We start from the raw sequence: 56778 nt of genomic DNA, 5'->3' as shown, positions 1-56778 counted from the left end.
TTCGGCCACCACACCCATCGCCAGCTTCTTCACCGCGATATGCGCGCCCACCATCTGGTTGATGCCCAGCGCCATGCTGCGGAAGTCGCCGTCGAAACGTGCGCTGTCGATGACCACGTCGATATCGCCGGCCTCGTGTTCGGCCGACATGTGGTTGATCTCGCCGATCAACCCGGTGAGGTTGCCGCGCACCTGTTCGATGGTGTCGTTGATGAAGCGCTTCTTGCCCGGCAGCAGCGGCAGCTGCGCGGTGAAGTTGCCGCGACCGAATTCGCCGACGCAGGCGATGGCCTGTTTCTTGACCGCGATGTGGCCGGCGACCATGGCGTTGATGCCCTCGGCCATGCGGCGGAAATCGCCGGTGAAGCGCTGCGTGTCGATGACCACGTCGATGTCGCCGGCATCGTGCTCGGCGGACATGTGGTTGACCTCGGCGACCATGCCGATGAGGTTGCCGCGGATCTGGTCCACGATGTCGTTGATGAAGGCCTTCTGGCCCGGCAGGCGCTCCAGCTCGGCGGCGAAGTTGCCGCGGCCGAACTCGGCCACGCACGCCATGGCCTGCTTGTTCACGGCGATATGGCTGGCCACCATGCGGTTGATGCCATCGCCCAGGGTGCGGAAATCGCCGTCGAAGCGCGCCACGTCGATGCGCGCCTCGATCTGCCCGGCATCGTGTTCGCGCCAGACGCGGTTGATCTCTTCGTTGACGTGACGGATGCCGCTCTGCACCTTGCGCAGGCCGCGCAGCACGTCGCCGGCCTGCTCGTCGGGTGTCTGCGGCAGGGCGACATCGAAGTTGCCGCGCGAGAACGCGTCCAGCGTGGTGGTGGCCAGCTCCAGCGAGTCGCTGGCCAGGCGGATTGCCCACACCAGCAAGGCGCCGCTGATCAGTGCGGCCACGATGCTGGCGCCGAGCAGGGCCGCATGCGAGAGCGTCAGCGCGAAGCCGGCGACGATCACGAGGACGGGCAAGGCCACCGCAAGCGCGGCGGTGAACCAGAGTTGGGTGGCGATCGGAAGACGGTGTGACATGGCGAGTGTCCTGGGGTCAGGTAACGACGAACGATGTGGATGGCGGGAGCGGGACTGCGAACGCTCAGGCCGCCAACGCATCCTGGTTGGGGTGCAACTGCTGGAGCAGGCTGGGCACATCCAGGATCAGCGCGACATCGCCGCTGCCCAGGATGCTGGAACCACTGATGCCCTTGACCTGGGCGAAGACCTTGGACAGCGGCTTGATCACCGTCTGCCATTCGCCCAGCAAGGTGTCCACGACCAGGCCGAAGCGCTGTGCGCCCTGGCGGATCACCACGATGCTTTCGCGTGCGGGGTTCTTGCCGCCAAGCGCGAACAGTTCACGCAGGCGCACATACGGCAGCACGCTGCCGCGCAGGTCGATGTAGTCGCTGGCGTAGTCGGGCGTGAATTCCACGCATTCCTCCACCACATCCAGCGGCACCACGAACACGGATTTGCCCACGCCCACCTGGAAGCCGTTGATGATGGCCAGGGTCAGCGGCAGGCGCACCGAAATGGTGGTGCCCACGCCGGCCGCGCTGTCGATATCGACCGTGCCACGCAATGCGGTGATGTTGCGCTTGACCACGTCCATGCCGACACCGCGGCCGGACAGGTTGGTGACCTTTTCGGCAGTGGAAAAGCCCGGCTCGAAGATCATCGCAAATACCTCGCGGTCACTGAGCTGGCGGCCGGGTTCGACCAGCCCGCGTTCGAGCGCCTTGGCCAGGATGCGGTCGCGGTTCAAGCCGCCGCCGTCGTCGGTGATCTGGATGACGATGCTGCCGGAGTCGTGGTACGCATTGAGCCCGACGGTGCCGCGTGCGGGCTTGCCGCGCGTCACGCGCACGTCCGCCGGCTCGATGCCGTGGTCCATCGCGTTGCGCACCAGATGGGTGAGCGGGTCGCCGATCTTTTCCACCACCGACTTGTCCAGTTCGGTGTCTTCGCCGGCAACGACCAGTGCGATGTCCTTGCCCAGTTCGCGCGCCACGTCATGCACCACGCGCTGGAATCGGCTGAAGGTGCCGCCGATCTTGACCATGCGCAGCTGCAGCGCGCTTTCGCGCACATCTTCCACCAGGCCGGCCAGGATCGAGGCCGATTCCAGTAGTTGCGCATCGCCGCTGCGTTGCGCATTGGCATTGGTGCTGGCCACGGCGATGATGAGTTCGCCCACCAGGTCGATCATGCGATCGAGCTTGTCGGCATCCACGCGGATGGAGCGTGCGTCGGCGTTGCGCGCACCGGCATCGGGCGCAGCCCGCGCAGGCGCTGCGGCAGCGGACGGCACGGCGGCCAGCGCGTTGCTCGGCGCGGCAACGGCCAGCGGCTCGGCCGCGAGCAGGGCTGCCGCATCGGCGGGCGCCGGCACCGCGACGATGTCCAGATCGCAATCGTCGCGAACGAATTCGAACACCTCTTCGATTGCGGCGCGGTCGGCATCGCTGCGCAGCAGGATCTGGAAGCCCAGGTAGTTGGCTTCCGGATCGAGCTCTTCAAAGCTTGGCAGCTTGCTGTGATCGGTGCTGATCGCTTCCACCGAACCCAGGCTGCGCAGATTGCGGATCAGCTTGAGCGGCGAGTTGCCGAAGCGCAGCGCGTCGGCAAACAGGGTGAGCGTGATGCGCCAGTACCCGCTCTGCTTTTCCGGCGTGCTGTGCTGGATGGCAGCGGTGGTGATGCCACAGGCGCTGGCATGCAGATAGGTCTGCAATTGCGCCAGCAGGGGTTCGGCTTCGGCGGCGAGGGCGGCCGGATCGGCATGGCCGGGGTCGGCCGCGGTTTCCACCAGCGCGTGGATGTGGTCACAGCACACCAGCAGCAGGCCGATCAGCTCCGAGCTCAAGGTCAGCATCTCGTCGCGCACCAGGTCCAGCACGCTTTCCACCACATGGGTGAAGCCCACCAGCTGCGGCAGGTCGAACAGGCCGCCGGAACCCTTGATGGTGTGCGCGGCGCGGAAGATCGCATTGACCGCATCCGGCGACGATTCGCCACGCTCGGCTTCGAGCAGGTGGCGTTCCATGTCTTCGAGCAGGTCCCGGCTTTCGGCCAGGAAGGTCTGCATCAGCTGGTTCATGTCCATGTGCGTCACCAGTCCGTTAGTGAATGCGTTCGCCGAGGCCTGCAACCGCGTGCGGGTACAGCGCTTCGAGCAGGCCGAGCAGTTCGATCACATCCACCACCGCGCGGCTGGAATCGGTCAGCGAAAACGGCCGCCCGTCGGCCTGGATGGCCTGCTTGGTGGCCAGCAGCAACTGCAGCCCGGTGGTGTCGATCTCGCTGACCGCGCCCAGGTCCAGATGCAAGCCACCCGGATGCGCCAGTGCCGGCTGCAGCAGCGGCTTGAGTTCGGCGGCGCGACGGATGGTCATCTCGCCTTCCAGGGCAAGCGTCAACGGCGCGGGGAGATCGGAAAGCGGGCTGTTCATGAGTGCCTCGGGCGATGCCGCACGGGGAGTGCGCTGACGCGGGATGGATCGCAATGGCATGGGGTGGCGTGGCGCTGTTTTGCACACGGGGTCATGCCGGTCCATGCTGGTATCGGCGCCTGACAGGAATATTTAGGCCAAATTCAGCGCAATGACGGTTTTGCGAAATACGTCACTGCACGGGCATTAACAGCTCAGCTTCGTCGCAAGCAGGCTCAGGAAGGCACTGTCCCGGGCTGTCCTGGGACAGGCGAGACGCTGGATCAAATGCTGGCTGACGGTGCAGGTGTTGCCCTGCATGCGCGGGGCATGTGCGATGTGCTGTTCGGCGACGCCGGGCTGCGGCCGTGGCGCTGCCGACTCCGGCCGGATCGAACGGGCAGGGCGTGGCGTACAGACGCAACGAGCAGGTGATCGCTCACCTGCTCGCAGGGACTATCGCGGTGGTGGCCCTGTCCAGGGCCGCATGATCGCCAGGCTGTGCCGCGCTTCAGCCCGGTGCCAACGCCGCCAGCAGGCCGCGTGCCGCATTGAAGCGGTCGGCGCCTTCGGGCATCGGCAGTTTGATGCGCAGCTTGTCCGGGCCATCCATGGTGTAGATCTTGGGTTGCTTCTGGATCATCTGGATGATGGTCATCGGGTCGATCGACGGCTTGGCCTCGAACACCAGGCGTCCGCCGTTCTCGCCCAGATCCAGCTTGCGTACGCCCAAGGCATTGGCCTGCAGCTTGAGCTCGGCAATGGCGAACAGGTGCTTGACCGGGTCCGGCAGCAGGCCGAAACGGTCGATCATTTCCACCTGCAGCTCGCGCAGCGCGTCGGGATCGCGTGCACTGGAAATGCGCTTGTACAGGGTCAGCCGCGTGTGCACGTCCGGCAGATAATCCTCCGGAATCAACGCCGCCACATGCAGCTCGACCTCCGCGCCACGCACTTCCTCGCCGGCATCCAGATCGGGCAACTTGCCCTGGCGGATGCTGCGCACGGCGCGTTCCAGCAGCTCGGTGTACAGGCTGAAGCCGACCTCGGCCATCTGCCCGCTCTGGTCTTCGCCCAGCAACTCGCCGGCACCGCGGATTTCCAGATCGTGCGTGGCCAGGGTGAAGCCGGCGCCAAGCTCGTCCATGGATGCAATCGCCTCCAGGCGCTTTTCTGCATCGGAGGTCATCGAGCGCCGATCGGGCACCACCAGGTACGCATAGGCGCGGTGGTGCGAGCGGCCGACGCGGCCACGCAGCTGATGCAACTGGGCCAGGCCAAACCGATCGGCGCGGTTGATGATGATGGTATTGGCATTGGGGATGTCGATCCCCGACTCGATGATCGTGGTCGACAGCAGCACGTTGAAGCGTTGCTTCTGGAAATCCAGCATCACCCGCTCCAGCTCGCGCTCGGGCATCTGCCCGTGTGCGATGCCGATGCGCGCTTCGGGCACCAGTTCGGACAGGTCGCGCTGCATGCGCACGATGCTTTCCACATCGTTGTGCAGGAAGTACAGCTGCCCACCACGGCTGAGTTCGCGCTGGAAGGCTTCGCGCAGCAGCGCGTTGTCCCAGGCCGTGATGAAGGTCTGCACCGCCAGCCGGTTCGGCGGCGGGGTGGCGATGATGGACAGATCGCGCAGCCCGGCCATGGCCATGTTGAGCGTGCGCGGGATGGGTGTTGCGGTCAGTGTGAGCAGATGCACGTTGGCGCGCATCGCCTTGAGCGCTTCTTTTTGCCGCACGCCGAAGCGCTGTTCCTCGTCGACCACGACCAGGCCGAGATCCTTGAACTTCACGTCGGGCTGCAATAGCCGATGCGTGCCGATGATGACGTCGATCTCGCCGCTGGCCACCTTCTCCAGTTCGGCCTTGATTTCCTTGGTGCTCTTGAAGCGCGAGAGCACTTCCACCTTCATCGGGTAATCGGCAAAACGGTCGCGGAAATTGCGGTAATGCTGTTCGGCCAGCAGCGTGGTGGGCACCAGCACGGCCACCTGTTTGCCTGCGCTGGCGGCCGCAAACGCGGCACGCACCGCGACCTCGGTCTTGCCGAAGCCGACATCGCCGCAGACCACGCGGTCCATCGGCTGGCTGCTGGCCAGGTCGCGTAGCGTGGCATCGATGGCGGCCAACTGGTCGCCGGTTTCTTCGAACGGAAAGCCGGCCGCGAACGGCTCGTACATCGCCCGGTCTACCTGCAAGGCCAGACCCGCACGCGCGCGGCGGCGCGCCTGGATTTCCAGCAATTCGGCGGCCACGTCGCGCACCTTCTCGGCCGCCTTGCGCTTGGCCTTGGTCCATTGCTCGCCACCCAGCGAATGCAGCGGCGCGGTCTCGGCCGAGGCGCCGGAATAGCGGCTGATCAGGTGCAGCTGCGCCACCGGCACATACAGCCGGTCGCCCTTGGCGTATTCGATTTCCAGGAACTCGCCGGGCATGCCGCCGGCATCGAGCACGATCAGGCCGCGGTAACGGCCCACACCGTGATCCTCGTGCACGATCGGCGCGCCTTCGGACAGTTCGCCCAGGTCGCGGATGATCGCTTCCGGCTCGCGTCCCACCCGCCGCGAGCGACGCGGCTGGTTGGCCCGCTCGGGAAACAGCTGGCGCTCGGTGAGCACCGCAATCTGCGGGGCATCCAACGCAAATCCGTCGTCCAGTGCGGCCACGGTGATGCCGAAGCGCAGCGTGGTCGCAGCCAGGAATGCGGGCACATCGGCCACCACCTCGGGCTTCAACTGCGCGGCGGCCAGCACTTCCATCAAGGCTTCGCGGCGGCCGGCCGAGTCGGCGGCCACCAGCACCCGGCCGGGGTAATGACTCAGGAACGTCGCCAGCGCCTGGCCCGCGGGCGCGTCCTTCGCGGCCACCGGCAAGGGCGGCAGCGGCTGGTCGCCGAGCGCGGCGGCCTCATCGATGCGCGGGTGGTCGCTGGCCCACACTTCGATGCGCGCCAGCTTGTTGAGCCGCTCGCGCAGCGCATCCGGTGATTGGTACAACTCGTCCGGCGGCAGCAGCGGGCGTTCCACATCGTGGCGACGTTGTTCGTAGCGGTTTTGTGCCTGGGTCCAGAACGCATCGGCCGCATTGGAAACACCGCTGGCGATCAACGGCAGGGCGCGCTTGTCCAGGTACTCGAACAAGGTGGCGGTCTTGGCGAAGAACATCGGCAGGTAGTACTCGATGCCCGAGGGCGCGATGCCGGACTTGAGGTCCTGGTACAACGCACTGCGCCGGGTATCCACATCGAAGCGTTCGCGCAGGCAGGCCAGCACGCGCTCGATGCTGGCATCATCCATCGGCACTTCGCGGCCGGGAAGCATCTTGACCGCGTCCACCTTGTCCAGCGAGCGCTGCGATTCCGGGTCGAAGGCGCGGATGGAATCGATATCCTCATCCAGCAATTCAACGCGCAACGGTGTGTCTGCGCCCATCGGGAACACGTCGAGCAAGCCGCCGCGCACCGCAAAATCGCCCGGGTCCATCACCTGCGGCACGTTGCGGTAGCCGGCGCTTTCCAGGCGGCGTTTTTCCGCATCCAGGTCCAGGCGCTGGCCCACGGTGAGGTCGAAGCTGCCGCCAACGATGTAGCTCAGCGGCGCCAGCTGCTGCATCAGGGTCTGCACCGGGACGATCACCACGCCCTTGGTCAGGCCGGGCAGGCGATGCAAGGCTGCCAGGCGCTGGCTGATGATTTCCGGGTGCGGGCTGAACTGGTCGTACGGCAGGGTTTCCCAATCGGGAAAAGGCACCACCGGCAGCGCGGAGTCTTCGCCCAGCAGGGCGAGCAGATCGGCTTCGATCTGGTGCGCGCTCTGGTTGTCGCGGGCGATCACCAGCAACGGGCCGGCATGTGCTTCGGCGGCACGCGCGATCGACCAGGCCAGCGCCGTCGCAGACGAGGGTGCGCGCCAGTAGGCGCGGAGCTGGCCGGACTTGGGCAGCGGCGGGGAGGGGTAGGTAGGCTGCGGCATCAGCCGGCAATTTTACCAGAGCCCCCGCCGCGGCCGGTCCATCTGGCGTGAAAGGCGGCCTCAGGCCGCCTGCGCAGAGGCACGCTGCAGCGTGCCGCCTCATCATCAGTTGCAACGCACCAGATGGCTTGCCGGTCGTCTATCGAAAGCCATGCCCGCTGGCTATCGCGACTGGCCCATGCAGCCAACTCGCAGACCATCCGCTCTGCGCCTGATCTGTCCGTAGCGAGCAATCAGGTCGAGACACCTCCACTGTGCGTCCCGCCATCACTTCGCTGTCTCTACGTCTGGTCGAGGGCGCGGTGCCCTCACCGCGCCAGACAGGCTGCCGATTGTTTTATTGAGACCATGCCCGCCGGCCATCGCGACTGGCCCTGCCGCAAGGTTGCAGCGTCAAAGGCCCTGCAGCAAACGGACGCAAGCCGCTCTTACGAATCCCAAATCCCAAATCCCGAATCCCAGCCCCTCAAGCATCCAGCTCCAGGACCATCCGCACCAGCTCCGGCGAATCGGGATGCGCCTGCGGCCTGAAGCCCAGCGATTCGGCCAGCTGCAGCATCGGCACGTTGCTTTGCAGCACATCGCCGAACAGGCAATCCAGGTACTTGCGGCGCGCCCACTTCACCAGCTTGCGCATCAATTGCCGGCCCAGGCCCTGGCCGGCGACGAAACTGCTGACCAGGATGGTGTATTCGGCCTGGCGGGTGCCCGGCACCAACGCGGCGCGGGCGACCGCACCCACCAGCGCCTCGCCGGGCGGCAGCTGTTCGGCGGCGACCAGCACGATCTCGCTCTTGGGGTTGGGATGGGTCAGGCGTTGCACCATCTCCGGGGTGATTTCGGCGGAGGAGCGCACGAAACGCGCGCGGATTTCCTCCGGGCCCAACAGGCTGAAAGCCCCTTGCAGCGGCGGACCGTCCTCGGGACGGATCGGGCGGAGCAGAAGGGTGCGGCCATTGGGCAGGCTGAAGTTTTCATGCCAGGGAGGCATGCGATTGCGAATGGCCATGACCGGTGTTCCTTGAAGATCGGAAGATTCTGGCACCAGCCCGGCGCGCTACCGTGAATGAATCCGGTGCGTCGTCGGGGGCCAACAGAGGGGTGGCAGTGCTTCCCACTGGACTGTAACGAGCCGAGCCGTGAGCCGGTCGTGAGCTTGGCGCCCGGCTGCGGCGGCTGCCGGATGTGCCGAGCCAGTGCATGCGCAGGCGATTGCGCTCGTGACGCCACACGCGCAGCCACCACGCGGCGCGGAGGGCGTGGCCTGCCAGTGGCACACATCTGCAGCGCCCAGGAGCACGCGCGGATGCGCCACTGCAGTGCGACCGTCCCGCTGCAGTGCCTTATTCGGCTGCAGCTCCCGACAGCCGTGCAGGTGGAGCGCACCGCATCACGCGTCCTGGCGCAGCCATTCCAGCCGGGTGGAGGCACCCAGCTCGCCCAGGTGCTTCTTCAGCACCGGCAGCGCCGGCGCCAGCACCTTGTCGAATTGCCAGGGTGCGTTGACGATCAACAGCCCGCTGCCGGTCAGGCGCAGCGGCGAGTCGTCCGGGCGCACCTGCAGCTCGGCCACCAGCACCGACTTGGCCGGCAGCGTGGCGGCCTTGCGCATGAACGGCTGCAGGCTGCGGCGCAGCTTGATCGGGTACCACACCATGCAGATCGCCTGCGGCCAGCGTGCCAGCGCCTCGCGCACGCTGTGGATGATCTGCTGGTATTCGGCGTCCTGCGATTCGTACGGCGGGTCGATCAGCACCAGCCCGCGACCGATCTTGGTCTCGCCGGCGCGTGGCGGCAGAAATGCACGGATGGCTGCATAGCCGTCGCCGGTATGCACGCGCACGCGGTTGTCCTTGGCGAACAGGCCCTTGAGCGCCTCGGCTTCGTCCGGTTGCAGTTCGCAGAACGCCATGCGGTCCTGCGCGCGCAGCGCCTGCGCGGCCAGCAGCGGCGAGCCGGGGTAGTAATTGAGCTGGATGCCTGCGGTGGGGCGGGTGGGCTTGTGGCCGGGCGTGGCCGGGCGGGCGACGGCCTGGTTGTCGGCCTGCACCGCGCGCAGGTAGCGCTCGACCACCTCGGGCAAGGTGGCCTCGGCCATCAGCCGCATGACCCCGGCGTCGGCTTCGTTGGTCTTGCGGCTTTCTTCGCCACCGAGTTGATAGCGCCCGCGCCCGGCGTGGGTGTCGAGCACGAAGAACGGGGTGTCCTTGCGCTTGAGGGTGTCGATCAGGGCAAGCAGGGCGATGTGCTTGAGCACGTCGGCATGGTTGCCGGCATGGAAGGCGTGGCGATAGTTCATCGCGGCAGTGTAAGCGGGCGCGCTGGTTTGCGCTGGCCTGCGGGTCTGGATGCTGCGCATGGGCGCCCCGTGCGCCGGGTGCATAGCCGTCGCGTCGGCGCTCGGTGTTGTCGAGGGGCGCCGCATTGCGCGCCGTGCCTGCAACCATCGCCTGTGCGGAGCGCCTGCGGTGCCGCGATGGCGCTACAGGCCGCGTCGGCATGCGGCTATGCTGCGCGGCATGTCCGAATCTCCCGCCCGCGTGCTCGTCGTCGAAGACGAAGCCGCCATTGCCGATACCGTGCTGTACGCGCTGCGCAGCGAAGGCTATGCGCCCGAGCATTGCCTGCTGGGCCGCGAGGCGCTGGCGCGGCTGCGCGCCGAGCCGGCCGATGTGGTGGTGCTGGACGTGGGGCTGCCGGATATCAACGGCTTCGAGGTGTGCCGCAGCCTGCGCAGCTTCAGCGAGGTGCCGGTGATCTTCCTGACCGCGCGCAACGACGAGATCGACCGCGTGCTCGGCCTGGAGCTGGGGGCCGACGACTACATGGCCAAGCCGTTCTCCCCGCGCGAGCTGGTGGCGCGCGTGCGGGCGCGCCTGCGTCGCCGCACGGTGGCTGCAGTGGCAGAGCCGGGCTGGCAGCCGCACGGCGCATTTGCGATCGACCGCGAAGGCAGCCGCATCCGGTATGGCGATGCCTTGCTGCCGCTGACCCGTTACGAATACGCCGTGCTGGCGGCGCTGCTGCAGCGCCCCGGTGCGATCCTGAGCCGTGCGCAGTTGATGGACCGTGGCTGGGACGCCAGCGCCGACAGCGCCGACCGCACCGTCGACACCCACATCAAGACCTTGCGCGGCAAGCTGCGCCTGGCCGGCGTGCCGGCCGACCCGATCCGCACGCACCGTGGTCTGGGCTATGCGCTGGAGCTGTAAGGCGATGGGTGGGCCCGCGCAGGCGTTGACCGGCGTGGCGCACTGAAATGCGGCTCGGCCTCAAGCTGTTTCTGGGCTTCTTTCTGATCGTCGGGCTGGCCGCGTTCTTCGTGATGCGGGTCTTCGTCAACGAGGTCAAGCCAGGCGTGCGCCAGGCGATGGAAGCGACCCTGGTGGATGCGGCCAATGTGCTGGCGGAGATGGCCAGCGGCGACCTGGCGGCCGGCCACATCGCCGACGGCCGCTTTGCGCGCAACCTGGCGCAGGCGCAGCAGCGTGACCCAAAGGCCTGGGTGTGGCGTTTCCGCAAGAACAACGTGGATTACCGCGTCACCGTGACCGACGCGCGCGGGGTGGTGGTGTTCGATTCGCAAGGCCGCGACGTAGGCCGCGACAATTCGCGCTGGAACGATGTCTACCGCACTTTGCGCGGCGAATACGGCGCGCGTTCCAGTCCGGAAAGCGACGGCGACCCCGGTGCGACGGTCATGCATGTGGCCGCGCCGATTTACGCGCCCGACCAGCCCGGCACGTTGATCGGCGTGCTCACCCTGGCCCAGCCCAATCGCAGCATCGACCCCTTCATCGAAGCCAGCCAGCGCAACATCCTGCAGCGGGGTGCCTGGTTGATCGGCATTTCTGCGTTGATCGGCATCGCGATGACCTGGTGGCTGATGCGCGGCATCGGCCGGCTCAACCGCTATGCGCAGGCGGTGAGCGCCGGCATTCCGGTGCCGCCGCCCAAGCCGCGCGGCGATGAGATCGGCGATCTGGGCCAGGCGCTGGAAACCATGCGCCGCAAGCTGGAGGGCAAGGCTTACGTCGAGCAGTACGTGCAGTCGCTGACGCATGAGATGAAGAGCCCGCTGGCGGCGATCCGCGGGGCATCGGAGTTGTTGACCGAGCCGTTGCCCGAGCCCGATCGCCAGCACTTCGTGGCCAGCATCCGCGCGCAGGAGCAGCGGCTGACCGAAACCATCGACAAGCTGCTGGCGTTGGCCGAAGTGGAGCAGCACGGCTGGCTGCAGACGCGCGAGCCAATTGCCGTGCCAACCCTGCTGCAGGCGGCGCTGGACGCCGTGCGGCAGCGTGCCGCCAGCGTCGGTGTGCGGGTGGAGTGCGATGCGGCGTGCGTGACGGCCAGTACGCAGGCCGTGCAGGGCGACGCCTACCTGTTGCGTCAGGCGTTGGTCAATCTGCTGGAAAACGCCATCGCCTTCTCGCCGGAGGGTGGCACCGTGCGGCTGCATACCCAGGCGCAGGACGGCCAGTTGCACCTGCTGGTCGAAGACCGCGGCAGTGGCGTGCCGGACTACGCGATCGAACGCGTCTTCGAGCGGTTCTATTCGCTGGCGCGCCCGCAGACCGGACAACGCAGCTCCGGGCTGGGCCTGCCGTTCGTGCGCGAGGTGGCCCGCCTGCACGGCGGCGGGGTGAGCTTGCGCAATCGCGACGGTGGTGGTGCGGTGGCAATCCTGCGTCTGCCGATCTCCTGAGCCATTGCGGCAGGACGACCTGTTGCCGGTCGACCACCACTTCACATTCGCTTCAACTTCGCCTCAAACCCCCACCATCGACGCGGCGCAGCCTGACCACCTCCCAGACTGAGGACGGTCGATGAAATCCCTGAAACTGTTGTTGCGGTTCGCCACCATCGGCGGACTGATCCTGCTGCTGTTGATTCCGTTGTTGCTGATCCGTGGCGCGGTGCAGGACCGCGCGCGCTACCGCGACCAGGCGGTGGAGCGGGTGGCGCAGAGCAAGGCGGGCGAGCAGCAATTCATTGCGCCGGTACGCGTGCTGCCCTACACCGAAGACGTGCAGGTGACCGAGCCGGACGAGCAGGGCAGCCAGCGCCAGGTGTGGCGCAAGCGCGAGGGCGCGCTGTTGCAGACGCCGCGCAGCCTGAAGCTCAGCGGCGAGATGGTGCCTTCGGTGCGCGAGGTGGGCCTGTATCGCGTGCAGGTGTATTCGTGGAAGGCGACCCTGCACGCGGAATACGCCCCCTTCGACTATGCCGCCGCACCGACCCGCGTGTATGGCCAACCGCATCTGGCGGTGGGCATTTCCGATGTGCGCGGGCTGGTGGGCACGCCGCGTCTGCAGGTGGACGGCCGTGCGGCGACGCTGGAAAGCGGTGCCGGCGCGCTGGCGGATCGATCGACCGGTGTGCATGCCGAGCTGAGCCCCCTGGCCGACCCGCTCGCCGGGCGGCTGCAGGAAGGCAACGTGGTAGACATGCAGTTCGTGCTGGACGGTACCCGCCGGCTGGCCATCGCACCGATCGCCGACAACAACGACATCGCCCTGCGTTCGGCCTGGCAGCACCCGTCCTTCGGCGGGCGCTTCCTGCCGAATGCGCCCACCATCAGCGATCGCGGCTTCGATGCCAGCTGGTCGTTGTCGTCCCTGGCTACCGGCGCGCAGACGCAGCTGCAATCCAGCCAGTCGTCGCTGGATACGCTGGAAGTGCGCCTGGTCGACCCGGTGGACGTGTATACCCAGGCCGATCGCGCCAGCAAGTACGGCATTCTGTTTGTGGTGCTGACCTTCGTGGCGTTCGTGCTGTTCGAACTGATCAAGCGCTTGCCGATCCACCCGCTGCAATACCTGCTGGTCGGCCTGGCGCTGGCGATCTTTTTCCTGCTGCTGCTGAGCCTTTCCGAGCACATCGCGTTCTGGCAGGCATATCTGGTGTCGGCGACGGCGTGCATCGGGCTGCAGTGTTTCTATCTGTCCGGCGTCTTGCGCAGCTGGACGCGCGCGGCGGGATTTTCGCTGATGCTCACTGCCTTGTATGGCGTGCTGTACAGCCTGTTGATCTCCGAAGACAACGCGCTGCTGATGGGCTCGTTGCTGCTGTTCGGCATCCTGGCCAGCATCATGTGGGTGACCCGCAAGCTCGATTGGTACGAGCTTGGCAACAGCCTGCGCTGAGGTCGGCATGCGCGCACATGCTCAGGTGATGCGGCGGGCGCAGCGTCTGCTGCCCGCCGGGATCGACACGGTGGCGCTGCTTCCCGCAGCGCCACCTTGGTGGGACTGTTCGCCGCTGTCGGCACTGCCGCTGGCGTGCGAGGGCCGCCGTGGGGTGATCGGGTTGCGCCTGCATGCGCGTACCGTGCAGGCGTTGCGCACGCACGGCTCTGCGTTCCTGCAGCGGCAGGCGAAGCCAACCGGCACGCCGGTTCGTGGCTATGGGCCCTGGCAACGCCTGAGCAACGGCAGTTACTGGGTGCGCAGCAGCGACGCCTTGCTCGGCGTGCTGGTGGCCCAGGACGAAGCGGCGGTGTGGTTGCTGTGGCAGCAGCCCGCCAGCACGGCCCGCGCGCATGGCGGCTGGCTGCGCTGATGCGCGGCGGCACGGCATCGCCTCGGCCAGGCTCGCTTACCATGGCGCCATGACCAGGACCTCCCTCACCGTTGAAACCGTGCGTGGCGCTGCGGTGTTGCCGTATCTGGACGCGCTGGCGCAGTTGCGTATCGCAGTGTTCGCCGCATGGCCATACCTGTACGAGGGCGACGCCGGCTACGAGCGCGAGTACCTGGCGGCCTATGCCGCCTCGCCGCAGAGCGTGTTCGTGCTGGCGCGCGACGGCGATGCGGTGGTCGGTGCATCCACCGGCCTGCCGCTGCTCGACGACAGCGATGCGTTCCATGCGCCGTTCCGCGCCGCCGGCATCGAGCCGGCCGGCGTGTTCTATTTCGGCGAATCGGTGCTGCTGCCGGCATATCGCGGGCAGGGGCTCGGCCACGCCTTCTTCGACCAGCGCGAGGCGCATGCCCGCGCGCTGGGCCGGTTTGCGCTCACGGCCTTCTGCTCGGTAGAGCGGGCATCGGACGATCCGCGCAAACCTGCGGACTATCGCCCCAACGATGCGTTCTGGCGCAAGCGCGGTTACGCACCGCGGGCGGGGATGCAGGTGCGGCTGGAATGGGCGGAGTTGCAACGCGGCCCGGTCGACCACAGCTTGCGTGTCTGGACGCGCGCGCTGGACCCTTGAGCGCGCGCACGCGATCGCGCCGTTGCGTGCTCGTTGCTTTCCACTGTCGTGACAGGACTCTTGCCCATGAATGCGCCACTCACCATTGCCGTTGCCAAGTATCCGATCGGCCGGCCGAAGGACGTCGACGCCTTCGCTGCGCGCATGGCGGCGCTGGTCGGCGAGGCCGCCGCGGCCGGTGCACACGTGGCCGTGCTGCCGGAATATCTGTCGCTGGAGCTGGCCGCCACGTTCGGGACGCAGGTGTCTGCCGGCCTGCCCGAATCGCTGGCTGCGCTCCAGGCGCTGCGGGGGCGCTGGCTGGAGCTGTTTGCCGGCCTGGCGCGGCAACATCGGCTGCACCTGATCGCGGGAAGTTTTCTGCTGGATCTGGGCCAGGGCCGTTACCGTAACCGCAGCGACTGGTTCACGCCCGCCGGTGCTCACGGTTGGCAGGACAAGCTGCAGCTCACCGGGTTCGAAAAGGCCACCGGGCTGATCGAGCCGGGCGATGCGCTCAAGGTGTTCGACCTGGACGGCGTGCGCGCGGCGATTGCGATCTGCTACGACAGCGAATTCCCGTTGCCGGTGCGGGCGCAGTACGAGGCCGGCGCGCGCCTGCTGATCGTGCCCAGTTGCACCGACACCGCCGCCGGCGCCACCCGGGTGCGGGTCGGCTGCCTGGCGCGGGCGCTGGAAAACCGCATGTTCGTCGCGCAATCGGTGACTGCGGGCGAGGCGCCATGGAGCCCGGCGCTGGACGTCAACACCGGCGAAGCGGCAGTGTTTGCGCCGATGGATGTTGGCTTTCCGGAAGACGGCGTAGTGGCGCAGACCCGGGGCGAGGCGGTCTGGGCGTACGCGGCGCTGGATGTCGCTGCCTTGGAGGCCAGCCGCGCGCAGGCGCAGGTGGCCAACGACCGCGATTGGCCCGGCCAGTGGGCGGCCGGCCTGGCGCGTGCCCGGCTGGCGCCGTGGGAGTGAGCGTGCGGTGATCGCGGCCGCGGCTTGGGCGCGGCGCCGCGTTAGCACCGCCTCGCCACGGTCCGTTCTGTGACGACGGCGCCCACCGGTGCGGCGGCCGTGGTGTACTGGCGGTCTTCTTCCGCACCGTTGCCCACCTGCTCAATGGCCAAGAAAACCCTGATTCCGCATAGCGTCCGGCTGGAGTTCACGCCTGGCGCACTGGTGCACAGCAATCTTTCCGGCGCGGCGTTCACCGACGACTGGCTGTGGGTCGCCGGCGACGAAGCCTGTGCAGTGGACCGGCTGCGCAAGCTGCCGCCCGGCCAGCGCGAGAGCTTGCGCTTCGGCGAGGGGCAGAGTTTTCCGCTGGCCGAGCTGCTGGACCTGCCCGGCGGCGATGCCGAGGAAGCTGACCTGGAAGGCATGGGCCTGTCGGACGGGTATCTGTGGGTGGTCGGCTCGCACGGGTTGAAGCGCAAGAACGCCAAGCCCGGTCGCGACGATGCCGACAACGCCAAGCGCCTGAGCAAACTCAAACTCGATGCCAACCGCCGCCTGCTGGCCTGCCTGCCGATCGAGCGCGATGCTGACGGCACGCCGCAACTGGTGCGCGAAGCCGCCGACGGTCGCCGCGCGTTGCGGCTCAAGGGCGACGCCAGGCATAACCAGCTCACCGAGCTGCTGGCCGACGACCCGCATTTCGGCCCGTTTTTGAAGATCCCGGGCAAGGACAACGGCTTCGATATCGAAGGCATCGTGGTGGATGGCCAGCGCCTGCTGCTGGGCCTGCGCGGGCCGGTGCTGCGCGGCTGGTCGGCGCTGCTGGAGATTGCGGTGGAGGCGCATGGCGACCACCTGCGCCTGGCACCGCTGGACGAGGACGGCACGCTGCTGCGCAAGCACTTTCTGCAGTTGGGTGGGCTGGGCATCCGCGACCTGCATTACTCCGGCGACGATCTGTACCTGCTGGCCGGGCCGACGATGGTGTTGAACGGCGAAATCCGCCTGTTCAAGTGGCCGGATGCGCGCAGCGCGCTGGCCGCCAATCGCGCGCCGGTGCGCTTTCAGCACGCGCTGCTGGCGTCGGCGGTGCTGCCGCATGGCACCGACAGCGACCGCGCCGAAGCCATCTGCAACCTGCCGCCGCAACTGGCCGGCGCCACGCCCAGCTGGCTGGTGCTGTACGACGCGCCCGGCCCGGCGCGCAGCGGCGGCGATTGCGTGGTGTACGGCGACCTGCTGCGCAACCGCTGAACCGGCGGGCCGGGCAGGGGCCCGCTGCGCAAGGTAAAATCGGCGCACTCCCGTTTCGCCGAGCGCTCCATGACCTGCCGCACCCGCTTCGCTCCCAGCCCCACCGGTTACCTGCACATCGGCGGCGCCCGCACCGCCCTGTACTGCTGGCTGGAGGCACGCCACCGTGGCGGGCAGTTCGTGCTGCGCATCGAGGACACCGACCGCGAACGCAGCACCCAGGAAGCGATCGACGCCATCCTGGAAGCGATGGACTGGCTGGGCCTGCACTACGACGAAGGCCCGATCTACCAGACCCAGCGCGTGGCCCGCTATCAGGAGGTCGCCGAGCAGTTGCTCTCGCAGGGCAAGGCGTATTACGCCTACGAGACCCGCGAAGAGCTCGACGCGATGCGCGAAGCGGCGATGGCCCGGCAGGAAAAGCCACGCTACAACGGCGCCGCCCGCGAGCAGAACCTGCCGTACCGCGACGACCCCAATCGCGTCATCCGCTTCAAGAATCCCATCGGCGGCAGCGTGGTGTTCGAGGACCTGATCAAGGGCCGCATCGAGATCGCCAACAGCGAGCTCGACGACATGGTGATCTTCCGCCCGGACGGCTTCCCCACCTACAACTTCGCGGTGGTGGTGGACGACTGGGACATGGGCATCACCGAGGTGATCCGCGGCGACGACCACATCAACAACACCCCGCGCCAGATCAACATCTATGAAGCGCTGGGCGCACCGGTGCCCAGGTTCGCGCACATGCCGATGATCCTTGACGAACAGGGCGCCAAGCTGTCCAAGCGCACCGGCGCGGCCGACGTCATGCAGTACAAGGACGCCGGCTATCTGCCGCATGCGTTGATCAATTACCTGGCGCGCCTGGGCTGGTCGCATGGCGACCAGGAGCTGTTCACCCCGCAGGAACTGCTGGACCTGTTCGACGTCAAGGACGTCAATTCCAAGGCCGCGCGCCTGGACATGGCCAAGCTGGGCTGGGTCAACCAGCACTACCTCAAGACCGACGACCCGGCCAGCATCGCTCCGCAGCTGGAATACCAGCTCGCCAGGCTGGGCATCGATGTCGCCGCCGGCCCGGCCGCCGCCGATGTGGTGGTGGCGCTGCGCGAACGCGTGCAGACCTTGAAGGAAATGGCCGAAAAAGCCGTGGTCTGGTACCAGCCGCTGGAAACCTACGACGAAGCGGCGGTGATGAAGCACCTCAAGCTGGGCGCAGAAGTGCCGCTGGGCAAGGCGCGCGAACTGCTGGCGGCACAGAGCGAATGGAGCGTGGAGACCGTCTCGGCCGCGTTGCACGACGCGGCCGCCGCGCTGGAGCTGGGCATGGGCAAGGTGGCCCAGCCGCTGCGCGTGGCCATCACCGGCACCCAGGTCAGCCCGGACATTTCGCAGACGGTGTACCTGGCCGGACGCGAGGGCGCCTTGAAACGCATCGATGCGGCACTCATCAAGATAGGGGCGGGCTGACCGCCGGAGCCTGTGATGAAAACCAACGAACACGCCTGCACTGCACCGCATCACCATGTCGACGACGCCAACGGCTTCGTGCGCGCGGTGGAGCGCGCCTGCAGCGAGCGCGGCCTGCGGCTGACGCCGATCCGCGCCAATGTGCTGCGGCTGATCGCCGACGCCGGCAAGCCGGTCAAGGCCTACGAACTGCTGGACTGGGTGCGCGAGGGCAAGGGCGTTGGCGCCGACGCTCCGCCCACGGTGTACCGCGCGCTGGATTTCCTGATGGCCAACGGCTTCGTGCACAAGCTCGAGTCGGTCAACGCCTTCGTCGCCTGCCACCACCCCAATAGCGCCCAGCACTCGGTGCCGTTCCTGATCTGCGACCGCTGCCATAGCGCGGTGGAACTGGAAGACCGCGAGGTGGTGGCGCAACTGGAAGCGCGCGCCAAGGCGCTGGGCTTCCAGCCGCAGGCGCAGACGCTGGAAGTGCACGGCCTGTGCGCCAAGTGCGCGGTGGCGGAGTGACGATCGCCTGGGAAACAGGCGATTTTATCTAGTCGGCGGCAATAGACACACGCGGTACTCCGCTGCCCGTGAATACGTTCTGCTGCGCGTACAGCATTTCGGATTACGCGTCCGGGAAGTCCTCATCGCCCGGGGCGCTCCTACAGGGACGGATTGCTTGCGCTGGATCGGTGCGCAGACGTTGCCTCCACCGGTCGCTCGCGCTGTTCTGCGCGGCAGCCTCATGCCGCTTCGGTCGCATCCGGGGCGCTGGTGCGCAGCCGCTGTGCATCGCGCGCCGGGGGGGCGCCCAGGATGCGCGCGTAGTCGCGGCTGAACTGCGAGGCGCTTTCGTAGCCGACCCGGAAGCCGGCGTCGGCGGCGGTGAGTGCCTCGGCCACCATCAGCCGGCGCGCCTCGTGCACGCGCAGGTGCGAGCGGTATTCCAGTGGCGTCATCGAGGTCACCGTCTTGAAATGCGCATGGAAGGTGGAGCGGCTCATGGCCGACAGGTCCGCGATCTGCTCGATGCTGAAACGCTGCGCATAGTGCTCGCGCAACCAGACGATGGCCTTGGAGATCTGGTTGAGCCGGCTGTCGGCGATGGCCATCTGGCGCACCACCGCGTTGGCGGGATCGGCCATCAGGCGGTACAGCAGCTCGCGGGTCACCAGCGGTGCCAGCGCGGCGATTTCCTGGGGTCGGTCGAGCAGGCGTGCCAGCCGCACGGCGGTGTCGTGCAGCGGCGGCGTGCTGTGGTTGAGCAGCAGGCCGGTTGCCGCAGCGTCGCGTTGCGGCTCGGCCAGTTCGGGGTGATGGATGGCCAGCTCGCTGAGTACCGCGGTGTCCAGATCCAGGCAGAAGCACAGGTACGGTTGCGCGGCGCTGGCCTGGGTGACCGAGCCGACGATGGGCAGATCCACCGAGGCCACCAGATACATGTCCGGGTGATAGTCGTAGGCCTGCGCGCCCAGCATCGCGCGCTTGCGGCCCTGCGCCACCAGGCACAGCATCGGCGTGTAGATGGTCGGGATGGACAGCGTTTGCGTGGAGCTGCGCATGATCTGCAGCCCGGCAATCGCGGTGGCATGCAGGCCGTCGGCGGGCGCATGCCGTAGTAACAGGGTGCTCAACTCGATCGGCGAAGACATGCGTAACTCGTCGATGGTGCAGGGCGGCCCGGCCGCGACGGGCCGATCGTACAAGACCGCAGGTCATGCGGCCGGCAACGGGGTTGGCGAACGCAGCCGCGTGCACGCGCTCGCGCGCGTGGTTACCGTCGCGACGGCCTGCCGGCGGCGCGGCAGGCGCTGATAGCGCGCTCACGTGCGCGCCGTATCATGGCGGCCCGCTCCCGTGCCTGCGCCACCCATGCCTGCCAAGCCCTTGTCCCTGCCGACGCCAACCACCCCTGCCGAGTGGAAACGCCTCGAAGCTGCAGCCAGCGCAGAGCTCGCACGGCGAACCGCACAGGCGCATCAGCAGATCCTGGGGCTGTTGAGCACGCATGGGCACCTGTTGAGCGATGCGCAGCGCCGCAGTCTGCACAAGCGCCTGCGACGCGGCGGGCGTTGAGCGTGTGCCGCCGGGCGCCTGAGGCCAGGCGCCGCGCCGTGGACTGCGGCAGCGTGAGCCGGGATGCAGACGACCGGCGCGATCAGGTCGCTGTAATAGCGCTTGCCGGTGTAGTGCGCCGACAGTTGCGCCCACGCGGCGCCATCGTCGTAGCCGAGCTGGAGATTGGCCAGCGTTCGAGCCGGGCCCACCACCTGCTTGTCGCGAATGGCCACCACGGCGCTGCCGGCCACGTCATCGTCGTCGTGGGCGTCGTTCGAGGAGCTGCTGCCGCAAAGCGACCAGTGCGGCAGGAGATTCCAGCTGGCCGCCAGCTCCACTCCCTGCAAGGTGACGCCGCCGACGTTCTGCAGCACGGTCTGGTTGCCCACCACCGCCGCGCTGATCGATGAGGCCAGCAGGCGATTGCGGGACTGCACGTGGTAGGCGGTGATGGCGCTCTGCACGGAGGCACCGGTGTGGCGGAAGCCCGGTTCGGTGGTGGCGGTCTTTTCCGGTTTCAGCGGCAAGGCCGCAGGCAAGGCGGCAGGGGAGTGGCATGGGCATGGAGTGACTCGCTGAGGGATGAGCTGTCGAGCAGCAGCCATGTCCTGCGGCAAGCGGCCTGATCGGTTTCTGCGGTGCGTCAGTGCTGCGCGTGCATACGGCTGCTCAACCCATTGCAGCGCCGTTGCATTCAACAGCGCTGGTGTCACGCGCCTGGTCACGCGGCGCAAACCAGGCGCAGGCGCTCACTCCCGCGCAAGGTGCGTCACTCCCACGGCGGCCGCGTGCCCAACCGCTCCAGCAGGAAGTCCACGAACGCGCGTACCCGTGGTGGTTGCAGCCGGCGCGCCGGCATCACTGCGCTGATCTGCGAGGCGGGCGGCGGGTAGTCGGGCATGACCGCGACCAGGCGACCGCTGCGCAGTTCGTCGGCGATATGCCAGTACGAATGCACGGCGATGCCCTGGCCGGCCACCACCGCATCGCGCACCAGTTCGCCCAGGTTGCTCTCGAAGCGGCTCTGCATGCGCACGCGCACCAGCCCGCCGTCGGGCGTCTGCAGGGTCCACACATCCTGGCGGCCGTCGCGGCCCATCAACAGCACGCCGGCGTGCTGCGCAAGTTCGTCCGGGGTGCGCGGCGTGCCGTGGCGATGGAGATAGTCGGGCGAGGCGGCGAGGGTGCGGCGGTTGTCGGCGATGCGCCGGGCCACCAGCCCGGAGTCGTCCAGCGGGCCGATGCGGATTGCCAGGTCGAAGCCCTGCCTGACCAGGTCCACCACGTCGTCGCTCAGATGCGCGCTGATGCGCAGGCGCGGGTGGCGCGCCTGGAATTCGGTGAGCAGCGGCGACACGAACTGCCGTCCGAAGGTGGCCGACAAGGTCATGCGCAGGACGCCGCCGACATCGTGTGCGCTCTCACGCAGATCGTCGGCCAGCGCCTCCAGATCGTCCACCAGCACCCGCCCGCGGTCGGCCAGCTGCTGGCCTTCGGCCGTCGGATGCAGGCGCCGCGTGGTCCGGTGCAGCAGGCGCACGCCGAGCTCGCGTTCCAGCCGCTTCAGGCGTTGGCTGGCCACTGCCACCGACAGGTCCAGGCTGTGCGCGGCGGCCGTGATCGACCCCAGGTCCAGCACGCGCAGGAACAAGGCGATGTCGCCGAGCCGGTCCATGCAATTCTCAACCATTTGTTGAAAGTGAATCAGGATAACAGGGCTGTTTGCACAGGACAGCGCGGCGCAGGCTGTCGGCAATCCTTGCTGGCCAACGCCCATGTCCGCTGTAGCGTCTTCCCGTTTCCCGCCAGCACTGCTGGCATTGACCATCGGTGCCTTCGGCATCGGCACCACCGAATTCGTGATCATGGGCCTGCTGCAGCAGGTGGCCGGCGATCTGGGCGTGTCGCTCAGCGCCGCCGGCCTGCTGATCAGCGGCTATGCGCTGGGTGTGTTCGTTGGCGCGCCGGTGCTGACGCTGGCCAGCGCCCGCCTGCCGCGCAAGGCGGTGCTGGTCGGGTTGATGCTGATCTTCACCGTCGGCAACGTGGCCTGCGCGCTGGCGCCGGACTACACCACCCTGATGGTGGCGCGCATGCTGACCTCGCTCGCGCACGGCACCTTCTTCGGCGTGGGCGCGGTGGTGGCGACCTCGCTGGTGCCGCCGGAGCGGCGCGCGTCGGCCATTTCGCTGATGTTCGCCGGGCTCACCGTGGCCACCCTGCTCGGGGTGCCGGCGGGTGCCTGGCTGGGCCTGCAACTGGGCTGGCGGGCCACGTTCTGGGCGGTGGCGGTCATCGGCGTGCTCGCCACTGCGGCGGTGGCGCTGTGGGTGCCGGCGGCCGCAGGCGCGGCGGCGCCGGTGCCGTGGCGGCAGGAAGTGGCGGTGCTGGCACGCGGCCAGGTGCTGCTGGCGCTGGCAATGACGGTGGTGGGCTATGCCGGGGTCTTTGCGGTGTTCACCTACATCCAGCCGATGCTGGTGCAGGTCACCGGGTTCGCGCAGGCGGCGGTGTCGCCGGTCCTGCTGGTGTTCGGGGTGGGCATGATCGTGGGCAACCTGCTCGGTGGCCGGCTGGCCGACCGTCGCCCCACCGCCGCGTTGCTGGGCAGCCTGGGTGCCCTGGTGCTGGTGCTCGCGGCAATGGGATTGGTCCTGCACAGCAAGACCGCGATGGTGGTCTTTGTCGGTCTGCTGGGCGTGGCCGCGTTCGCCACGGTGGCGCCGTTGCAGCTGCGCGTGCTCGAACACGCGCGCGGCGCCGGCCAGAACCTGGCCTCCAGCCTGAACATCGCCGCGTTCAATCTCGGCAATGCGTTGGGTGCGTGGCTGGGCGGGGTGGTGATCGCCACACGGGCCGGGCTGGTGGCCACCCCGTGGGTCGCCGCGCTGCTGACGGCCATTGGCCTGGCCATCGCGCTGTGGAGCGTGCACCTGCAACGTCGGCGCGCTCTCGGGTCGGCCGGTTGTCTGCAGGCACGCTGACGCTGCGCGGCGATCACGCTCCGCGTGCCGCAGGCCTGGTGCTGCGCGCAGGTGGTGGCGGGGTGCGCTGTCTTGCCAGTGACTTGGCGATGCGCCGGCGCTGACCGGCATCGCGTCTTCTTCCAACCCAAGGAGTTCTGCAATGGAGACACGTTTTCTCGGTCGCTCCGGCTTCAAGGTTCCGGTGCTCGGCCTGGGTGCGGGAACATTCGGCGGCAAGGGGCCGCTGTTTTCGGCGTGGGGCGACACCGATGTGGCGCAGGCGCGGCGCATGATCGACGTGTGCCTGGACGCGGGGCTCAACCTGTTCGATTCCGCCGATGTGTATTCCGACGGCGCTTCGGAAGACATTCTCGGCCAGGCGCTGCAGGGCCGCCGCGATCAGGTGATCGTTTCCACCAAGACCGGCCTGCGTCTGGGCGAAGGCCCCAACGATGCCGGTGCTTCACGCTTCCGGTTGTTGCGTGCGGTGGAGGCGTCATTGCGGCGTTTGCGCACCGACTACATCGATCTGCTGCAGCTGCATGCCTTCGACGCGTTGACGCCGATGGAAGAAACCCTGTCCACGCTCGACGGTTTGGTGCGCGCGGGCAAGGTGCGTTATCTGGGTGCGTCCAATTACGCCGGTTGGCAGCTGATGAAATCGCAGGCCGTGGCCGACGCGCACGGCTGGAGCCGCTTCGTTGCCAATCAGACCTATTACTCGCTGGCCGGGCGCGATTACGAGTGGGAACTGATGCCGCTGGGCATCGACCAGGGCATCGGCGCGGTGGTGTGGAGCCCGCTCGGCTGGGGGCGGCTCACTGGCAAGCTGCGGCGTGGCCAGCCGCTGCCGCAACACAGCCGCCTGCATGCCACCGCTGCGGCCGGGCCCGCCATCGACGATGCGCGCTTGTTCGACATCGTCGACGCGCTGGACGCCATTGCCGCCGAGACCGGCCGCAGCGTGCCGCAGATCGCCATCAACTGGCTGCTGCAGCGGCCCACCGTGAGCACGGTACTGATCGGCGCCCGCGACGAAGCGCAACTGCGCGAAAACCTCGGCGCAGTGGGCTGGTCGCTGACCGACGCGCAATGCGCCCGTCTGGATGCGGCCAGCGCAGTAGAGCCGCCGTATCCGTATTACCCCTACTGGCGCGGACACTTCGCCGAACGCAGCCCGTTGCCGGTGTGACGCGGGCTGCACCATTGCGCCACGCTGCATGGGGGCGGCGACAGCGTGGCGCGCTGCATCGCAGTCGTCTCACAACGGCCGGGCCGCGCGTGGAATCACCTCGGGCCTGATCGCTCCACACCCTCAGTGCCCTGCAACTGCCTGCAGTTGCCCATTGCAGTTGCTACCAAGTCGTAGCCGGCCCGCGAGCAGGCCGCGCCAGCGCTGAAGCAGTCGTGCAAGCGCCGGGCGTACCGACCTTGCAGATGGTCTCGTTGCCCAGGCACGGCCCGCGTGATGGCCGGGCGCCAGCACGCGGGACGGCTGCCGCCGTGGATCACCTGCGGCCGGTCACCAGCGGTAGGCCACCGACATCTGGTATTGCCGCCCGGCGATCGGCCGGCCCATGAACACCCCGCCGGTGGCAGCGCCGGGCACGCGCACATTGCCTTCGGTGAGCCCCAGCGTGTCGGTGACGTTGCTGCCGCTGGCGGTCACTTCCCAGTGATCGCCCACATGCAGATTGGCGCCGATATCGACCATGTCGTAAGACGGCAGGCGCTGGCTGTTGGCCAGGTCCGCAAAGCGCTCGCCGATGTACGAATAGGTGGCAAACAGCTTGAGGTCGCCGAACGGCAGCATCCAGTAATAGCTCGGCGTGAGCCGGAATTGCCGCTTGGGTTGGCGCATCACCTGGTTGCCGGTGAACTCGCGATAGTTGCGATAGTTCGCATCCAGCCACACCCCGGTACCGGCCAGCTCGAAGCCGCCGAACGGGCGGATGGCGCCTTCCACTTCCAGGCCGCGCGCGCGCGAATCGCCGACAGCGGTGAAGTTCTGGCCATTGGACAGGAATGCCTGAAACGGCGAATTCTTGAACGTGTTGTAGAACGCGGTGAGATACAGGTCGTAGCTGCTGGCGCCCGACTTCAACCCCAACTCGTATTGATCCACTTCCTGCACGCGGTTCTGTCCATCGCGCAGATTGTCGAAGCCGGGGAACTTCACCCCCGAGTTGACCCGCGCAAACAGGCTGTTGTTCTGGTCGAGCGTGAAGTTCAGGCCGGCTGTCCACGAAAACGCTTCATCGTCTTGATCGATGCGCCGTGTGGTGGCCAGTGCCAACGAGGTGGCGTTGTCGTAAAGCGTGGCGGGGTTGCCGTCCAGGTCGACGGTTGCGGTGTCGTGCACATCGCCGGTGACACTCTGGCGCTCATAGCGCGCCCCCAGGTCCAGGCGTAGGCGCTCGTTGAGTTCCCACTCGTCGGCAACGAAGGCGGCGATATTTTCACCATCGTACTTCGCGCGCAAATTGAAGAAGGCCGTGCTGGTAAATCCCTGGCGGGTGGCTTGGCGCCCGTCGTCCAGCGCCACGTCGATGCGGCGCGCATTGTTCTGGGCCGTGAGCAGCATGGTATTGCCCAGGTACCATGTGTCGGCCGACGAATACTTGGCGTAATACGCGCCCACGGTGAGCGTATTGCCGGCAAACAACTCGCGGCTCAGGCGCAGGTCGTTGGTGAAGGAGTTCAGACGCTTGTCCACCGACCACCAGCCGGCTTCGAGCACCTGTTGATCTGCATCCACTGCACCGCCGCCATTGGTGTAGCTGGCGCTACCGCCGCTGCCGTAGCTTGCAATGAAATCGCTCAAGCGCTGCGGTGCGTCGCCGGTGAACAGCGCATAGGTCGGTGCGCTGCCACTCATCACATTGAAGCGGTCGGCAACGGTCCAGCCGCCGCTTTCCCAGTTCCATTCGCCGCCGAATACATCGATATTGACGCCGCGCCCGTCGGCCAGGTCGCGCCGCAGCGTCTGGCCATTGGGCCCGACCAGCAGATCGACGTTGCGGAAGTCGCGGCCGAGCAGGGTGCCGGTCTGCGCATTCAGGCCGGGAAAGCTGGACAGATCGTTGCCGTTGTTGCGCGAGAGCAATGGAATGGCGGTGTAGAACGCGTTGTTGTCGTCGGTATGCCGCGCATAGAACGACAGCTCGCCGCTGTCCCAGCGTTTGCCCAGGGTGGCGCTGAACTGGCCGCCCTTGTCGGCAGCGAACTGCGGGTCGCGCACGCCGTCGGTTTCGCGGAAAAAGCCGCCTACGCTGTAGTACCAGCCGTTGCCCATCGGCCCGCTGTTGAAGACGTCGATGCGACGCAGTGCGTTGTTGCCGCCGGTCAGGCGCACGCTCCCTTCGGGTTCGTCCTGGCCTTTTTTCTGGATGAAATTGACGGTGAGGCCAGGCTGGCCATTGGAGAAGATCGGGCTGGAGCCGCCACGCAACACTTCCATGCGCTCGACCGTATCGTCGACGCGGAACAGCGTGGAATTTTCCAGGAACGACAGGGTCGGCGGCGGGAACAACGGCGAGCCATCCAGTTGCATGGTCACGAACGGCGCATCGCCCTCGGACGGCATGCCGCGCACGAAGATGTTGGCGCCGGTGCCGCCGCCGCTCGGCTCGGCCCACACGCCGGGCACGATCTTGAGCAGGTCGGCGGTGCTTTGCGGCACCGCCTGCTGGATCTGCTCCGGGCTGGCGGTGGTGATCGAAAAACTGGCATCGCGTTTGGCCAGGCCCTTGAAGCGCGCGGTACCGCTGACGATCACTGCATCCAGCGTGGTGGCGTCCTGGGATCCCGCGGCGGGCGCGGCGGTCTGCGTGTGGCCATCCGGTGCCAGCAGCACGGCGGCGATGGCAAGCGAGAGGGTGTAGCGGGGTGAGGAAAAACGCATGCGCATGGTTCCTTGGTCTCGGTGCAAGAACGCTGCCGTGCCCACGCAGTGGCGCGCATGCAACGGCAGGCAGTGCATGCGCGCGCCCGCGCTGTCGCGTCGCTGGGCGCCCCCTGTCAGCGCAGTGCAATGAAGTTTTAACCCCAGATGCGCCGCAGCCTGTTGTGCGACGCAGCAGCTACGGCCTCGGTGTGTCGCTGCCCGCATGGCAGGGTGTGCCTGCGCTGTGGCGACCATCACATCCTGCGTCCCACGCGTCGCATGCAGTGACGGACGCAACTGCCTGCGTCAGTGCAGTGCCAATGCGCCGCGCGCCGGTACGTCGATACCGCGCATAAAAGAGGCCGCCCGAAGGCGGCCTCGCTTCCAGTCAGCGGGGGAGAGAGACCGCTGTCAGAAGAACATCCGCACGCCGAACGAGGCGCTGCGGCCGGGAAGCATCACGTCGTCCTTGAGGAAGGAGGTATGCACGCGCGCGTCCTGGTTGGTCAGGTTGTTGCCGTCCAGGAAAACTTCCCACGCGTTGCTGCCGTGGTCCACGTGATACGCCAGATGCGCGTCGACGAAGGTGTAGCCGTCGGTCGGGGTCTCGTTCACCGCCACCTTGTCCTGCTTCAGCGTGCGCGTGGCGCCGAGCGAGGCGCGCCACTGGTCGGCGTTCCAGCGCATCTGCGCACCGAAACGGCCAGGCGCGATACGCGGCAGGTTGCCGCCGTCCTTCAGGCGCGCACGCACGGTGTCGCCGAATACGCGCAGGTCCCACGCACCGGTGTCGTTGTTGGCCAGGTGGAAGGTGGCTTCGCCTTCGAAACCGTGGAAGATCGCGTCGGCCTGGGTCCACTGGCGGATCGGCAGGAAGTCGTTGTCTTCTTCGTTGAACCACTGGCCGCCGGTATCGACGATGTAGACGAAGTCGTTGTAGCGGTTGTAGTACGCCGCCACCTTGGCATCCACCCACTCGTTCTGGAAGTTCAGGCCCAGCTCGGCCTGGTTGGCCTTTTCGGTCTTCAGATCGGCATCGCCGATCTCGAAGGCGAGCGTGGCGATGTGCGGGCCGTTGGCGAACAGCTCTTCCTCGGCCGGTGCGCGCTCGGCGTGGTCGAGGTTGGCGGTCAGTCGCCACTGTTCGTTGAAGCGGAAGCCACCGCTGGCCGAGAAGCTGGTCGGGGTGAAATCGCGGTCCACACCGATGTCGGTCTTGTACTTGACCTTGTCCACGCGCGCACCGACCTCGGCGGTCACCCGTTCCCAGCTGTTGCGCGCCACGGCGAAGGCGCCAAGCGAGCGGGTATCGGTCTTGGGCACGAAGGATTCTTCGCCGATCGCCTGGAAGGTGGTGTCGCTGCCCTGCAGGCCGAACGCAGTCTGCCAGCCGCCGCCGAAGGTGAAGGATGCTTCCACGCGGCCTTCGTTGGCGCGCTTGGTGAACACGGTGCCCACTTCGTCGCCTTCGAACTCGGTATGCGCGTAATCGGTATGGCCGAAGCTGTAGCGCAGCGCGCTGCCTTCGCCCCACGGATCGGTCAGCCCGCCCTTGAGGTCGTAGCGGTCCTGCTGCAGCTTCAACGAGACGCCGCGCTCGCCGATGGACGGGTCGCCTGGCTCGCCGGGGTTGCCGTAGTTGTCGCGGAACCGCGATGCCGACAGGCCCACGAAGCCCCAGTCTCCGGACAGCGATGCGCCGATCGAGCCCACCTTGGAATCGATCCAGCTGTTGAGCTGGCGGCCCTGCGGGGTGTCGTAATCGTTCTGGTTGCGGTACACGCCATCGGCATGAACCGACAGACCGCTGCCATTGCCGGCGTCGACGCGGAACATGTCGGTGTTGCCGTCCTTGTCGCCGCCGTCGAAGCGCACTTCGGCGCGCCCGCTGAAGCCGTCCACCGGCGTTTCGGCAATGCGGCCATCGACCACGTTGACCACGCCGCCAATCGCGCCGGAGCCATACAGCAGAGTGGAGGGCCCCTTGAGCACCTCGATCTGGTTGGCCAGGAACGGCTCGATCGCCGGCGAGTGGTCCTGGCTGACCGTGGAAACGTCCTGGGTGGACAGGCCATCGCGCAGCACCGCCACGCGCGGGCCGTCCAGGCCGCGGATGATCGGCCGGCCCACGCCGGGGCCGAAGTTGGAACTCTGCACGCCCGGCAGGCTGGCCACCGTCTCGCCCAGGCTGGAGCTGCGCACTTCGTCCAGGCGTTCGCCGGCCAGCACCTCGACCGGGCGGCTCAGCTCACCGGCGGCATCGCGCAGTGGGCTGGCGGTGACGACGACCTTGTCCAGATCCTTGATATGGCGGCCGCTGGAGGGCGTGGCGTCGTGCCGGGTGTCCGAGGACGGTGGCGTCTGCGGATCGCCAGCGGCCGACGCGTCGTCTGCCATGGCCAGGGCGGGGGACAGCAGGCCGGCCAATGCCAGCGAGAGGGCGGAGCGGCGCAGCGAGGGAACGAGGGAGGGGGACATATCGACCGGACTCTCAGAATTGTTACTGTATATCAATAGGATGGCGCAGCTTGCCTGCTGCGCCGACGGGCAAGACCCGCCCTGCGCGATGCAGTGATGCGGGGCTGGAACACGGAAGATGTTATATTATTCCACGTCGCCGCGAGTACCTGCTGGAAGTCATGCCCCTACCCACGCTTCGCCATCTGCTCGACCGCTTCGGTGCGACCGGGTCGCTGCTGTGCGCCGTGCACTGCGCGGTGCTGCCGCTGGTCCTGGCCCTGGCGCCTTCGCTGGGCCTTTCTTTCTGGCTGGGGGACGGCGTGGAACTGGCCATCGTGGTGTTTGTGACCTTGCTGGGATTGTTCAGCCTGGTCCTGGGCTATCGCCGGCACAAGGCGCTGCATGCGCTGGCATTGCTGCTGCCGGGCCTGGCGTTGTTGTGGCTGGGCCTGCTGTACGACCCGCTGCATCACTCGGTGGTGCCGCATGCGGTGGTGATGACCTTGGGCGGCACCCTGGTAGGCATCGCCCATCTGGTCAATCTGCGTCTCAACCACGGGCACGGGCATGTCCACGATGCCAGCTGCGCGCACTGAGATCGGCTGAGTCGTTCGGCGGTCGGCAGGGTGCGCCCGGCGACGCCTTGAGCTGTCGCAGGCACCTGATCGCCATGATGGGTATCCGCTACCGACCAGGCACCGGCGCGCTGCACGGGCGGGCCGCCTGCCCGGCGCCAGCGTTGGGCGGCTCTACCGTCGGGCTGCGCGCCTTGCGGCCGACGTGATAGGCTTGCCGGCCTTGCGCGAGGGCGCCGCCGGTGCAAACCTCGCCAGACCCGTGCCAGCACGGGAATTTGTATTCACATTCAGGAGTCGACGAAATGGGTAAGGGTGACCGTAAGACCGCCAAGGGCAAGCGCTACAACGCCAGCTACGGCAATTCGCGTTCGCACGCGGTGAGCAAGGTTGTCGTGGGTGCAGCTGCCCCGGTTGCCAAGAAGGGTGTGGTCAAGGCGCCGGCCAAGAAGGCCGTTGCCAAGAAGACCGTTGCCAAGGCCGGTTGATTCCAGCCACTTCGCGACATCGAAACGCGGCGCTTGCGCCGCGTTTTTTTTATGCCCGACATCAGCGCACCATGCTGTTCGTCTGCCTGTTGGCGTGCATGGACCGACGCTGGACCACGTGGACCATGCGGCGCATCACCGCCGTCGGTAGCCGCTGCAAATCAAGGCAAGACACTCAAGAGTGGCTTGCGCAATGGCATTCACCGGGGCTGTCCGTGATGGATCGGAGACAGCCTGCGCGCCTCGATGGTGCAACGTCTCTAGTGCGCTGTGTCCGCCGCCGGTGCGGTGTTCTTCGCCGCTGGGGTCAGCAACTGCTCGGCCAGCCCACGATAAATCGGCGTTTTGCACACCAGCCCCGACACCGCGCGTGCAATCAACACGGTGGCCAGGATCGGCAGCAGCATCTGGCTGGTGTCGGTGAGCTCCAGCGAGATCACCGCCGAGGTCAGCGGTGCCTGGGTCACGCCGGTGAGATAGGCGCACATGCCCAGCAGCACGAAGGTGCGCGGGTCCACGCCCGGCATCAGCACCGACAGGTTGTGGCCGATGCCGGCACCGACCGCCAGCGCCGGTGAAAACAGGCCACCTGGAATGCCCGCCAGATACGACACCAGATTGGCGATGAGCTTCATCAGCCCGAATTCGTGCCCCACCACCGCCTGCCCCTGCACCAGGCTGCGTGCCTGCTCGTAGCCGGTCCCGAAGGCGCCTTGCCCGAACACCAGCGCCAACCCGACCAGGGCTACGCCGCACAACGCCGCCAACAGCACCGGGTGGCGCCGGCGCAGGCTGCCCAGCCAGCGCGGCTTGCCACTGACGCTGGCCAGCACCAGACGCGCAAAGATCCCGCCCAGCAGCCCGGCCACGCTGCCGCACAGCGCAATCGCCAGCCAGGCCTGGCCCAGTGGCAAGGCCACCGCCACCTTGCCGAAATACGTGTAGTTGCCCAGCACGCCCAGCGACACCACGCCGCCCACGATCACCGCGGTGAGCAGGGTGCCGGAAAAGCGGTGCTCGAAGCGCCCGCTCAATTCCTCGATCGCAAACACCACCCCCGCCAGCGGCGTGTTGAACGCCGCGGCAATGCCGGCGGCGCCGCCGGCCAGCACAAAGTGCGAGAGCTCGCGTGGATCATGAAAGCCGAACCAGCGCCCGAACACATGCATCAGGCTGGCGCCGACATGCACGGTGGGGCCTTCGCGCCCGACCGAGGCGCCACCCAGCAACGACAACGTGGTCAAGGCAAGCTTGCCGATCGACACGCGCAGCGACAGGTTGGTCTCGCGAAACGCCGGGTCCGGATGCTCCAGCGCGGCGATGACCTGCGGAATGCCGCTGCCACGGGTAGGACGCAGGGCGCCGGCGGTGAGCCAGGCAAGCAGGGCGAAGATGCCCGGCGTCAGCAGCAGTGCCCACCAGATCGAGTGCGCGGTGATGCGCTGGAACAGGTGGAAGGCCGCATCGCTGGCCTTGGCGAACACGATCGCCACCAGGGCCACCGCGATCGCACCACCCCACAGTGCTGCGCGGCGACGCCAGCCTGCGCTGGACAACAACGGCCGCAGACGATGCGGCGACGGATCGGGAACGGACATCGCAGTATTGTCGCACCCACCGGCCGTCGCCGGTGAACAGTGTGCTCAGTGCATCAGTGTGTGACGTCCGGCGGCACGCGCAGTGCCGGCAGCAAGGTGGCCGGGTTGCCATCGTTCGGCGCAGCCGCAATGCCCAGCAGGCGCGTCATCAAGGCATACACATCGACGTTGTCGAAGCCGGGCAAGGTCTTGCCCTGTGCCAGGTCCGGGCCTTGCGCCACGAACACTGCACGCATCGATGGCAGCGCCGGGTCGAAGCCGTGCGAGCCGCGCACGCCCTGCTGCGGGCGCCTGGCCAGTTTGTCCGGGAACAATGCGTCCCAGCCCTCATGCATCTGGCACACGATCGGTGGAATGCGCGGGTTGCTGCCGTAATGCCAGTGCGTCGGCAATTCTTCCTTGCGCCAGCAGTCGTACTGCGCATGCATGCCGAGCAGGGCGGCTTCGGCGGCGGCCTGTTGCCCGGGCATTGGCGCAAACCCGATCACCTGCCCGTCGGTGAGCGCGGTGGCCACCGTGGCCGGCGCGATGTCTTCCACGCTGATCGCATGGCCCGGCGCCACCTCGGCCATACCGTGGTCGGACACCACGATGATGTTGGTGCGCGCGCGGGTGCCGTCGCGCTGCATGCCGGCCAGCAGCCGGCCGATAGCGGCATCCACCGCGCGCACGCTGTCGGCGTATTCGCGCGACTCCGGGCCGTGGTCATGGCCGGCTTCGTCCACGTGTTCGAAGTACAGCGTGACCAATCGCTTGCGCGCGGCGCCGGAGTCGTTCAGCCAGCCGAGCACGGTGTCCACGCGTGCGTCCAGGCTGACGCCTTCTTCGTAATGGCGCCACTGGGTGGGCCGCACGCCCTGGATCGCCGCTTCGCTGCCCGGCCACGACCATGTCGCCGCATGCAGGCCGGCGTTTTCTGCGCCTACCCACAACGGCTGGCCACCCCACCAGCGCGCATCGCCTACGGCCTCGGGCTTGCTCAGCCAGAAACTGCCCAGCGCTGGGTCGCGCATGCTGTTGTGCACGATGCCGTGGTGGTCCGGGCGCAGCCCGGTGACCAGCGTGTAATGGTTGGGAAAGGTCAGCGACGGATACGACGGCGTCATCCAGCGCGCACGCACGCCCTCGCGCGCCAGCTGCGACAGGTGCGGGGTAATGCCGCGGTCGAGCATGTCCGCACGCAGCCCGTCGATGGAGATCAGCAGCAAGGTGTGCGCGCTGGCATCGGCTGCCGCGTCCTGTGCGGGCGACGCGGCAGCGGGCGAGGGTGGCGCAGCGCCACGGACGGAAGCTTGGGGAGTACAGGCCGCGAGCAGCACGCTGACCATTGCGGCGAACACAAGACGTCGGTCGATCATGCACGCGAGTGTAAGGCGCGTCGATGACGCCGCGAAGTCAGGGCGTGTGGGGCGGGTGTGCGTGGGCGAACAGATCGTCGGCGCGTGCACGCTGGCGTGACGACCAGCCCTCCAACTGCAACAACGCCTGCTTGGTCGGCAGGCCGCCGCCGAAGCCGGTCAACGCCCCGTTGGCGCCGATCACGCGGTGGCACGGCAACACGATCGGCAGCGGGTTGCGGCCGTTGGCAGCGCCCACCGCACGGCTGGCGGCAGGCCGCCCCACCGCCTGCGCCAGTTGCACGTAACTCCAGGTCTGGCCGAACGGAATCTGCGCCAGCGTGTGCCAGACCTCCAGTTGAAACGGCGTACCGGCCGGCGCCAACGGCAGGTCGAAACGGCGTCGCCCGCCGTGCAGATAGTCCAGCAGTTGCTCGCGCGCCTCGCGCACCAGTGCGGCCTCCGGATCGTGCACCCAGCGCGCCCGCCCGGCCGCGTCGTAACGGTTCTGCGCGAACAGGATGTGGCGCACGCCAGCGTGGTCGGCGGCCACGGTCAGCGCGCCGATCGGCGACGGGAAAGTGTCGTAACGCACTGCGCTCATGGGCGGGGTTCCTTGTGATCGACGGCCAGATGCCACAGGTGCAGCACCGCATACGCGCGCCATGGCCGCCAGGCCTGCGAGCGCGCCTCGGTGGCGCGCTCGCTCAGCCGCTCCGGCGCGCCAAGCACCTGCTGCAGGATCAGATCGCCGGCCGGAAACGCGTCCGGATGCGACAGCGCGCGCATGGCGATGTAGTGCGCGGTCCACGGCCCGATGCCGGGCAGGGCAGTACAGGCCGCGACGAAATCGACCAGCCGCTGGCCGGCACCGAACTGCAGCCGGCCCTGCGCACAGGTGCCGCCCAGCGCCCGCAAGGTGGCGGCGCGGGCGCGTGGCAGGCCCAGCTGTTCCAGCGGTGCGTCGGCCAGTTGCGCGGGGGTTGGAAAACTGCGGTCCAGGCCTGGCGGCATGTCGGCATGCTGGCCGCCGTGGCGGTCGACCAGGCGCGCCGCCAGCGTCGTGGCACCGGCCACGCTGATCTGCTGGCCCAACACCGCACGCACGGCCACTTCGAACCCGTCCCATCCCCCCGGCACGCGCAGGCCGGGCCGGCGGGCAATCGCCTCGGCCAGCAGCGGCTCCCGGGCAAGCGTGGCGTGCACGGCCTGCAGGTCCGCGTCCAGGTCGAACAGCCGGCGCACGCGGCGCACGATCTGCGGGATCCGGCGTGGGTCGGTGGCGCCGATGCGCAGCAGCAGCTCGGCGCGCTGCGGCGCCGGTGCGACCTCGATCACGCTGGCGTTGCCGGGCGTGCCGATCACGCGCCGGTAGCTGCCGGCATCGATCTGCTCGATCCCCGGGATCGCGCGCCGCCGCAAAAATGCCAGCATCGCCGGCCAGTCCAGCGGCGGCCGATAGCCCAGGCGCAGCGTGAGTTCGCCGCCGGAGACTTCGGCGCGCTGCTTGCGCAAGGCCGACGGCGGCATCCCGCAGCCCTGCACGAAGGCCGCATTGAAACGGCGCAGGCTGTTGAAACCCGCGGCCAGCGCGACCTCGGTCACCGGCAGTGCGGTTTCGGTGAGCAGTTGCTTGGCCAGCAGCAGCCGACGCGTGCCATGCACCTGGATCGGCGTGGCGCCGAGCTGCTGCACGAACTGCCGCTGCAACTGCCGCGCACTCACGCCGACCGCATTGGCCAGGGTCTGCACCGGCTGCTCCTGCAACACCCCGTCGGCGATCATCGCCAGGGCACGCTGCACGCTCTCGTCGCCCAGATGCTGCTGCGCCTGCGGCGACAGCTCCGGCCGGCAGCGCAGGCATGGCCGGTAGCCGGCTGCACTGGCCGCCGCCGCGCTCGGGTAGTAGCTGACGTTGCCTGGCTTGGGCGCCGGCGCCGGGCACACCGGGCGGCAATAAATGCCGGTGCTGCGCACGGCGGTAAAGAACAGCCCGTCGAAGCGCGCATCGCGCGCCAGGCGGGCGCGGTCGCATTGGGTCCGGTCGGGCGTGAGCGATTGCATGGCGCCAGTCTATGCGCTGCCCATCGCCCCGGCTGGCCGTTTTCGGACAGCACTGTGCTCAGCGTGACGCCGCCTTGTCCGACGCGACGATGTGCAACCGCCGCGACTTCAGCGTCGCTGTGCCGGAGTGCGATGCCACCGGATGCTACGCACGCGTGCCGGCAGCTGGCCTGACAGGTGCCAGGTTAAGGTCGGGTTCGGGGCATGCGGCGCGTCCGCCCTAGACTGGGAGCCCGCTCACGCCCTCGATGGCCCGCACCCGATGTTGAAACCGCTTTGCCTGTCCCTTGCGTGTCTGCTTCTGCTGGCGGCGTGCGATCGCACCGGCACCTCCGCCGATGCCGCGATGGCGCAGCAGAACGGCGGCGCGCAGGCCGGCGACGGCGACCATATGGTGTCGGTGGATACGCCCGAGCCGGTGCCGCCCCCGCGCCCGCGTACCCAGGCCGGCGAGGCGGGTTGGCCGCAGGCCGAGCTTGACGCCGGCCAGGCCTGGATCAGCTGCGCCACCGATTACGGAAAGGAGGCCGGCGACGGCACGCTGCTGCCGGCGCTGGATCGGGCCAGCGTGGAAGCGGCGCTGGCGCCGTGCCGCGACACCGGGCTGCTGCGGGTGCGCTACGCCGGCAAGATCAACGCCGGCTTTGCCGCGCTGGTGTGGCGGCTGGCGGCAGTGGCCGAGCAGTGGCGTCTGCCGCATCGCATCCTGGATCTGGACTCCAGCGGCGGGCAGGTGGAGGCCGCGATCCGCGCCGGCGACATCATCGGCGAATCCAACTGGACCATCTGGGTGCGCGAAGGCTCGATCTGCCACAGTGCCTGCGTGTTCGTGCTTGCCGCCGGCGACAACCGTCTGGTCGCCGGCAAGGTCGGCATTCACCGGATGATGCGGATCAGCTCCAAGGCCACTTCGCGGGCCGAGCTCAATCGCGAGTTGCGCGAGGTCTACGGCAACGTCAAGGATTACCTGGAGCGCAACGGCGTGGCAGTGGCGGTGGCCGACCTGATGATGACGGTGCCCAACCGCAGCCTGCGCCTGCTCACCATGGAAGAGCTGCGCGAATACGGGCTGGACGGCACCAATGCCGTGCAGGACGACCTGGAGCGAATCCGCCAGATGCGCAAGTGCGGCGATGCGTTCGTGCGCCGCAAGGATGCGTTTCTGGTCGCCTTCGACCAGAAGTGCAAGGGCGAGGGCGCGGACCTGGATGCGGTCAACGCCTGCGGCCTGGCCTTGAAGCAACGCTTCGGCTTTCCGGATGCGGCCTGCCCGGAAGAAAGCCCGCTGGCGGAAACCGACGCGGCGGCCCTGCCGACCACCCCGGCGGCCGACGCGCAGCGCGATGCCGCCCCCGCCGAGCAGGCACCGGCCGCACCGGACGCCCAGCCGGCCGCCGAGTCCGCGCTGCCGTCAGCCGCCCAGGCCGACGGTTGAGGCCGGCCGCAGGTTTCACGCGTATCGCACTGGGCGCTGCCTATCGTCGCCGGAACACAACCGAGCCGGGGGGGCAGTATGCGAGGAAAGACCAAAGGCGTTTTGCTGGCATATCTGCCGTCCGCCCTGCTGGTGCTGGTGGGCTTTGGCGTGGCCGAACTGCTGCGTGTGGCCGCTGCCGCACTGCGCGAGCAGTGGCCAGCCACCCTGGCGATGTGGCTGAGCCTGGCGGCCTTGATTGCGGCCATCGCGCGCGCGTTCTGGGTCAGCTGGCGCCTGTGGCGACCACGTAGCGTGGCGACGGTGCCGCCCGCACCAGGCGGTGAGGTGTAGGCGCTGCGCTCGACAGGCACTGTTCTCGCCTTCGGATGCGGCGCGCGCGATGGGCTGCCCACCTCATCCCCATCAGGCAGACCTGCGCAGTGCGCCCGCGCGGCACCGACCAGACATTTTCCGGCGATTCCATTGCGACATCCGCAGCTGCACTTGTGTTGCGCAGGTCGCGCCATAGACTGCGCAGCGCACCGCATGCTGCGGCCGTTTCTTCCATCCGATCCGTACAAGGTCCCTGTCCCATGCTCCGTCCTCGTTTGCTTGTCGCGTTTGTGCTGGCTCCCGCGCTGGCGTTTGCCCAACAGCCACAGCCGTCCAGCCGCCCGGCCACCGCCACGCAGGCAGCGCCGTCCACGCAGCGGCCGTCTGCGGCGCAGCCGGCTCCCGCCCCGAGCGCCGCCCAGCAGGCCCAGGTGGCCAAGCAGGACATCGAAATGACCCAGGCCGCCCTGCGCGTGGCGCAGATGGTCGATGCCAATAAAGCCGCTTCGTTGTGGGACGGTGCGTCCGCTGTCGCCAAGACTGCGGTCAAGCGCGACGCCTTCGTCGCCCAGCTGGCTGGCGAGCGCGCGCGCCTGGGTGCGGTGGTCGGGCGCGGCCAGAGCTCGGTAACGCGGGTGAAGTACGGCCCCGGTGCGCAGGTGCCCGAGGGACTGTACGTCAACGTCAGTTTCCCGACCCGGTTTGCCAATGCGCCGCAGCCGGTGCGTGAACTGGTTTCGTTCCGTCTGGACGAAGACAAGACCTGGCGCGTTGCCGGCTACAGCCTGCGCACGGCGGCCAAGTGATGGTGCCGCTTCCCGGGAGCCTTGCATGCAACTGACCATCGAACTGCAGATGCTCGGCTGGGCCATGGTGCTTGGCCTGGTACAGCTGTTGGCCGCCTCCGGCAGCATGACGGCCCAGCGTGGCACCAAGTGGAACGCCAGCGCCCGCGACGGCGAGGCCAAGCCGCTGACCGGCGTTGCGGCGCGTCTGGACCGCGCGTTCCGCAACTATCTGGAGACCTTTCCGATCTTCGCCGCCGCCGTGCTGGCGGTGAGCGTGGCCGGGCGCACCAGCGCAGACACCGCGCTGGGTGTGCAGCTGTATCTGTGGGCGCGCGTGGCCTATGTGCCGGCCTATGCGGCCGGCATTCCCTACGTGCGCAGCGCGATCTGGGTGGTGTCGTTCTGGGGCATCGTCAAGCTGCTGCGCGCGCTGCTGGGCTGGTGACGCGTGGATGCGCGCCTGATCCTGATCAAGGGGCAGGCCAGGGATAGCGTCTAGACTGGGCGCATCGGCAGTGGCGGGTGCGCAGCATGCAATCGGTGGATATCGCGATCATTGGCGCCGGGCCGGTCGGGCTCGGTTTTGCACGTGCCCTGGCCGGCAGCGGCCTGTCGGTCGCGCTGATCGACCAACAGCCGCGTGAGTCGCTTGCCGAACCGGCCTTCGATGGACGCGAGATTGCGCTCACGCACGCCTCGCGTAGCGTGCTGGAGCAATTGGGCATCTGGCAGCAGTTCCCCGTAACGGCAATCTCGCCACTGCGCGATGCGCGCGTCATGGATGGGCATTCGTCCTTTGCGCTGACCTTTGCCGCGGCTGCGCCAGCTGCCGGGGCGCTGGGCTGGCTGGTACCCAATCATCTGATCCGTCGCGCCGCCTGGCAGGCGGTGCAGACGCAGGATGGACTGCAGATCCACTGCGGTTGCAGCGTGCACGCGCTGCACCACGGTGCCGGGCGGGTGGAGCTGCAACTCTCCGACGGGCAGCGGCTGTCGTCGCGCCTGCTGGTTGCGGCCGACAGCCGGTTTTCCACAACCCGGCGGCTGCTCGGCATCGGGGCGCAGTTGCGCGATTTCGGCAAGACCATGCTGGTGTGCCGGATGCGCCACGCGCTGCCGCATCAGCATGCGGCGTGGGAGTGGTTTGGCTACGGCAAGACGCTGGCGCTGTTGCCGTTGCACGGTCACCGCGCCGGCGCCGTGCTCACCCTGCCGCCGCGACAGGTCAACGCACTGCTTGCGCTGGATGAAGACCAGTTCGGCGCCGCCGTCAGTGACGCATTCGAGCATCGCCTCGGCCGCATGCACCAGGACGGCAGCCGGCATGCCTATCCGCTGGTTGCCGCCTACGCGCACCGGTTCGTGGCCGAGCGCGCGGCCTTGATCGGCGATGCGGCGGTGGGCATGCATCCGGTCACCGCGCACGGGTTCAATTTTGGATTGCAGAGCCAGGCGCGCCTGGCCGAGCGCGTGCGTGCCGCCGCCGCTGCCGGGCGCGACATCGGCAGCGGCGGCCTGTTGCATGACTACCAACGCGTGCACCGCCTTGCCACGCGGCCCTTGTTCGAGGCGACCAATGCCCTGGCTGCGCTCTACACCGATGACCGCCTGCCGGCGCGCCTGTTACGAGGCGGCGCGCTGCGTGCGGCGCATGCGATCGCTCCTTTCCGGCGGACGATTGCGGCACATTTGACCCAGCGCAGCTGACGCGTCGAGAAGACCGTCCCAAGTTGATCGTCACCACATCGCGGTCGGATGGCGTGGTCACAAGCGTCAGGCTGTGCTGCACGATGGCCGCCCGATGCAGGCGGTCCGCCCGTGTTGCAGCCATGCGCCTGATCATCCGGGAACGGCGCGATGTTGCGCTGGCCGCTCAACGCGCGTCATGCAGGGTGGTCGGCATCCGGGTCCATCGCCAGCACACGAATCTCCACCTCTTCCAGCTGCACCAGCTGGCCCGGACGAATCTTCGCGGTCTTGCGCAGTTCCTGCACGCCATCGACGCTGACGGCACCGCTGGCGACGATCGCCTTGCCCTGGCCGCCGCTGTCGGCGATGCCGGCCAGCTTGAGCAGTTGATTGAGTTCGATGTACTCGCCGTCCAGGTCGAATTCCAGGAATTGCATGCTGCGCTCGATGACAGGAAGACGGCGATTATCCGCCCGATGTTGCCGGCAGCACCACTGCAGTAGCGCGCCGCACGGCGCTGCGCTGCAGTGGCACATGCATGGGCGGTGCGCCGTCGCCGATGGTGTTTCCCGGCAAGCGCCCCGCGTTCACTGGCGACGCAAGCGCGCGATGTCCTGCAGCAGTGTCTCGGCACGGCTCAGGCTACGTCCGGCGTGTGCGGTGTCGATGCGGTCCAGCCACGGGTGCTGCGGGCGCTCCAGCCGCCGATAGCCGCACTAGGTGCCGACGCCGCCGAGCACGCCGACCAGCGCATTGAGCAGTAGCCAGGCCCGCGCGGGCTGGCGCTGGTGAGGCTGCGCCACGCGGCGTCGGCCACCGCCACCCATAGCGCCCAGAAGGACAGGCTTAGCCACGGCGCCACGCGTGTCCGCCAGCGGCGCAGATGCGGCCACCTTCACCACGATGCCGCGGTGCTGCAGCAGTAAGGCGCTGAAGCGGGTTTGCAGGTCTGTGCCCAGGGGAATGACTCCGGGGGCGTTGGGTGGGGGAAGGGGCTCGCAGGGATGATTCGCCGACGCGGGCAATACGTCACAACCTGAACGGAACGTCACGGCCCTTCGACAGGAGGGGGTCTAAGGGCGCACACTATGCTGCTTTGCGCCTGCCGGCTCCGTGCGGCGCCTCCGGAGTTACCCATGACCCAAGAATCTTCCGCGCCGCTGCTGTTTGCAGACCTCGGCCTCTCGGACGCTGTGATGAAAGCCGTCGCCAACGTTGGCTACGAGTCGCCGTCGCCGATCCAGGCCGCCACCATTCCCGCGCTGCTGGCAGGCCGCGACGTGCTCGGCCAGGCGCAGACCGGTACCGGCAAGACCGCCGCGTTCGCGCTGCCGGTGCTGTCCAACGCCGACCTCCACCAGGTCAAGCCGCAAGCCCTGGTGCTGGCGCCCACCCGCGAGCTGGCTATCCAGGTCGCCGAGGCGTTTCAGAAATATGCCGAGGCCATTCCCGGCTTCCGCGTGCTGCCGGTGTACGGCGGCCAGCCCTATGCCCAGCAGCTGAGCGCGCTCAAGCGCGGCGTGCATGTGGTGGTGGGCACCCCGGGCCGGGTGATCGACCATCTGGACCGCGGCACGCTGGACCTGTCGCAGCTCAAGACCCTGGTGCTGGACGAAGCCGACGAAATGCTGCGCATGGGCTTTATCGACGACGTCGAAGCCGTGCTCAAGAAGCTGCCGGAGCAGCGCCAGGTGGCTTTGTTCTCGGCCACCATGCCGCCGGCCATCCGCCGCATCGCGCAGACCTATCTGAAGGATCCGGCCGAAGTCACCATCGCGGCCAAGACCACCACCTCGGCCAACATCCGCCAGCGCTACTGGTGGGTGAGCGGGCTGCACAAGCTGGATGCGCTGACCCGCATCCTCGAGGTCGAGCCGTTCGACGGCATGATCATCTTCGCGCGCACCAAGGCCGCCACCGAAGAACTGGCGCAGAAGCTGCAGGCACGCGGCATGGCTGCGGCCGCCATCAACGGCGACATGCAGCAGGCCGCGCGTGAGAAGACCATCGCCCAGCTCAAGGACGGCAAGCTGGACATCCTGGTCGCCACCGACGTGGCCGCCCGCGGTCTGGACGTGGAACGCATCAGCCACGTGCTCAATTACGACATTCCCTACGACACCGAAAGCTACGTGCACCGCATCGGCCGTACCGGCCGTGCCGGGCGCACCGGCGACGCGATCCTGTTCGTGACCCCGCGCGAGAAGGGCATGCTGCGCTCGATCGAACGCGCTACCCGTCAGCCGATCGAAGAAATGCAGCTGCCGAGCGTGGATGCGGTCAACGACACCCGCGTGGCGCGTTTCATGACCCGCATCACCGAGACCCTGGCCGGTGGTCAGATCGACATGTACCGCGATCTGCTGCAGCGCTACGAGGCCGAAAACAACGTGCCGGCGATCGATATCGCTGCCGCGCTGGCCAAGTTGCTGCAGGGCGACGCGCCGTTCCTGCTGACCCCGCCGGTGCGTGGTGCGCGCGAAGAGTTCGCACCGCGCGAGCGCAACGACCGTGCCGACCGTGGCGAGCGTCCGCGCTTCGAGCCGAAGTTCGAGCGTGGTCCGCGTGCCCACGACGGCGAGCGCGCACCGCGTCCGCCGCGCGGCGACGATGCCGGCGGCGAGCGCCCGCGTCGCGAGCCGGCCCCACGCGGCGAGCCGGAGTTCGGCATGGAAAGCTATCGCATCGAAGTGGGCCACACCCACGGCGTGAAGCCGGCCAATATCGTCGGTGCCATCGCCAACGAGGCCGGCCTGGAAAGCCGCTACATCGGCCGTATCGACATTCAGGACGATTACTCGATCCTGGACCTGCCGGCCGACATGCCGCGCGAGTTGCTCACGCACCTGAAGAAGGTCTGGGTGTCCGGTCAGCAGCTCAACATGCGCAAGCTGGAAGACGGCGAAGCCGCAGCGTCGGCGGCCAAGCCACGCTTCCCGCGAGGCGGCAAGCCGTCCGGTCGCCCGAACGGCCCGGGCCGCCCGATGGATCGCGCCGGCGCGCCGCATCGCAAGGGCCCGCCCAAGCCGCGCGGCGAGTAAGCGCGGCCGGGGCCGGCGGCCATCGGCAAGTGCTGCAAGTGGTTGATTTTGATATGCCTATAAGCGCATAGCCAGCCCGGTCTCGTTGCCGGGCCCGTTCCAGCGCCGCCCTTGACGCCGTCCCGCCGCCTGCAGCCGGCCCGACCGGCCGTCCGGCACGCGAACCCTGCCATACAGACTGGGCCATTGCGGCCGTTACTGCCTTCAGGCGCCCACTGGGCGCCTGAATCGCATCGGGGCGGCGAAGGACGGATGGCAATGGGGCAGGCGGCACGCGGCAAGAGTGGTGGGCAGACCCTGCATCTGGTGCGCGGCTGGATGACGCTTCCTTTGGCGCTCCTGATCGGCATGGCGGTGGCAATGGCGGTGATCTCGGCGCTGGTGATCGAGATCCAGTCCGGAGCCACCGCCTGGATCGTCGGCGAGAGCCACTGGTCCAAGGCCCAGCAGGAGTCGGTCTACTGGCTGGAGCGCTATCTGGGAAGCGGCGACCCCGCCGATCTGCAGGCGGCCTGCCGGGCGCTGGAGGTGCCGCTGGGCGATCGCTCGGCGCGCATCGCGGTCGAGCAGCCGGTGATCGACTGGGACACGGTCTACGCCGGGCTGGCTGCCGGCCGCAATGCCCGTGAGGACATGTCGCAGATGGTGCGGCTGTATCGCTATGGCCAGCGGGTACCGCATCTGGGCGAGGCGATCGCGCTGTGGAAACAGACCGACAGCGACATCCTGCAATTGAATGCGCTGGCCGACCGGGCCGCGTCCGCGCAGGCCACCGCCACGCCCGACCCGCGCACCGTGCAGGCGCTGCGCGATGAGCTGCACCTGCTGGACGCACGCATGCGCCGCATCGCGGCGGAATTTCTGGTGTTGCTGACCCGCTGTGCGCGGCTGTTGCACGATGTAATGGTGGTCTGCAGCCTGGCCACCTTGCTGCTGGTGCTGACCACCTGCGTGCTGGCCATGCGCCGTATCCGCGATTACCTGCTGTCGCACGAAGGCCGCTTCCGCACCGCGTTTCAGCAGGCGGCGCTGGGCATGGTCAAGTTCGATCTGCGCGGCCACGTGCTGGACGCCAACGCCTCGATGGCCAACATCCTGCGCTATCGCCCGGAGGAACTGCAGGCCTGCACACTGGCGCAGGTGATGCACCCGGACGACATCGTGCTGGACAGCCGCGGCATGATCGACTGGCCACGCCTGCTGCAATCGGGCGAGCTGCGCTTCCTGCGCGCCGATGGCGGGGTGATGTGGGGGCGCTGGAGCGCGTCGCTGGTGGAGCCTGGCCCGGAAGAACCCACACTGGTGCTGGCGGTGATCGAAGATGTCTCGCACGCGCACGAGCTGGCCGACGAAGTCGCCTACCACGCGCGCCACGATGCCTTGACCGGCTTGATCAACCGCCGCGAGATCGAACGCCGGTTGCTGAAGCTGATCGAGCTGCCGCAATCGCCACAGTTGTGCCATGCGCTGTGCTTCGTGGACCTGGATCATTTCAAGCTGGTCAACGACACCTTCGGGCATGCGGTCGGCGACAAGTTCCTGTGCCACTTCGCCGATGTCATCACCATGCAGCTGCGTCCGGGCGACTGGCTGGGGCGGCTGGGCGGCGACGAATTCGCGATCCTGCTGGCCAATACCGATCTGGCGCAGGCGCAGGCCCTGCTGGAGCGCATGCACGGGGTGCTCGGGCAGCCGTGGAGCCATCAGGATGGCAAGCCGCTGACGCCGAGCTGCAGCTTCGGCGTGGTGGAAGTCTGCCACGGCGCCAGCGATGTCAACGCACTGATGACCGCGGCCGATCTGGCCTGCTATGCGGCCAAGGAAGAAGGCCGCAACCGGATTCGCTGCTTCAGCGAAAATGATCTGGCATTGGCGCGCCGCCGCCATGACGGTGGCTGGATCAGCGCGGTGCAGCAGGCCATCGCCGAAAGCCGGTTGCTGCTGTATGCGCAGAAGATCCAGGTGCTCAGCGACCCGGGGCGGGTGCAGTACGAAGTGCTGGTGCGCATGCGCGCGCGCGACGGGCGCGTGCTGAGCCCCGGCGAGTTTCTGCCGGCGGTGGAGCGCTACGGGCTCGGGCGCATGGTCGATGCCTACGTGCTGGAGACCCTGTGCGCGCACCTGGCCGACAACCCGATGCATGTGGCCACGCTGGACTTGTGCCACGTCAATTTGTCAGCGCAGTCGATCGCGCAGCCGGATTTTCTGGATTTTGTCTGCGCCCTGTTCGAGCGCTACCCCACCTTGGTGCCCAAGCTGTGCATGGAAATCACCGAGACCGCGGTGATCGGCGATCTGGAGCACGCGCAGCGTTTCGTGCAGAGCGTGCGCGCACGCGGCTGCCACGTGGCGCTGGACGACTTCGGCAGCGGGCTGGCCTCGTTCGGCTACCTCAAGCAGTTCACCGTGGATGTGCTGAAGATCGATTGCGGGTTCGTGCGCAATTACGCGCACGATGCGGTGGACCGCGCGGCGGTGCATTCGATCGCCCAGGTCGGCCTGGCCCTGGGGATCGAGGTGGTGGCCGAAGGGGTCGAGTCCGAAGCCGATATTCCCGGCCTGCGCGAGGCTGGCGTCGGCCAGGTTCAGGGCTTCAGCCTGCACCGCCCATGCCCGCTGGAAGACCTGGTCGCGCCGCAGCCGCTGCTGGCAAGCACCGGATGAGGCCTGCGGGCAGGCGTCGCGGTAGCGGCGCACGGCGATGCGAGAGTGCGTTGCCGGCGCCAAATCGCCGATAATCCAACGATGACGATCCGACTCAACAAACACATCGCCGATACCGGCTTCTGCTCACGCCGCGAGGCCGATCGGCTGATCGGCGAGCGCCGTGTCACCGTCAATGGCGTGGTGGCCGGCACCGGGGCGGTGGTGGGCGAGCAGGACACCGTGCTGGTGGATGGCCAACCGCTGCGCGCGCGCGAAGCCAAGAAGCCGGGCGGGCGCAAACATGTCTATATCGCGCTCAACAAGCCGGTGGGCATCACCTGCACCACCGAGAGTTCGGTCAAGGGCAACATCGTCGACTTCGTCGGCCACGAGCAGCGCATCTTTCCGATCGGGCGGCTGGACAAGGAGTCCGAGGGGCTGATCCTGCTGACCAGCAACGGCAACATCGTCAATGAAATCCTGCGTGCGGAAAACCGCCACCAGAAAGAGTACCTGGTGGCGGTCAACAAGGCGGTCACCGACGAATTTCTGCGCGGCATGGCACGTGGCGTGCGCATCCATAACGAGACCACGTTGCCGTGCCGTACCGCGCGCATCGCCAAGTTCGGCTTTCGCATCGTGCTGGAGCAGGGCCTGAACCGGCAGATCCGGCTGATGGCCGCCGAGTTCGGCTATCGGGTGACGCAGTTGCGGCGGGTGCGCATCGACAACATCAAGCTGGCGGCGCTCAAGCCGGGGCAATGGCGCAACCTCAGCGATGCGGAACTGCGCGGATTGCTGCCGCAGCGCACCGACTGGTGAGCCGGCGCGCCGGATGAACCGCAGACTGCGCGAACGGCCAGCCGTCGCCTGCGCAGAGCGCTCGCCCGACGGGGCTCCGGCATACTTCCGACGCTAACGACTCAGCAGGGGGCTGACCGCGTGATCAAACCGCAATTGCCAGGGAACGAAGCCGAACGGCTGATCGCCCTGCGTCAGTACGAGCTGCTGGATTCGCCACCCGAACGCGCCTTCGACGACCTCACGCTGGTGGCGTCCACCGTGTGCGAGACGCAGATGGCGGCCGTGGTGCTGGTGGATGCGCATCGGCAGTGGTTCAAGGCGGCCCATGGCGTGCCGCGTAGCGAAGCCCCGCGCGATATCTCGTTCTGCGCACATGCCATCCTGCGCCCGGACGAGGTGATGACGGTCGAAGACACCTTGCTGGACCCGCGCTTTTTCGACAATCCGATGGTGACCGGGGAAGGCGCGGTGCGCTTCTATGCCGGGGCGCCGCTGGTCACCAGCGACGGCATGCCGCTGGGTTCGTTGTGCGTGTTCGATCAGGCGCCGGCGCATCTGCGCGACGCCCAACGCGCCGCGCTGCAGGCATTGTCGCGGCAGGCCTCGCATCTGCTGGAACTGCGTTTGGCAGGCAAGCAGCTGCGGCAGCAACTGCGCGAGCGCGACTGGTACGAGCAGCAGATGGCGCAGTATTACGCGGCGATGGAGGCGGTCAATGCCGATCTGGTCGAGCAGACCCGCACCGACCCGCTGACCGGCCTGCCCAATCGTCGCGCGTTCACCGCTGCGCTCGCCGCCGCCACGCAGCAGACGCGCGTGGCCAATCAACCGCTATCGGTGGCCTTGCTGGACGTGGACCACTTCAAGGTGGTGAACGATGTCCATGGGCATGACCAGGGCGATCTGGTGCTGCGCGAGCTGTCGGCGCTGTTGCGTGCGCATGCGGCCGGCGCGGGCACGATTGCGCGCTACGGTGGCGAAGAGTTCGTATTGCTGCTGCCCAACGTGGACCTGCAGCAGGCGCGTGTGCAGTGCGAATACCTGCGCCAGAGCGTGGCGACGATGACGCTCGCGCTGCCGGTGACGGTGAGCATCGGCGTGGCCATGCTGTACCCGCACGAGAGCGTGGAGGCGGTGATCAAGCGTGCCGACCAGGCCTTGTACGCGGCCAAGCGCGGCGGCCGCGATCAGGTGGTGGCGCTGGAGTAGCGCGTGGCTTGCCGGGTGGAGCTTCGTGGCCGGGACAGCGCAGGACGCGTGTGTGCAGCGCCGCGACGGTGCTGCAGCTGTACGGCCGGCCAGTGCGGATGTCGCTGGCGCACCCGCGTGACGATCGGATCAATCGATGATGTTCTTCGCCTCGGCGGTGCCGAGCAGTTCCGGATGCACCACCTTGCGCCGGCGTTCCAGCACCGGATGCAGGAACACGGCGCCAAGAATGATCGCCACGCCCAGATAGAACTGCAGGGTCAGCTCGCGCTGCTCGCCGAGCAGGGCGATGGCCAGCACGATGGCGTAGACCGGTTCCAGGTTGGTCACCAGTTGCACCGAATACGCGCTCAGATGACGCAGCGCCATCAGCGCCAGCGCAAACGGCAGCAACGTGCAGGCCAGTGACAGGGCGAGCAGCAGCACACCGTCGTGCAGGCTGGGCAGGACCAGCAGGCTGCCATGCAGCGATGGCAGCAACAGCGGCATGGCCGGCGCCAGCACGGTCAGGGTCAAGGTGCCGGCACCCAACTCCAGTGCGGTAACGGTCAGCGGGTCTGCATGCGCGACCATGCGCTTGTTGAGCGAGCCGAACAGGCCGACGAAGACCGCCGAGATCGCGCCGACCACCACGCCGGCACGCATGCCATCGGGCACGCCGCCAACCACCAGCGCCACCCCCGGCAGCACCGCCAGACCGAACAGCAACTCGCGCGAACGGAACGGCCGCTGCGTGACCCACGGCTCGATCACCGCGGTGAACACCGGCGCCAGGGCGATGCAGGTCGCCGCCACCGAGGCATTGGCCAGCTTGATCGCGCCGTAGAAGGTGAGCCAGTGCAACGCCACCAGCGCGCCGATGCCGCAATAGCCCAGCACCACGCGCCCGGACAGCCCGCGCAGCCCGCGCCACACGCGTGGCCACAAGGCCAGCGCCACCACCACGATCAACATCCGCCACCACACCAGCGGCAAGGCCTGCAGGGTGATCAATTTGCCCAGGATCGCGGTGATGCCCCAGAGCAGCACGCAGAAATGAATTTGCAGTTGCGCCTTGCGCAGGTCGGTCGTGGGCATGCGCCATTGTCGCCGAAAAGTTGCGTGCCGACGTCGGGCGGCGACGGCAGCTTGGCTGGCGATGGCAGTCCCGCTCCCGGCTGCAGCGGGTACCGAGTACCAAGTACCAAGTCCCTCTCCCCCTGGAGAGACGCGAGGGTACGGCTTACCCATTGCCCATGACTGCTGCACCATGCACGGTGTCGCTGGGGGCCCAACGCCACGGTGAGCGCGTAAGACCATTCGCATGATCGGTGCGAAACGATCATGGCGATCATGGCCGGGCAGCAGATGTGAGGTCGTCGCACATCGCCACTTGTCTGCCACGTGCCACCGTAAAAAACTGCCGCACGCACAACGGCGTGCAACGTCGGCGAGGCAGCTAACCTGCCGACAATGCCTTCAACAACGCCATCGCCGCCGCCGGATTGCGTTCCTTTGCCGCACTGATGAAGAACACGAACACCTCGCGCGGCGCAGCAGGCGTTTTCGACGGATCTTCGATGTGCGGCAGATCGTCCGGGTCTTCGCCGCGGCGCCATGCCTGGATGCGTTCGGCCCAGCGTGCCAGCGCAGGCGCGGGGTAGCCCGCATGCAGGCGCGCCTGGCTTCGCATCAGCCGCGCGTAGATAACGTCGGTGGAGAGGTCGGCGAAGGAGGGGTGTTCGTCCGAATCGGTGAATACCGTCGAGACGCCATGGCGGCGCACCAGCGCCAGCAACGACGCATCCACCGCATCCGGATCGCGGATTTCCAGCACGTGGCGCAGCGTGCGGCCGCCCGTGTGCCTGGGCAGCAGTGCCAGGAAGTCGTCCAGGTCGTCGGCCTGCAGGCGATGCCCGTGTTCGAACTGCCACACCAGCGGGCCAAGCGTGTCGCCGAGCTCGACAATGCCGCCGACGAAGTCCTCCACCTGGGCCCTGGTGCCCGCCAGTCTGCGCGACTGGGTAATACGTCGCGGCGCCTTGGCCGAGAACACGAACCCGGGCGGCACCTCGTCGCGCCACTTTGCATAGGTTGCCGGCTTCTGCGCGCCGTAATAGGTGCCGTTGATTTCGATGGCGGTGACGTGGCGGCTGGCGTATTCCAGCTCGCGGCGCTGCACCAGTCCTTCCGGATAGAACATGCCCGCACGCCAAGGCGCGTACACCCAACCGCCGATGCCGACGTGGATGCCATCCAGGGAGGGCGGGGCGGAAGCGAACAGATCAGTCATCGCAGGAGTACTCGCTGGCAGTAGGGCACGGTTGCGGCGCGTGCTGCGCGAATCCGGCAGCGACCGCGGCGCATAGCCTGGCGCATCCGGACTGGATGGGGCGTGAGAACGGCGGCGTTGCGGCGGCGACGGCCGTGCGCGGTGCGACGGACTGCAGCGGACGCAAGCATATCGATGGTGCAACCGTCAGCCACGCCATCGCACGCCTGCCAGCCTGGCCCCACCGCGACATACGGCAGCCAGCGCCCGCACGCCAGCGCAGCCGGCTACCATGCCTGCATCGCCGCATGAGACCGTCTCGATGACCTGGACCACTCCCGATCTGTGTGACCGCTTTCCCGAGGTGAGCGTTGCCGAGCCATTGTTCCGCCACTTCGGCGGGCGCACCGCCTTCTGCGGACCGATCGCAACGGTGCGCTGTGTTGAAGACAACTCGCGCGTGCGCGAACTGGCCTCCATGCCGGGCGACGGGCGGGTGCTGGTGGTGGACGGGCAGGGCTCGTTGAAGCATGCGCTGCTGGGCGACCAGATCGCAGCGCAGGCGGTGGCCAATGGCTGGGCCGGGGTGGTGATCCATGGCTGCGTGCGCGATGTCGAGATCCTGGGCACGCTGCCGCTGGGTGTGCTGGCCTTGGCTGCCTGCCCACGCCGTACCGAACGGCGCGACCTGGGCGATGCGGAGGTGCCGGTGAATTTTGCCGGCGTCCCGTTCGTGCCCGGGCACTGGCTCTACGCCGACGCCAACGGCGTGCTGGTGACGCCGCTGCCGCTGTCGCTGGACAGTGCCGGTAGCACACCCTGATCGACAACAGGAGGACGTGGTGGTGATCGTGAACCGATGGCTGACGGGAGGCGTGCTGATGCTGGCAACCCTGGTGACAACGACGCATGCGGCCGACCTGCCGGCCGGCATGCAGCAGTTCGACGCGCAGATGGAACGCGTGCGTACCCAGTTCGACGTGCCCGGCATCGCCGTGGCCATCGTCAAGGATGGCCAGGTGGTGCTGGAGCGTGGCTACGGCGTCCGCGAGATCGGCAAGCCCGATCCGGTGCAGGCCGATACGCTGTTTGCGATCGCCTCCAACACCAAGGCGTTCACCGCTGCCTCGCTGTCGATTCTGGCCGACGAAGGCAGGCTCTCGCTCGACGACAAGGTCATCGACCACCTGCCGTGGTTCCGCATGTCCGACCCGTATGTCAGCGACCAAATGCGCATCCGCGACTTGCTGGCGCATCGCAGCGGCCTGAGCCTGGGCGCAGGCGACCTGTTGTTCTGGCCAACCACCAGCTACAGCACCGAAGAGGTCGTGCAGCGGCTGGCCAAGGTGCCATTGAAAGGCGGTTTCCGCGATCGCTATGCATACGACAATATCCTGTACGCCGTGGCGCAGAAGGTGATCGAGCAGGTCTCCGGGCAACCCTACGCTGCGTTTCTGCAGCAGCGCATCTTTGCGCCGGTGGGCATGCGCGGTACGCGCTTCAACGCCGATCATCTGCAACCCGGCGACACCGCGGCGGTGGGCCATGCTAAGTACGACTTCACCGAGTTGCGCACGGTGGCGCCATTGACCTGGTCCAACAATTCCGGTGCCGGCGGCATCTACTCCAGTGCGCACGACATGGCGTTGTGGATGAAGGTGCAACTGGCCGGCGGCGTATTGCCGGACGGCACACCGCTGTTCAGTGCAAAGCGGCAGCAGGAGATGTGGTCGATGATCACGCCGATCGCCGTCGCCGCTCCGGCAGTGCCCGAACTGGCCGGCGCGCAGCCCAATTTTGCCGGCTATGGCGAAGGCTGGAGCCTGAGCGACTATCGCGGCCATCGTCTGGTGTGGCATACCGGCGGCTGGCCCGGCATGGTATCGCGGCTGACGCTGGTGCCCGACCAGAAGCTGGGCGTGGTGGTGCTGACCAATCAGGAAGTCGGCGCGGCGTTCAATGCGGTGACGCTGCAGGTGCTGGACGCATTCCTGCAGGTGCCACCCACCGATTGGACCGGGGCGTACGCCAAGGCCGTGGCCAAGGCCGGCAGCGAGGCCGATACCAGTTGGAAGGCGCATCAGGACGCACGCGCGGCACGCTCCACGCCGTCGTTGCCGCTGCGCGGCTATGCGGCGACCTATCGCGACCCCTGGTATGGCGATGTGGTGATCCGCCAGGACGGCAAGCGGCTGCGCCTGCAGTTCACCAAGACCGCCCAATTGGTGGGCACGCTGGAGCATTGGCAGCACGACAGCTTCATCGTGCGCTGGGACGACCGTTCCTTGAACGCGGATGCCTTCGTCAACTTCGCGTTGACCCCGGACGGTGCGGTGCGCGAGATGCGCATGCAGGCGATTTCGCCGCTGACCGATTTCAGCTTCGATTTTCAGGATCTGCTGCTGACGCCCGTGCAGACGCAGGCCGCTGCGCCGAAGTGAAGCGGCGCTCGGTTGCCGGGCGCTCGCTGTCCTGCAGTGCGCTGCTGGCCGGAGTCGGTTGCGGCCGGCGGCCACCGCAGCGCAGCTCTGCACGCTGAAGTGGTCATGGCGCCCGGCGCGTGCAGCGTTGCAGCGACCGCCGCCGCGTCGCTACCGCCGGGCGGCGCGTGTGGTTATGATCCGCGCACTTCTCAAGGATGTCGCCGCACGCATGACCACCCCACAGATGTCGGTGTATTTCTTTCTGCAGGCTGCAGCCATCCTGTTGGTGTGCCGGTTGGTCGGGCTGCTGGCCAAGCGCCTGGGGCAGCCGCAGGTGGTCGGCGAGATGATTGCCGGGGTGATGCTGGGGCCATCGTTGTTCGGCCTGCTGGCGCCGGGCGCTCAGGCGGCGTTGTTCCCCAAACAGACGATGGATGTGTTGTACGTGTTCGCGCAGTTCGGCGTGGGCCTGTACATGTTTCTGGTCGGGACCGACTTCCGCGGCGATCACTTCCGCGCGCGCTACCGCAGCGCGATGAGCGTGTCGCTGGCCGGCATCGCGGTGCCGTTCGCGCTGGCATTTGCGATGTGCCCATGGCTGCTCACCGTCGATGGCCTGTTCTCCGAGAAGGCCAAGCTGACGGAAGCGTCGCTGTTTCTGGGCGCAGCCATCGCCATCACTGCCTTCCCGATGCTGGCGCGCATCATCCACGAACGCGGCCTGACCAAGAGCCCGCTGGGAACGCTGGCGTTGACGGCTGGCGCGTTCGACGACGCCGCGGCGTGGTGCATCCTGGCGGTGGTGCTGGCCAGCTTCGGCGGCAGCTGGGGCAGCGCCTATCTGGCCATCGGTGGCGGCGTGGGCTACGCGGTGTTCATGATTTTCGTCGGACGGCATCTGTTGCGTCGCCTGGCCGATCACGTGGTGCCGGATCAGCCGCTCAGCAACAGCGTGCTGGCGATCGTGCTGATGCTGTTCTGCGTGAGCGCGTGGGCGATGGATGCGATCGGCATCCACGCGGTGTTCGGTGGCTTTCTGCTGGGTGTCTGCCTGCCCAAGGGGCCGTTGACGGAAAAACTGCGCGAGATGATGCAGCCGTTCGTGGTGGTCTTGCTGCTGCCGTTGTTCTTTACCTATTCGGGCCTGAAGACCCAGCTCAGCGTGCTGTTGCAGCCGCAGATCATGCTGGCCGGTGTCGCGATCCTGGCCGCATCGTTCGTTGGCAAGGGTGTGGCCTGCTGGGCCGCGGCGCGCGTTACCGGTGAAAACAACCGCGACGCGATGGCGATCGGCTCGCTGATGAATGCGCGCGGCCTGATGGAGCTGATCATCATCAACATCGGCCTGCAGGCCGGTGTGATCGAGCAGGGCCTGTTCTCGGTACTGGTGCTGATGGCGATCCTGTCCACGCTGATGGCGACGCCGCTGTTCAACTGGATCATGCGGCGCCACGCCAACGTGAGCGATGCGGTGCCGAGTCTGCAGCAGCGCTGAGCATTGGCAGCGGCGTCGATGGCGACGCCGCTGCATGGGCGAGTGGACCTCATCCGGTTCTGGGCTGGCTACGCCATACTGGCATCGGATATCCGCAATCGAGTCGTCATGACCAAGGCAAGAAAGAAGGCCGCGCAGCAGGCGGTGCAGGCACCGGCGCCGATCTATCAATTGCAGATCGCGCTGGCGGGCAGTGCGCCGCTGGTGTGGCGGCGGATGGTGATTGCGGGGTCGCTCCGTCTGGCGACCGTGCACCGCGTGCTGCAGGCTGTGATGGGCTGGAGCGGCGCACACCCGTACGAATTCGACTTCGGCGGTGGCCGCTATGGCGAGGCCGGGCTGGATGTGCCGGAGCGCTCGCGGCTCAAGCATGCCGCCCGGGTCACGCTGGAAAGCGCGGTGGGCGAGCTTGGCGAATTCGCCTATTTCTATGGTGCCGGCGCTGGCTGGACGCACACGCTGCAGGTCGAGGCCGTGCTGCCGCCGGACGCGGGCCTGCGCATCGCGCGCTGCATCGAGGGCACCAATGCCTGCCCGCCGGAACGCAGTGGCGGGATCGACGCCTACCAGGCGCTCTTGCAGATCATCGCCGACACGGACCACCCGCAGCATGTGCAGGAGCTGGCCACGCTCGGTGGGCGTCTGGATCCAGCCCATTTCGATCTGGCCGAGGTCAACCGGCTGCTGGCGCGGATTCGCGAGTAGATCCAGATACCGACAGTGCCGTGGCGTGCAGGTGCAGCAACATGGGCACCCACGCCCGGACGCTGCCACCGCGGTAGGCCAGGCCGCCGGATCGACGCACTGCGGCTTGACGCCCGATCGGCTAGCCTGACGGCCCGGTGTTAGCGAAGTATATGCAATGTTCCGCTGGTTCGAATCCCTGATCGACATCTTTCCGCCCATCGAGCGGGAGATGCCGCCACGCAGCGTGTGGCGGTTCTATCTGCACTACCTGCGGCCACTGTGGCCGATACTGCTGGCCACGCTGATCGCGGGCTTGTTGCTGGCCTTGGTGGAAGTGGCGATGTTCGACTTCCTCGGCCGCATCGTGGACATGTTGAATGAGCGGCCAGGGCCCGACTTCTTCCGCCGCCACGCCAGCGAACTGGCGTGGATGGCGGGGATCACCCTGATCGCGCGGCCGTTCTTCACCGGCCTGCACAACCTGCTGGTCAACCAGGCGATCGTGCCGGGGTTGAGCAACCGCTCGCGCTGGCTGATGCACAACTATGTGGTGCGGCAGAGCCTGGGGTTTTTCAATAACGATTTCGCCGGCCGCATTGCGAACCGCGTCATGCAGACCGGCACGTCGCTGCGCGAATCGGCGGTGCAGATGGTCGATGCGCTGTGGTACATCGTGGTCTATACCGGCAGCGCGTTGTGGCTGTTCGCTCAGGCCGATCCGTGGCTGATGGCGCCGCTGTTGATCTGGCTGGTGGTGTATGTCGCGCTGATGGCGTTCTTCGTGCCGCGCATGAAGGCGCGCGCCTGGATCGCGTCGGACGCGCGCTCCAAGGCCACCGGGCGCATCGTCGACGGCTACACCAATATTTCCACGCTCAAGCTGTTCGCCCACGCCGGCCGCGAGGAAGCCTATGTGCGCGAGGCGATCGACGAGCTGGCGGTCAAGCATCGCGGGCAGACGCGTGTGACGACCTCAATGGACACGGCCATCGCAGTGGCCAACGGGTTCCTCATCGTCGGGACGTGCGGGCTGGCGCTATGGCTGTGGAGCCGCGGGCAGATCAGCGTTGGCGCCATCACCCTGGCGACCGGGCTGGTGATTCGCATCCACAATATGTCCGGCTGGATCATGTGGACGGTCAACGGTATTTTTGAAGATATCGGCACCGTGCAGGACGGCATGCAGACCATCTCGCAGCCGGTGCAGGTGCAGGATGTGCCGACTGCGGTGCCGTTGCAGGTGACGCAAGGCCAGGTGCGGTTCGAGCACATCCATTTCCATTACGGCAAGTGCGGTGGCGTGATTGCCGGGCTGGATCTGCAGGTGCGCGCCGGCGAAAAGATCGGCCTGGTGGGGCCCTCGGGCGCCGGCAAATCGACGTTGGTCAATGTGCTGTTGCGGCTGTACGACCTGGAGCAGGGGCGCATCCTCATCGATGGGCAGGACATTGCGCAGGTCACGCAGGACAGCCTGCGCGGGCAGATCGGGTTGGTGACCCAGGACACCTCGCTGCTGCATCGCTCGATCCGCGACAATCTGCTGTACGGCCGGCCGCAGGCCAGCGACGCGCAGATCCTGGATGCGGTGCGCAAGGCGCGCGCGGAAGGTTTCATCGACACGCTGATCGACGGCGAAGGCCGTCGCGGCTTCGATGCGCATGTGGGCGAGCGCGGCGTCAAGCTCTCCGGCGGTCAGCGCCAGCGCATCGCGATCGCGCGGGTGCTGTTGAAGGACGCGCCGATCCTGGTTCTGGACGAAGCGACCTCGGCGCTGGATTCGGAAGTGGAAGCGGCGATCCAGGACAGCCTGGATGCGCTCATGGGCGACAAAACCGTCATCGCGATTGCGCACCGGCTGTCGACCATCGCGCGCATGGACCGGCTGGTGGTCATGGATGCCGGCCGCATCGTCGAAACCGGCACGCATGCCGAGCTGATCGCGCATGGCGGGCTATATGCACGGCTGTGGGCGCGCCAGACCGGCGGATTTGTTGCGGCAGATGCGTGACGCAAGGCAGTGCGCGGTCGTTGCGTGACACGCGCGCGGTCGTTGCGCGACAGCTAGGCGCCGGCTCGCCGCTCGCCAAGAAATAGCAACAGAGCAAGCCCCTCTCCTGCGGGAGAGGGGTTGGGGTGAGGGTACGGGGCGAAGCCACTTGGTGCCTCATCTCCAAAGCGCCTGGCGACGCGTTCCACAGCGCCGGCCGCAACAACGTCACCAGGCGCCCCTCATCCGCCCCTACGGGGCACCTTCTCCCGCGCGCGGGAGAAGGA

The 56778-nt window shown here is 67.6% G+C and carries 45 protein-coding genes and 3 pseudogenes; 28 read left to right on the top strand and 20 right to left on the bottom strand.

Going from position 1 to position 56778, the window contains the following annotated elements:
* From OZ10_RS06415 to OZ10_RS06390, 6 genes and pseudogenes are all read right to left on the bottom strand, one after another.
* Positions 1–1035 (bottom strand): annotated as a pseudogene (locus OZ10_RS06415) (methyl-accepting chemotaxis protein); the annotation flags it as partial.
* 64 nt (positions 1036–1099) lie between these two features.
* Positions 1100–3109, bottom strand: a complete 2010-nt coding sequence (locus OZ10_RS06410; protein ID WP_039564216.1) for a chemotaxis protein CheA — start codon at positions 3107–3109, stop codon at positions 1100–1102.
* Between the two features lie 16 nt (positions 3110–3125).
* Positions 3126–3455 (bottom strand): STAS domain-containing protein, encoded by a 330-nt coding sequence (locus OZ10_RS06405; protein ID WP_039414978.1) that lies wholly within the window; start codon positions 3453–3455, stop codon positions 3126–3128.
* A gap of 490 nt (positions 3456–3945) precedes the next feature.
* Entirely contained in the window at positions 3946–7413 is a 3468-nt protein-coding gene (gene mfd, locus OZ10_RS06400; protein WP_039414975.1) for a transcription-repair coupling factor, read from the bottom strand.
* Positions 7414–7879: 466 nt separating this feature from the next.
* Entirely contained in the window at positions 7880–8422 is a 543-nt protein-coding gene (locus OZ10_RS06395; RefSeq protein ID WP_039414972.1) for a GNAT family N-acetyltransferase, read from the bottom strand.
* Between the two features lie 381 nt (positions 8423–8803).
* Entirely contained in the window at positions 8804–9712 is a 909-nt protein-coding gene (locus tag OZ10_RS06390) for a 23S rRNA (adenine(2030)-N(6))-methyltransferase RlmJ (protein WP_039564211.1), read from the bottom strand.
* 208 nt (positions 9713–9920) lie between these two features.
* Here OZ10_RS06390 and creB point away from each other — a divergent pair, with 208 nt between their 5' ends.
* The 9 genes from creB to OZ10_RS06345 all read left to right on the top strand — a co-directional run bounded on the left by creB (position 9921) and on the right by OZ10_RS06345 (position 18811).
* Positions 9921–10625 carry a two-component system response regulator CreB gene (gene creB / locus OZ10_RS06385; protein ID WP_184384983.1) on the top strand — a complete coding sequence of 235 codons (705 nt, stop codon included), beginning with the start codon at positions 9921–9923 and terminating at the stop codon, positions 10623–10625.
* Between the two features lie 47 nt (positions 10626–10672).
* Entirely contained in the window at positions 10673–12121 is a 1449-nt protein-coding gene (gene creC, locus OZ10_RS06380) for a two-component system sensor histidine kinase CreC (RefSeq protein ID WP_039413547.1), read from the top strand.
* Positions 12122–12242: 121 nt separating this feature from the next.
* Positions 12243–13562, top strand: coding sequence for a cell envelope integrity protein CreD (gene creD / locus OZ10_RS06375; RefSeq protein WP_039413545.1), 1320 nt, complete (start codon positions 12243–12245; stop codon positions 13560–13562).
* A gap of 7 nt (positions 13563–13569) precedes the next feature.
* The gene (locus OZ10_RS06370; protein ID WP_039413542.1) at positions 13570–13977 is read left to right on the top strand and encodes a hypothetical protein; all 408 of its coding nucleotides are present in this window, start codon (positions 13570–13572) and stop codon (positions 13975–13977) included.
* 49 nt (positions 13978–14026) lie between these two features.
* Positions 14027–14629, top strand: coding sequence for a GNAT family N-acetyltransferase (locus OZ10_RS06365; RefSeq protein ID WP_039413539.1), 603 nt, complete (start codon positions 14027–14029; stop codon positions 14627–14629).
* Between the two features lie 66 nt (positions 14630–14695).
* Positions 14696–15592: a carbon-nitrogen hydrolase family protein gene (locus OZ10_RS06360; RefSeq protein ID WP_039564210.1), complete on the top strand. Its 897-nt coding sequence runs from the start codon at positions 14696–14698 to the stop codon at positions 15590–15592.
* Between the two features lie 144 nt (positions 15593–15736).
* A complete protein-coding gene (locus OZ10_RS06355; RefSeq protein WP_039564208.1) occupies positions 15737–16828 on the top strand; it encodes a DUF3616 domain-containing protein in 1092 nt (363 codons plus the stop codon).
* A 69-nt stretch (positions 16829–16897) separates the two neighbouring features.
* A complete protein-coding gene (gene gltX, locus OZ10_RS06350) occupies positions 16898–18301 on the top strand; it encodes a glutamate--tRNA ligase (protein ID WP_039564207.1) in 1404 nt (467 codons plus the stop codon).
* A 15-nt stretch (positions 18302–18316) separates the two neighbouring features.
* On the top strand, positions 18317–18811 hold the full coding sequence (locus OZ10_RS06345) for a transcriptional repressor (RefSeq protein WP_024939899.1): 495 nt from the start codon (positions 18317–18319) through the stop codon (positions 18809–18811).
* A 221-nt stretch (positions 18812–19032) separates the two neighbouring features.
* Here the strand turns inward: OZ10_RS06345 and OZ10_RS06340 are convergent, their stop codons facing one another.
* Entirely contained in the window at positions 19033–19941 is a 909-nt protein-coding gene (locus OZ10_RS06340) for an AraC family transcriptional regulator (protein ID WP_039564224.1), read from the bottom strand.
* Positions 19942–20161: 220 nt separating this feature from the next.
* Between OZ10_RS06340 and OZ10_RS20560 the strand changes: the two genes are divergently transcribed.
* The gene (locus OZ10_RS20560) at positions 20162–20365 is read left to right on the top strand and encodes a hypothetical protein (protein ID WP_068835704.1); all 204 of its coding nucleotides are present in this window, start codon (positions 20162–20164) and stop codon (positions 20363–20365) included.
* Here the strand turns inward: OZ10_RS20560 and OZ10_RS06335 are convergent.
* Positions 20269–20874: a TonB-dependent receptor domain-containing protein gene (locus tag OZ10_RS06335; RefSeq protein WP_236726956.1), complete on the bottom strand. Its 606-nt coding sequence runs from the start codon at positions 20872–20874 to the stop codon at positions 20269–20271. The genes OZ10_RS20560 and OZ10_RS06335 overlap by 97 nt on opposite strands.
* A 242-nt stretch (positions 20875–21116) precedes the next feature.
* Entirely contained in the window at positions 21117–22022 is a 906-nt protein-coding gene (locus tag OZ10_RS06330) for a LysR family transcriptional regulator (protein WP_039564203.1), read from the bottom strand.
* Positions 22023–22122: 100 nt separating this feature from the next.
* Here OZ10_RS06330 and OZ10_RS06325 point away from each other — a divergent pair, with 100 nt between their 5' ends.
* Both OZ10_RS06325 and OZ10_RS06320 read left to right on the top strand, forming a co-directional pair.
* Positions 22123–23331 (top strand): MFS transporter, encoded by a 1209-nt coding sequence (locus OZ10_RS06325; protein WP_039411292.1) that lies wholly within the window; start codon positions 22123–22125, stop codon positions 23329–23331.
* Positions 23332–23473: 142 nt separating this feature from the next.
* Entirely contained in the window at positions 23474–24505 is a 1032-nt protein-coding gene (locus tag OZ10_RS06320) for an aldo/keto reductase (RefSeq protein ID WP_039564199.1), read from the top strand.
* A gap of 330 nt (positions 24506–24835) precedes the next feature.
* Here OZ10_RS06320 and OZ10_RS06315 read toward each other — a convergent pair whose 3' ends face one another.
* Positions 24836–27217: a TonB-dependent receptor gene (locus OZ10_RS06315; RefSeq protein WP_039564223.1), complete on the bottom strand. Its 2382-nt coding sequence runs from the start codon at positions 27215–27217 to the stop codon at positions 24836–24838.
* A 393-nt stretch (positions 27218–27610) separates the two neighbouring features.
* Complete coding sequence (locus tag OZ10_RS06310) at positions 27611–29677, bottom strand: TonB-dependent receptor (protein WP_039411296.1); 2067 nt, start codon at positions 29675–29677, stop codon at positions 27611–27613.
* Positions 29678–29838: 161 nt separating this feature from the next.
* Between OZ10_RS06310 and OZ10_RS06305 the strand changes: the two genes are divergently transcribed.
* Together OZ10_RS06305 and OZ10_RS06300 are read left to right on the top strand one after the other, a co-directional pair.
* Entirely contained in the window at positions 29839–30255 is a 417-nt protein-coding gene (locus OZ10_RS06305; RefSeq protein ID WP_039411298.1) for a MerC domain-containing protein, read from the top strand.
* 284 nt (positions 30256–30539) lie between these two features.
* On the top strand, positions 30540–30722 hold the full coding sequence (locus OZ10_RS06300; RefSeq protein ID WP_008571876.1) for a 30S ribosomal protein THX: 183 nt from the start codon (positions 30540–30542) through the stop codon (positions 30720–30722).
* A 260-nt stretch (positions 30723–30982) separates the two neighbouring features.
* Here the strand turns inward: OZ10_RS06300 and OZ10_RS06295 are convergent, their stop codons facing one another.
* The 4 genes from OZ10_RS06295 to OZ10_RS06280 are packed head-to-tail and all read right to left on the bottom strand — an operon-like array spanning position 30983 to position 35721.
* A complete protein-coding gene (locus OZ10_RS06295) occupies positions 30983–32320 on the bottom strand; it encodes a chloride channel protein (RefSeq protein ID WP_039564194.1) in 1338 nt (445 codons plus the stop codon).
* A gap of 53 nt (positions 32321–32373) precedes the next feature.
* Positions 32374–33678, bottom strand: a complete 1305-nt coding sequence (locus tag OZ10_RS06290) for an alkaline phosphatase family protein (protein ID WP_039564193.1) — start codon at positions 33676–33678, stop codon at positions 32374–32376.
* A 37-nt stretch (positions 33679–33715) separates the two neighbouring features.
* Positions 33716–34261, bottom strand: a complete 546-nt coding sequence (locus OZ10_RS06285; protein WP_039564189.1) for a methylated-DNA--[protein]-cysteine S-methyltransferase — start codon at positions 34259–34261, stop codon at positions 33716–33718.
* The gene (locus OZ10_RS06280) at positions 34258–35721 is read right to left on the bottom strand and encodes a DNA-3-methyladenine glycosylase 2 (RefSeq protein WP_039411309.1); all 1464 of its coding nucleotides are present in this window, start codon (positions 35719–35721) and stop codon (positions 34258–34260) included. Before OZ10_RS06280 ends, OZ10_RS06285 begins: the two co-directional genes overlap by 4 nt.
* A 262-nt stretch (positions 35722–35983) precedes the next feature.
* Here OZ10_RS06280 and OZ10_RS06275 point away from each other — a divergent pair, with 262 nt between their 5' ends.
* From OZ10_RS06275 to ubiM, 5 genes are all read left to right on the top strand, one after another.
* The gene (locus OZ10_RS06275) at positions 35984–37156 is read left to right on the top strand and encodes a COG3904 family protein (RefSeq protein ID WP_039411311.1); all 1173 of its coding nucleotides are present in this window, start codon (positions 35984–35986) and stop codon (positions 37154–37156) included.
* A 78-nt stretch (positions 37157–37234) separates the two neighbouring features.
* A complete protein-coding gene (locus tag OZ10_RS06270; RefSeq protein ID WP_039411313.1) occupies positions 37235–37489 on the top strand; it encodes a hypothetical protein in 255 nt (84 codons plus the stop codon).
* A gap of 242 nt (positions 37490–37731) precedes the next feature.
* Positions 37732–38277, top strand: coding sequence for a DUF4019 domain-containing protein (locus OZ10_RS06265; protein ID WP_039411315.1), 546 nt, complete (start codon positions 37732–37734; stop codon positions 38275–38277).
* 25 nt (positions 38278–38302) lie between these two features.
* Positions 38303–38704 (top strand): MAPEG family protein, encoded by a 402-nt coding sequence (locus tag OZ10_RS06260; RefSeq protein ID WP_039411317.1) that lies wholly within the window; start codon positions 38303–38305, stop codon positions 38702–38704.
* Between the two features lie 86 nt (positions 38705–38790).
* The gene (gene ubiM / locus OZ10_RS06255; RefSeq protein WP_039411319.1) at positions 38791–39966 is read left to right on the top strand and encodes a 5-demethoxyubiquinol-8 5-hydroxylase UbiM; all 1176 of its coding nucleotides are present in this window, start codon (positions 38791–38793) and stop codon (positions 39964–39966) included.
* A gap of 176 nt (positions 39967–40142) precedes the next feature.
* On the opposite strand, the gene OZ10_RS06250 is transcribed toward ubiM, so the two are convergent.
* From OZ10_RS06250 to OZ10_RS22075, 3 genes and pseudogenes are all read right to left on the bottom strand, one after another.
* Positions 40143–40385: an RNA-binding S4 domain-containing protein gene (locus OZ10_RS06250; RefSeq protein ID WP_039411322.1), complete on the bottom strand. Its 243-nt coding sequence runs from the start codon at positions 40383–40385 to the stop codon at positions 40143–40145.
* 150 nt (positions 40386–40535) lie between these two features.
* Positions 40536–40831: pseudogene (locus OZ10_RS22820) on the bottom strand (hypothetical protein); the annotation flags it as partial.
* Positions 40830–40913, bottom strand: a pseudogene (locus OZ10_RS22075) (RNA polymerase subunit sigma-70); the annotation flags it as partial. The pseudogenes OZ10_RS22820 and OZ10_RS22075, both read right to left, overlap by 2 nt.
* 171 nt (positions 40914–41084) lie before the next feature.
* Between OZ10_RS22075 and OZ10_RS06240 the strand changes: the two are divergent.
* The 4 genes from OZ10_RS06240 (at position 41085) to OZ10_RS06225 (ending at position 47648) form a co-directional block, all read left to right on the top strand.
* Positions 41085–42989, top strand: a complete 1905-nt coding sequence (locus OZ10_RS06240; RefSeq protein WP_039412979.1) for a DEAD/DEAH box helicase — start codon at positions 41085–41087, stop codon at positions 42987–42989.
* 258 nt (positions 42990–43247) lie between these two features.
* Positions 43248–45653: a putative bifunctional diguanylate cyclase/phosphodiesterase gene (locus tag OZ10_RS06235; protein WP_039412985.1), complete on the top strand. Its 2406-nt coding sequence runs from the start codon at positions 43248–43250 to the stop codon at positions 45651–45653.
* 81 nt (positions 45654–45734) lie between these two features.
* Entirely contained in the window at positions 45735–46457 is a 723-nt protein-coding gene (locus tag OZ10_RS06230) for a pseudouridine synthase (protein ID WP_039412988.1), read from the top strand.
* 81 nt (positions 46458–46538) lie between these two features.
* The gene (locus tag OZ10_RS06225) at positions 46539–47648 is read left to right on the top strand and encodes a GGDEF domain-containing protein (protein ID WP_372363125.1); all 1110 of its coding nucleotides are present in this window, start codon (positions 46539–46541) and stop codon (positions 47646–47648) included.
* A 129-nt stretch (positions 47649–47777) separates the two neighbouring features.
* Here OZ10_RS06225 and OZ10_RS06220 read toward each other — a convergent pair whose 3' ends face one another.
* Positions 47778–48725 carry a DMT family transporter gene (locus tag OZ10_RS06220; RefSeq protein ID WP_039412993.1) on the bottom strand — a complete coding sequence of 316 codons (948 nt, stop codon included), beginning with the start codon at positions 48723–48725 and terminating at the stop codon, positions 47778–47780.
* 361 nt (positions 48726–49086) lie between these two features.
* Positions 49087–49920 (bottom strand): DUF72 domain-containing protein, encoded by an 834-nt coding sequence (locus OZ10_RS06215; protein ID WP_039412995.1) that lies wholly within the window; start codon positions 49918–49920, stop codon positions 49087–49089.
* Between the two features lie 301 nt (positions 49921–50221).
* Between OZ10_RS06215 and rraA the strand changes: the two genes are divergently transcribed.
* The 5 genes from rraA (at position 50222) to OZ10_RS06190 (ending at position 56512) form a co-directional block, all read left to right on the top strand.
* A complete protein-coding gene (gene rraA / locus OZ10_RS06210; RefSeq protein ID WP_039412998.1) occupies positions 50222–50722 on the top strand; it encodes a ribonuclease E activity regulator RraA in 501 nt (166 codons plus the stop codon).
* A 22-nt stretch (positions 50723–50744) separates the two neighbouring features.
* A complete protein-coding gene (locus tag OZ10_RS06205) occupies positions 50745–52340 on the top strand; it encodes a serine hydrolase (protein ID WP_039564221.1) in 1596 nt (531 codons plus the stop codon).
* Positions 52341–52551: 211 nt separating this feature from the next.
* Complete coding sequence (locus tag OZ10_RS06200; protein ID WP_039413010.1) at positions 52552–53817, top strand: cation:proton antiporter; 1266 nt, start codon at positions 52552–52554, stop codon at positions 53815–53817.
* Positions 53818–53925: 108 nt separating this feature from the next.
* Positions 53926–54522, top strand: coding sequence for a plasmid pRiA4b ORF-3 family protein (locus OZ10_RS06195; RefSeq protein WP_039413001.1), 597 nt, complete (start codon positions 53926–53928; stop codon positions 54520–54522).
* Between the two features lie 157 nt (positions 54523–54679).
* A complete protein-coding gene (locus OZ10_RS06190; protein ID WP_039413005.1) occupies positions 54680–56512 on the top strand; it encodes an ABC transporter ATP-binding protein in 1833 nt (610 codons plus the stop codon).
* Positions 56513–56778 lie beyond the last annotated feature (266 nt).

The sequence above is a fragment of the Xanthomonas cannabis pv. cannabis genome (assembly GCF_000802365.1).
GTDB classification, from domain to species: domain Bacteria; phylum Pseudomonadota; class Gammaproteobacteria; order Xanthomonadales; family Xanthomonadaceae; genus Xanthomonas; species Xanthomonas cannabis.
The sequence above is the reverse complement of the archived record's forward strand: the minus strand, read 5'-3'. Positions and strand labels throughout refer to the sequence as shown.

What these genes read in the sequence shown, in the direction of transcription:
- OZ10_RS06265 (WP_039411315.1), top strand. Translation starts at nt 37,732, where the DNA reads ATGCTCCGTCCTCGTTTGCTTGTCGCGTTTGTGCTGGCTCCCGCGCTG.
- creD (WP_039413545.1), top strand. Translation starts at nt 12,243, where the DNA reads ATGAAATCCCTGAAACTGTTGTTGCGGTTCGCCACCATCGGCGGACTG.
- OZ10_RS06270 (WP_039411313.1), top strand. Translation starts at nt 37,235, where the DNA reads ATGCGAGGAAAGACCAAAGGCGTTTTGCTGGCATATCTGCCGTCCGCC.
- OZ10_RS06280 (WP_039411309.1), bottom strand. Translation starts at nt 35,721, where the DNA reads ATGCAATCGCTCACGCCCGACCGGACCCAATGCGACCGCGCCCGCCTG.
- OZ10_RS06215 (WP_039412995.1), bottom strand. Translation starts at nt 49,920, where the DNA reads ATGACTGATCTGTTCGCTTCCGCCCCGCCCTCCCTGGATGGCATCCAC.
- OZ10_RS06310 (WP_039411296.1), bottom strand. Translation starts at nt 29,677, where the DNA reads ATGTCCCCCTCCCTCGTTCCCTCGCTGCGCCGCTCCGCCCTCTCGCTG.
- OZ10_RS06230 (WP_039412988.1), top strand. Translation starts at nt 45,735, where the DNA reads ATGACGATCCGACTCAACAAACACATCGCCGATACCGGCTTCTGCTCA.
- OZ10_RS20560 (WP_068835704.1), top strand. Translation starts at nt 20,162, where the DNA reads ATGCCTGCCAAGCCCTTGTCCCTGCCGACGCCAACCACCCCTGCCGAG.
- rraA (WP_039412998.1), top strand. Translation starts at nt 50,222, where the DNA reads ATGACCTGGACCACTCCCGATCTGTGTGACCGCTTTCCCGAGGTGAGC.
- OZ10_RS06340 (WP_039564224.1), bottom strand. Translation starts at nt 19,941, where the DNA reads ATGTCTTCGCCGATCGAGTTGAGCACCCTGTTACTACGGCATGCGCCC.
- OZ10_RS06315 (WP_039564223.1), bottom strand. Translation starts at nt 27,217, where the DNA reads ATGCGTTTTTCCTCACCCCGCTACACCCTCTCGCTTGCCATCGCCGCC.
- OZ10_RS06240 (WP_039412979.1), top strand. Translation starts at nt 41,085, where the DNA reads ATGACCCAAGAATCTTCCGCGCCGCTGCTGTTTGCAGACCTCGGCCTC.
- mfd (WP_039414975.1), bottom strand. Translation starts at nt 7,413, where the DNA reads ATGCCGCAGCCTACCTACCCCTCCCCGCCGCTGCCCAAGTCCGGCCAG.
- creB (WP_184384983.1), top strand. Translation starts at nt 9,921, where the DNA reads ATGCTGCGCGGCATGTCCGAATCTCCCGCCCGCGTGCTCGTCGTCGAA.
- OZ10_RS06320 (WP_039564199.1), top strand. Translation starts at nt 23,474, where the DNA reads ATGGAGACACGTTTTCTCGGTCGCTCCGGCTTCAAGGTTCCGGTGCTC.
- OZ10_RS06275 (WP_039411311.1), top strand. Translation starts at nt 35,984, where the DNA reads ATGTTGAAACCGCTTTGCCTGTCCCTTGCGTGTCTGCTTCTGCTGGCG.
- OZ10_RS06330 (WP_039564203.1), bottom strand. Translation starts at nt 22,022, where the DNA reads ATGGACCGGCTCGGCGACATCGCCTTGTTCCTGCGCGTGCTGGACCTG.
- OZ10_RS06345 (WP_024939899.1), top strand. Translation starts at nt 18,317, where the DNA reads ATGAAAACCAACGAACACGCCTGCACTGCACCGCATCACCATGTCGAC.
- OZ10_RS06365 (WP_039413539.1), top strand. Translation starts at nt 14,027, where the DNA reads ATGACCAGGACCTCCCTCACCGTTGAAACCGTGCGTGGCGCTGCGGTG.
- OZ10_RS06410 (WP_039564216.1), bottom strand. Translation starts at nt 3,109, where the DNA reads ATGGACATGAACCAGCTGATGCAGACCTTCCTGGCCGAAAGCCGGGAC.
- gltX (WP_039564207.1), top strand. Translation starts at nt 16,898, where the DNA reads ATGACCTGCCGCACCCGCTTCGCTCCCAGCCCCACCGGTTACCTGCAC.
- OZ10_RS06285 (WP_039564189.1), bottom strand. Translation starts at nt 34,261, where the DNA reads ATGAGCGCAGTGCGTTACGACACTTTCCCGTCGCCGATCGGCGCGCTG.
- OZ10_RS06295 (WP_039564194.1), bottom strand. Translation starts at nt 32,320, where the DNA reads ATGTCCGTTCCCGATCCGTCGCCGCATCGTCTGCGGCCGTTGTTGTCC.
- OZ10_RS06360 (WP_039564210.1), top strand. Translation starts at nt 14,696, where the DNA reads ATGAATGCGCCACTCACCATTGCCGTTGCCAAGTATCCGATCGGCCGG.
- OZ10_RS06290 (WP_039564193.1), bottom strand. Translation starts at nt 33,678, where the DNA reads ATGATCGACCGACGTCTTGTGTTCGCCGCAATGGTCAGCGTGCTGCTC.
- OZ10_RS06190 (WP_039413005.1), top strand. Translation starts at nt 54,680, where the DNA reads ATGTTCCGCTGGTTCGAATCCCTGATCGACATCTTTCCGCCCATCGAG.
- OZ10_RS06355 (WP_039564208.1), top strand. Translation starts at nt 15,737, where the DNA reads ATGGCCAAGAAAACCCTGATTCCGCATAGCGTCCGGCTGGAGTTCACG.
- OZ10_RS06305 (WP_039411298.1), top strand. Translation starts at nt 29,839, where the DNA reads ATGCCCCTACCCACGCTTCGCCATCTGCTCGACCGCTTCGGTGCGACC.
- OZ10_RS06390 (WP_039564211.1), bottom strand. Translation starts at nt 9,712, where the DNA reads ATGAACTATCGCCACGCCTTCCATGCCGGCAACCATGCCGACGTGCTC.
- OZ10_RS06405 (WP_039414978.1), bottom strand. Translation starts at nt 3,455, where the DNA reads ATGAACAGCCCGCTTTCCGATCTCCCCGCGCCGTTGACGCTTGCCCTG.
- OZ10_RS06300 (WP_008571876.1), top strand. Translation starts at nt 30,540, where the DNA reads ATGGGTAAGGGTGACCGTAAGACCGCCAAGGGCAAGCGCTACAACGCC.
- OZ10_RS06395 (WP_039414972.1), bottom strand. Translation starts at nt 8,422, where the DNA reads ATGGCCATTCGCAATCGCATGCCTCCCTGGCATGAAAACTTCAGCCTG.
- OZ10_RS06260 (WP_039411317.1), top strand. Translation starts at nt 38,303, where the DNA reads ATGCAACTGACCATCGAACTGCAGATGCTCGGCTGGGCCATGGTGCTT.
- OZ10_RS06370 (WP_039413542.1), top strand. Translation starts at nt 13,570, where the DNA reads ATGCGCGCACATGCTCAGGTGATGCGGCGGGCGCAGCGTCTGCTGCCC.
- OZ10_RS06195 (WP_039413001.1), top strand. Translation starts at nt 53,926, where the DNA reads ATGACCAAGGCAAGAAAGAAGGCCGCGCAGCAGGCGGTGCAGGCACCG.
- OZ10_RS06250 (WP_039411322.1), bottom strand. Translation starts at nt 40,385, where the DNA reads ATGCAATTCCTGGAATTCGACCTGGACGGCGAGTACATCGAACTCAAT.
- OZ10_RS06220 (WP_039412993.1), bottom strand. Translation starts at nt 48,725, where the DNA reads ATGCCCACGACCGACCTGCGCAAGGCGCAACTGCAAATTCATTTCTGC.
- creC (WP_039413547.1), top strand. Translation starts at nt 10,673, where the DNA reads ATGCGGCTCGGCCTCAAGCTGTTTCTGGGCTTCTTTCTGATCGTCGGG.
- ubiM (WP_039411319.1), top strand. Translation starts at nt 38,791, where the DNA reads ATGCAATCGGTGGATATCGCGATCATTGGCGCCGGGCCGGTCGGGCTC.
- OZ10_RS06325 (WP_039411292.1), top strand. Translation starts at nt 22,123, where the DNA reads ATGTCCGCTGTAGCGTCTTCCCGTTTCCCGCCAGCACTGCTGGCATTG.
- OZ10_RS06235 (WP_039412985.1), top strand. Translation starts at nt 43,248, where the DNA reads ATGGGGCAGGCGGCACGCGGCAAGAGTGGTGGGCAGACCCTGCATCTG.
- OZ10_RS06200 (WP_039413010.1), top strand. Translation starts at nt 52,552, where the DNA reads ATGACCACCCCACAGATGTCGGTGTATTTCTTTCTGCAGGCTGCAGCC.